Here is a 57,671-nt window from a genome sequence, read left to right as displayed (position 1 = left end):
TGCCCTCACCATTAATTTGGCAAACCAGGTTGTCGGACTCCGCCTTTCCACTTTACCCACTGCCCATCTCGAAAGTTTGGTCATCCGCTTAATACCCCAACAGAATATCCTTCCTCTCGAACAGTTATCCTTATTTCCAAACACCGTTCAAAAATTGATTGCACTCCTGAAGCATTCCCATGGCATGCTTATTTTTACCGGCCCGACCGGCAGTGGAAAAACCACGACATTATATTCCCTGCTTCACCATGCCCACGAAATGATCAATCGAAATATCATTACACTTGAAGATCCCATTGAAAATGTATCCGAAAAGGTACTGCAAGTCCAAATCAATGAAAAGGCGGGCATTACGTATTCTGTCGGTCTAAAAGCTGTCCTGAGGCATGACCCGGACGTGATCATGGTTGGGGAAGTCAGGGATGCAGAAACTGCCAAAATTGCAGTGCGTGCCGCATTAACCGGTCATTTGATACTTACAACCATGCATACAAGGGATGCCAAGGGCGCCATCTCCAGGTTACTGGAATTTGGTGTCAGCTTGCTTGAGGTTGAACAGAGTTTGATTGGCGTGACAGCACAGCGGCTGGTTGAATTGCGATGTCTTCCATGTAAAGGGGACTGTGCCTTTGCTTGCAAAATGACTGCCAGGAATAAAAGGGCCAGTGTATATGAATTGCTCTATGGAAAAAGCCTGGCTGAGGTTCTCAGGATAATGGGAGATGAAAAAGGAATGGCAACGGTCGGCTACCGCCAATTGAAGGATGAAATCGGAAAAGCGGTTGCGATGGGCTATGTGGATTCAGAGGAATATGAACGGCTGGTATACCATGAAACCAAAAAGTAAATGGAGGGTAAAAGAGCAGGCGGTTTTTATTTCGAAGCTAGGTGAATTATTGAAGCATGGTTATCCCTTGGCGGAGGCTTTACATTTTCTTGAATTTCAGGAATCAAAGAAGAAAGCGGAAGACTTCACTCAGGCTAAAGCCGATTTAAGGAACGGTTTCCCGCTGCACTTGGTGCTGACCCATCTGAACTTTCATCCGCAGCTTGTAAGTTATATATTTTATGGAGAACAATACGGCGACCTGGAACGGGCGTTGAAAGAAGGAGGGCGATATTGGAAGAAAAGAACCGAGGATATGGATAAAGTAAAAAAGTTAATGGTGTATCCTATATTCTTATTCTTTTTTGTAGGCATCGTTTTTTATATTCTTCAGAGTGTTCTCCTTCCTAAATTCCAGACAATCTATTTCACGATGGATGTCGGTCAGCATACACTCTTGAGATTAATGTCAGCTTCCACATTCATTCTTCCGGCACTCCCCTTCTTTTTACTCGGATTGCTCCTATTCTTTTATGTACTCAAACGATTTTGGTTTAACGGATTGTGCCCATTAAGGCAGCGGAGGATTTTGATGGGAATTCCGATATTCGGGACCTTCATCAAATTATACGAAACTTATTTTTTCGCAAGCCAATTAAGTGGCTTACTCTCCGGAGGGCTATCCATTAACGATAGCATTAAATTATTCTCGATAAATCAACAGCAGCCTTTTTACCAAAAACTATGCAATATCATTAAGGATGATCTGATCGAGGGCAGATCACTTGAATTGATTTTTCGGGAGCTTCCATATTTTGATGGTAATTTGCCGGTGGTCGCTGCAAATGGTCAAAAATACGGCAGACTTGATGCGGAGCTACTTCATTACAGTCGTTTTATACTGGAGAGAATTGAAGAGAGAATGAATGCAATCTTAAAAGTCATTCAGCCTCTCATGTTTTCACTGATAGGTCTGTTGATCGTGTCCATTTATTTGGCGGTTTTGCTGCCGATGTTCGCACTGCTCGAAAGTATATAGGATTTTATTATTGTATTCCGGAGGTGAAAATGCTCGAAGGCATCTGGTATTCAGGTGGTTTCAGGAGCATGATGGATATGTTGAAGAAAGTGATGAATGAACGTGGTTTTACACTAATTGAAATGCTTATTGTTTTACTGGTAATTTCCATCCTTTTGATTATAACAATCCCCAATATCACAAAGAACCAATCCATGATTCAGTCCAAAGGATGTGAAGCATTCGTGAAGATGGCCCAAGCACAGGTACAGGCTTATGAGATCGATAATGGTAAACTGCCCGGAAGTATCGGTGAATTGGAAAGTCAAGGATATCTTAAACAGACATCCTGTCCTAATGGGGATGATATTAGTTTGGATAGTAAAGGAAAGATAACGGTCGTTGAGTAGGAGAGAAGTGAATATAAGGCATTCCAATGGGGGGTATACACTATCTGAAACCCTTATTGTACTCGTTATTTTTGTACTCCTGATCTCCATCGGTCCTAATCTATATCCTAGCTTCACTAAAGGCATGGAAAATAGGCTATTTCTTTCTCAATTCCATGAAGATCTCTTCTATGCACAGCAGTATGCCATCAGTCATGAGAGCTTGATTTACCTCCATATTGATAATGCCAAAAAGGTTTATACCGTTTCGTCTTATAAGGAGGGGATCGTTCTAGAGAGGAGCATACCAAAGGATATTCAGTTTTTAAGTGGCACTTTGGGGTTTAGCTTCCATTTTAATCAATATGGAAATGCTTCAAAAGCCGGAACGATTATGATTGACACGTCAAAAGGAATGTACAAATTGGTCCTCAATATCGGTAAAGGGAGGTTCCGGATTGAGAAATTGTAAAGGTTACGTTTACCTTGAGCTGATGGCCGCATTTTCCATTTGTATTTTCCTTATCCTTGCCATTTTACCGATTCTTGAAGAGTTAATGACGCATCGGAAAGATATTGCCGTAAGGACAGAAGCCCACCATTTATTATATGAAAAATTGACGGCGTTCATGGATGGGGAGATACAAGCAATTGGTCAGGAAATCATTTACAAAAAAAGATCCTATGAATTGGTTTGGAAGGACCATTTGGATTTCCCGGGCATGATTGAAGGGTGTGTACGTTATGAAGATGAATCGGGTAATCTTGAATCCATTTGTGATACTGCGAAAAAATGATGGCTTTACGATGATCGAAATGCTTTTTTCTTTAATGATATTAATGACGACGTCCCTTTTTGTTCTACAGCTTTTTTCAATCATTCACACCCAGATGGGGTCCGTTGATAAATTGCATCCTAAAGAGTGGGAGGTCTTTACTATGCAAATGAAGCAGGAGGTCCGGAGTTCCAAAGCTCAGGATGTAATGGGAAATAAATTATATTTGCTGCTTTCAGATGAACAATTATCATCGTTTGAACAATATGAAGATAAGGTCCGAAGACGAGTGAATGGTATGGGGCATGAGGTCATCTTACAGAACATTTCGAAATTCCGGGTTGAGAAGGATGGCAGTGTCATTGTTATAAATATAACGGATAAAGCAGGGACTACTTTCAGTCGAAGATTTCATCCTTTCTTTAGGAATGGCACGAAAGTCGATGAATAATCAAAAAGGAGTCGTTTTCCCGATGGTCATGATTGTAGCGAGTGTTTTCATCATGTTCACGATACTGATGATCGATCAATTTATCATTGATAAAAAGTTTTATAAAGAAGTGGAAGAATCGCTTGTGGCCGACCATCTTGTCCATTTAGCGATCAAGGATGTGACGGCAGAGTGGGGCGAAGAAATCCCAAAAATCATCCAGGGGGAAATTTCATACCCTAATGGTGTGGTGCGGTATTCCTTAATGAAAGAAGAAGGTCCTTACGTCTATATCGAGTTTTCTTCCACGACTAAAAATGACCGCGAGGGAAGGGTCATCATTCAATACGATATAGAAGCGGGGAAAGTGAAAGAATGGTTGGAAAAGCAGGCTGTGTAATACGATAAATCAACCTTCTTTTAAAATGGAAAGCGACAGGTACACGTGTTCAGGGAACAAGCGAAGGAATAAAAGAAGCGTAAACGGGGCATACTTTGCATAGGGTGATGATTTTATATGTCTACAAACGCTTATATTAAATATCTGACTCAGCAGCTTGTCGAGTATTTTAATCTGACGAAAAAAGAACGAAAAGAAAAGCGCCGTCACAGAAAAGAGGATAAAAATCATGGTATGTCCCATTGGTTTGGCATTGTCCCTTTTGCTTTGTCGATGTTCGTAAGGAAAAATATCAAAAAATAAAACAGATGTCCTGAATTTAGGGCATCTGTTTTTTTATTGTTCTTTACTTATCCCAATGCCCTATCTGAAAGGTAAAATAAACCTCCGTTGATGATGGATATTCGGATGTTGGGTTCATATTGAGCTTTTAAGGCATCTTTTTCGGTAAAATAGCTCTCACTTTTTTCGTCCATATCCTTGTAAAAATGCTCCAATAAATTCAAGTCATTCTGCCAGCGAAGCATTGCTTCCTCTGCCCAGGTATGGTCATCATCCTCGAAACTGGTCCTGATGTATGTATCCAGTCTTGCCAATCCGCTCTTGGGCATGATGAGCGGTGAAAGCGTAAAGGAGTAATCCGGTATTTTTGGGGTGACCTTTATCGGTAAAACCCGATGGTGAAACCTTTCCATGATCTCACCTGAGATTAAATTCAGACCGATCGACATGAAGGTATCCTTTTTACGGTCGCATTGATAGGATATTTTCACATTCAGTGTCAGCCAAGGAAACAAAGGGTTATTTCCCCCTTTTGATGGAGGGGTATCCTCAAAAAGTCTAGTATACCCTGCCAGCTTTTTGGTAGATTGAATAATCTGGTGAAGTCGAGGGGAGCCAAAATGAATCATTTCTCCCTTTAAATCGGATGGAGCTTGTTCTGGATCGGTAATGAAAGTCATCTGGGCTGGGTTCGGAACGCCACCTGTTTTTTCTAGATAATGCCAATAAAAGGGTCTGTTCATTAATTCTTTATCCATATCAATCGTCAATTGGACTGAAAGGTGGGTTGGTGCATTATCCAGTATTTCACAATCATTGGCTTTAAAGTAAGTTATCAAAAAATCATGTATTTCCCGTTGCTGCATGAACCTCACCTTCCTTCATTGATTGAGCGAATTGGATTAACGATGAAAAATTATCCATCTTGATTTTCATTTCGCCCTCTGTTTTGGATTCGCCTACCACATCAATCAAATATTCTTCAATGTTGTTAATATCCAGTTTGGTTAGGATATCATCCAATTCACCGATTACTTTCTCGAATAAATTTATTTTTTCATATAGTAACTTCAGAATATGTTCTTCTACTGTATTTTTCGTGGCAAAGTTATAAATCATCACATCTTCTTCCTGACCAAGGCGGTGTATCCGTCCAATTCTCTGTTCGAGCCTCATCGGGTTCCATGGCAGGTCAAAATTAATCAAGTGATGGCAAAACTGAAGGTTTATCCCTTCCCCGCCAGCTTCTGTTGCAATTAATACCTGTATATTCTTTTGGAATAATTCTCGCATCCAGTCTTTCTTTCCGCGCTTAAAACCGCCTCGGAAAGGAACTGAAGAAATTCCATTTTGCTGTAGGTACCATTGTAGATATAGCTGAGTCGCCCGGTATTCGGTAAAGATAATGACTTTATCATCAATTTTCTTAATCAGTTCCAAAGCTTTTTCAGCCTTGGAGTTTTGAACCGTTTCATTCACTTTAGAAAATAAATCATCAAGCTTTGCCAAAAAGTCAGGGGAAGGCTGATCATATTTATTTTTCATATTCTTTAATGTATAAAAGACCGCCTCTCTGCTGCTGCATGCTTCCCTTTGGAGGGTGAGAGCCGAAAAGGCGCTTCCTTTAGAACCATCCGAAATAGGTTTGAATTTGGAAACAGCATCGTACAATGCTTGTTCCGTTGGAGAAAATTCAATGGTGATGGTCTCCACATGCCGTTTTGTCCATTCAATGCCAGTATCGGCCCGCCGGTTTCGAATCATGACAGTGTTAACAAGTTCCTTTAGGTGTTCATCTTCAATTATGTTGCGGCCTTTCCCTTTATACTTTTCCGAAAAAAGTGAGGCATTTCCCAAGTGGCCCGGTTTCAATAACGAAACGAGGTGGAAAATTTCCTCGACTTTATTTTGAATCGGAGTGGCTGTCAGGAGTAAACAAAATTTCTTTTTCAGATTTTGGACGAATTCATAGTTCTTCGTTTTATTATTTTTAAGTTTATGAGCTTCATCAATAATGATGAAGTCGTATTCCTGCTTGAAAATGATATCTCGATGTGGAGCGCGTTTCGCTGTATCAATGGATGAAATGACCACATCACAGGAGTCCCAAACATAGCTTTTTCTCTGAACGACTGCCGGTATATGAAACTTGGTATTCAATTCAAAAGCCCATTGTGTGACAAGGGAAGCAGGAACAAGGATCAAAACTTTTTTTACAAGGCCCCTAATCATATATTCTTTTAGGATCAATCCAGCTTCAATTGTTTTTCCGAGCCCTACCTCATCAGCTAAAATGGCCTTTCCATTCATCTTTTCCACCACTTGCTTCGCTGCTTCCAATTGATGCGGAAGCGGGGTTAACTGCGGGAGGTGCTTGGGCGCCTGTAAACCTTCAAAATCAGGGATGATAAGATTTTCCTCCATTTGAACCGCCAGCTTATAAAGCTCCCAATTTCCCCATGGACCGTCATTTTCCATCTTTTGCAGAAACTCGTCATTCCATTCAGAATTGAAGGATATATTGATTTTCATAGAAATAACTCCCTCTTAAATCATAATTTCCTTAATATAAGGTCAAAACCCGAACATTTCATATGTGAAGTAAGAAAAATATTTCTCTTCAAAAGATATTGCAGAGATAAGTTTCTTAGGGTAGGATATAAGTATATTTAGAAAATTCCAATTTTCAAACGCCACAAAGAATCTTTGTACATCGATTTTGCAGTTCGCGTTTTCTTAGTATGGGCTATAGGCTCCTAATTTATCCAAGAATACTGAAGGAGACCAATCAAACGGTTTCTGAAGTTTCAGGAGAATTGGCAGAGAATGCATTCCACAATGCTCAGGGGTTTTACCGATGCTTGGTGGCTTATTCGCTTCCTTTCATAGGTAGACCATTTATATGCGGGTGAAGATAAGGGGAGAGACTACGGATGTAGCGCCGAAGGAGCAAACTTAGCAGTGAATCTCTCAGGCAAAAGAACTCTTATTGGACGCAACTCTGGAGAGCGCCGCCCGTTTTGGACGGCCACCAAAGGGGAAAACCTATTACATAGGTAAACTTTCAGGTTTCAGGACAGAGAAAAAGCTCAAACGGGCTTTCTCTGTCCTTTTTTGTGCTTTTTTCACATCATGAATCAGGATATATCTGATGCGTAATGACAAGAAGCTTTTGATAATGAAGCCAATTAATTTAAAAAAATCTGAAGGGGGTCATTTTTTGACCAATTTAAAAAGAACACCACTATTTGAGGTTTATCGTGAATACGGAGGTAAAACGATTGATTTTGGCGGCTGGGAACTTCCTGTCCAATTTTCGGGTATAAAGGATGAACATGAAGCCGTACGTACAAAAGCGGGGTTATTCGATGTTTCCCATATGGGTGAAGTCGATGTTAAGGGTCCCGGGAGCCTTAACTTTTTACAGAAGATGCTGACTAATGATATATCAAAGCTGAAACAGGGCGGTGCCCAATATACCGCTATGTGTTATGAAAACGGAGGCACGGTTGATGATCTCATCGTGTATAAAAGGGCTGAGGATGACTATCTGCTCGTGGTCAATGCTGCGAACACAGAAAAAGATTTCAATTGGCTGCAAGCTCATTTACCGGAAGATGTCCAAATCAAGAATGTATCTAGTGACTATACACAGCTGGCGCTTCAAGGACCATCTGCAGAGAAGATTTTACAAAAACTATCGGGAAATACTGCTTTAAGTGAAATTGGATTTTTCAAGTTCAAGGAAAATGTCATGATTAACGGCATCTCTACGATGGTATCCCGTACTGGATACACTGGTGAGGATGGCTTTGAGATATATAGTGACAGTGAAAATGGTCCCGCCCTTTGGAAGGCGATTATGGATGCCGGAAACGAAGAGGGGGTTCAGCCGATTGGTTTAGGTGCTCGTGATACCTTGCGTTTTGAAGCAAAACTGCCGTTGTATGGGCAGGAGCTTTCAGCGGACATCACCCCGATAGAAGCCGGGATTGGTTTTGCAGTAAAAGTCGATAAGGAAGTTGATTTTTTCGGGAAAGCCGTTCTTGCTGAGCAAAAGGAGAAAGGAGCTCCCCGCAAGCTTGTGGGAATTGAAATGATTGACCGTGGCATTCCACGTCATGGGTATAAGGTCTACAGCGGTGATAAAGTCATTGGCGAGGTCACGACCGGTACCCAATCACCAACGTTGAAGAAAAACGTGGGTTTGGTACTTATCGATAAGGAATTTTCGGTGCTGGATGCGGAAGTCGAAGTGGAAATCCGATCCAAACGTTTGAAAGCCGTTATAATACAAACACCTTTTTATAAAAAACCACGTAAATAGAGGGGAATGGTCATTAGATGAAACATCGTTATTTACCCATGACAGAGCAAGATAAACAAGAAATGCTGAAAGCGATAGGGGTATCCACTGCTGAAGAACTTTTCAATGATATCCCTGAAAGCGTTCGTTTTCAAGGAGAATACGATATCAAGCCTGCTAAATCGGAACCTGCATTAATGAAAGAATTATCAAGGCTTGCTGCCAAGAATGCGGATCTTAAAAACTATGCTTCCTTCCTTGGTGCGGGTGTCTATGACCATTATGCACCGGTCATCGTCGATCATGTTCTATCCCGTTCTGAATTTTACACGGCTTATACACCCTATCAGCCTGAAATTTCACAGGGCGAGCTTCAGGCCATCTTTGAATATCAAACGATGATATGTGAATTGACGGGCATGGATGTGGCTAACTCCTCCATGTATGACGGCGGGACAGCGCTAGCTGAAGCAGCCATGCTTGCTTCAGGCCAGACACGACGCAAGAAGATTCTCATTTCAGGAACCGTTCATCCTGAATCAAGAGAAGTCGTTAAGACATATGCGAAAGGGCAACGCGTGGAAGTGGTCGAAATTCCTTATAAAGACGGTGTGACGGACTTAGCTGCTTTAAGGGAATTGGCGAATGATGACATTGCAGGAGTGATCGTGCAATATCCGAACTTTTTTGGCCGCATCGAGCCATTGAAAGAAATGGAGGAAATCATTCATGGAGTCAAGTCCATGTTTATCGTTTCCAGTAACCCGCTTGCATTGGGAGCTTTGACATCCCCTGGTGCACTCGGTGCAGATATCGTAACGGGTGATGCTCAGCCATTCGGCATTCCAGCGGCATTCGGCGGACCTCATTGTGGATATTTTGCCGTTACTAATAAACTTGTTCGGAAAGTTCCGGGCCGACTCGTCGGTCAAACAGTGGATGAAAATGGTAAAAGGGGATTCGTACTGACGCTACAAGCTCGTGAACAGCACATTCGCCGTGACAAAGCCACATCCAACATTTGTTCCAATCAAGCTTTGAATGCGTTGGCAGCTTCTGTTGCAATGACCGCGCTTGGGAAAAAGGGTGTCAAAGAAATGGCCGTGCAAAATATTCAAAAAGCTCATTATGCGAAAAAAGCAATTATGGCAAAAGGGGTGGAAGTGATATTCGACGGTCCTTCGTTCAATGAATTTGTCATTAAACTGCCTGCTTCGTTTTCAGAAATCAATAAAAACCTTTTTGAAAAAGGGATGATCGGCGGCTTTGATTTAGGGACGGTTTATCCTGAGCTGAAAGACCATATGCTGGTTGCGGTAACTGAACTTAGAACAAAAGAAGAAATTGATGCACTTGCGCAGGAATTGGGGGATCAACATGAATAATCAAGATCAATCACTCATTTTTGAAATCAGTACTTCCGGTCGAATCGGGTACAGTCTGCCAGAAATGGATGTTGCAACTATTCCGCTCGAAGAAATTCTTCCTGCCGACTACATCCGTGAAGAAGAGGCAGAGCTGCCTGAGGTGTCCGAACTGGATATCATGCGTCACTATACAGCACTCTCCAAACGGAATCATGGGGTGGATTCGGGTTTTTATCCGCTGGGTTCATGCACGATGAAATATAATCCGAAAATAAATGAAAATGTGGCACGCTTCAACGGCTTTGCCCATATCCATCCATATCAAGATCCGGCTACCGTTCAGGGAGCATTGGGACTCTTATTTGATTTGCAGGAACACTTAACGGAAATCACCGGGATGGACCAAGTGACATTACAGCCTGCAGCAGGTGCACATGGTGAGTGGACAGGGTTAATGATGATTCGCGCTTTTCACGAAGCGAATGGCGATACAGAACGCACGAAAGTAATTGTACCTGATTCTGCACACGGTACGAATCCTGCCTCTGCCACTGTTGCCGGACTTGAAACGATTACAGTGAAATCCGATGAAAATGGATTAGTCGACCTTGAAGATTTAAAGCGTGTTGTCGGACCTGATACGGCGGCCTTGATGCTGACGAACCCCAATACATTGGGATTGTTTGAAGAAAACATTTTGGAAATGGCACAACTTGTCCATGATGCAGGTGGGAAGCTTTATTATGACGGAGCCAATCTGAATGCAGTCCTATCAAAAGCACGCCCGGGTGACATGGGCTTTGATGTGGTTCACTTAAATCTCCATAAAACATTCACAGGTCCGCATGGCGGCGGCGGTCCGGGTTCCGGCCCGGTAGGAGTGAAGGCTGACTTGATTCCTTACTTGCCTAAACCGCTTGTGGTCAAACAAGGGGAGCAATTCGTTCTTGATTATGATCGTCCGCAATCGATTGGCAGGGTAAAACCTTATTATGGTAATTTCGGGATAAACGTGAGGGCATATACGTACATTCGTTCAATGGGTCCTGATGGCCTTAAAGCCGTCACCGAGAATGCTGTCATCAATGCCAATTATATGATGCGTAGGTTGGAACCTTATTTTGACTTGCCATATAATCGTCATTGTAAGCACGAATTCGTATTAAGCGGACGCCGGCAAAAGAAATTGGGGGTAAGGACTCTCGATATAGCCAAAAGATTGCTGGATTTCGGGTATCATCCTCCAACCATTTACTTCCCGTTGAACGTGGAAGAAGGAATGATGATAGAACCGACTGAAACCGAGTCAAAAGAAACGCTGGATGCGTTCATTGATGCGATGATCCAGATTGCGAAGGAAGCGGAAGAAACCCCTGAAATCGTCCAGGAAGCTCCGCATACAACCGTTATAAAGCGGCTTGATGAAACTCTTGCTGCAAGAAAACCTGTTCTGCGTTATCAAGCCTAGATTGATAGCTTATACGAAAAAAATCCCTGCCTGCCGGCGGGGATTTTTCATGTTTATGTAAGATTTCATTAAAGTCCAACAGTTAACTTTCTTTTCCTTGAGCTATTGAATTAAAAAGAGCCCATGCGGAGATGGGGTCTTATTTCTTTGCTTTGATTTTCCCGGTCCACATTTTGAAACCGCCCTTTAGGTGAAAAAGTTCCCTGTAGCCCTTTTTGTATAGCATGGCTGCAGCTCTGCCGCTGATGATTTCGCTTTGAGCGTACAAATATACAGGCTTGTCCGGCCTAATTTCGACCAAGCGTGTTTTCATTTGAGTCATAGGGATGTTTCTTGCGCCTAAGATATGACCATTCTCGAAATCATTCGGTTCCCGCACATCGATTAGCTGCACTTTTCTGTAGTTAGCGATAAATTCGTCCTGTGTTAGTGTTTTAACGATTTTACGCTGGCGGTACCAATTAAAAAGTGAATACGCAATAACCACTCCCAAGATGATGAGCAGTGTATATAATATTTCCAAACATAAAAACTCCCTTCTACCTTAACGAATACAGACAATCTTTATTATATAATTGCTTTACCCAATAATCAAAAAGAATTTTCATCAAATTCTTCATCGACTTGATAGCACTTTCTTTTTTAGAGTGTTAAAGTCTGTTAAACTACTACATGTGAGTTTTTTGTGGGGTATTGAAAAACAGTATATCGAAACGAGGGGTAAGGATGACTAAAGATAAATGGGGTTTTATAGATTCGGGGTATTGTTCACCGGCTTTTAATATGGCGCTGGACGAAGCGCTGTTAAACTGGCAAAGCAAAGGGGAAATTCCGCCAATCATACGCTTTTACGGCTGGGATCCAGCTACATTGTCAATCGGTTATTTTCAAAAGGCAGAAGCGGAAATTGATATGGAAGAGGTCAAAAGGCAGGGCCTTGGTTTTGTTCGCAGGCCAACAGGAGGACGAGCGGTACTGCACGAGCATGAATTGACTTATAGCGTAATCGTTCCAGAATCCTATCCGGGAATGCCGACTACCGTTACTGAAGCATATCGTGTCATTTCTGAAGGAATATTAATGGGGTTCAGGAATCTGGGATTGGATGCTTATTTTGCCGTGCCTCGAACCGATCAGGAAAAAGCGGCTTTAAAATCGCCTAGATCTTCGGTCTGCTTTGATGCTCCAAGCTGGTATGAACTGGTCGTTGAGGGCAGGAAGGTCGCTGGCAGCGCTCAAACCAGGCAAAAAGGCGTCATCCTTCAGCACGGGTCCATTTTGCTTGAACTGGATGATGATAAGCTCTTTAGCGTATTTAAATTCTCAAATGACAGGGTTAAAGAGAGAATGCAAAAAAACCTAAAAAACAAAGCTGTGGCCATAAATGACATTGCCGGGAGAAAGATTACCATCCCTGAAGCGAAAGAAGCTTTTGAAAAAGGTTTTGCCGAAGGACTTTCAATCGATTTAGAGCCATACGTCCTCACCGAAAAGCAATTGCTGGAAGTGAAGGCCATTGCAGAAAGCAAATATGAAAGCGATGAATGGAATTTCATGAGATAGAGGAAGCATAATCAGAGTGGATAATAAAAAGTTTTTTCAGATTTGTTTGACCAAATAACACATCCCTTGCAGGGATAAGCCCTAAAAGGGATGGGGAAAAAGCAAGGTCCAAATTAATTGAAATCTGATGAAAAATTATTGTAAATCGACATTTTCCTCCCTTTTGCTAACTATCTTAATTGATTTATCGTTTGACAAAATAAAAAGTTATTCAAAACAAACACAATATATAGTGGTTGAAATATTTAATGCGACACTATATGTTGATTTTTGAGTTTCGCTATGATAAATTTAGGGTACTTGTTAAGCGAAACGGACATGTAAGGCTACATAAGGATTTTTGCGGCAGCAAGAACGGATCTTGAAACATATAAAGGAGAGGGAATTATGTCGGTTGTAATAAAAGAAGCTTTAAAGGTTGATCTAGAAAGGTTGAATAAGGATATTTCTTTATTTCCCCAGGTTCACCCTGTAACGGCTGATATGAAAATGGCGCATAAGGGAGTGTCCCGTCTAGTCATGCTTGACCGCTATTCTTTTAAGGATACTGAAAAAATCACACTCTCGGCAGGCGATTTCGTCGTGTTGACGATTAAGGAAGATCCGAAATTCCCGGCAAGGGGTCTCGGTTACATCGTTGAAATAGATTGGGAAACAAAAAAAGCGAAGGTTTTGGTGGATGAAGAATTCCGTGGCGTTCTGGATAGTCCGGAAGAAATGGAGACGGGAATTGTAAATCGCCCTTTGGATATTATCGAAAAGCCGCTTGAAATATACTATGAACAAATTGCGAAACGTAATGCAACGGGATTGGCATCAGTGGAAACCACGGAAGAAAAGAGAACGGAATGGTTCAATAAATTCTATGAAGAATTAAAGAACCTTAATTTTGTCCCGGCAGGACGAGTATTATATGGTGCAGGTTCCAATACGGATGTTACTTATTTCAACTGCTATGTAATGCCATTCGTACCGGATTCACGTGAAGGTATTTCAGAACATAGGAAACAAGTGATGGAAATCATGAGCCGCGGCGGCGGAGTAGGAACGAACGGGTCGACACTGCGTCCAAGAAACACTTTGGCAAAAGGCGTAAACGGAAAATCCTCGGGTTCAGTGTCATGGCTTGACGATATTGCGAAACTGACGCATCTTGTTGAACAGGGCGGTAGCAGACGCGGCGCGCAAATGATCATGCTTGCTGATTGGCATCCTGATATTGCAGAGTTCATCATTTCTAAAATGCAAAACCCAAGGATTCTGCGTTACCTAGTGGAAAACACTGAAGATGAAGCCATCAAGAAATATGCGACGGATAAATTGAAATTCACGCCGCACACGGAACAGGAAACGGCTATGTATCAAGGGATCATCAATTATAAGGAGATTCCTGGCCAAGGCGGATTTAGCGAGAAAATCATTAGGGATGCAGAGGAAAAGCTCCGTACAGGGGGAACGTACAGTGTCCATAATTCTGATTTTCTGACTGGAGCCAACATCTCGATTTGCCTGACTAAGGAATTCATGGAAGCGGCTGAACAAGATGCGGAATACGAATTGCGTTTTCCTGATGTTGAAAGCTATAATGCCGAAGAAATGGCCATTTACAATGAAGAGTGGCATAATGTCGGTGATGTTCGTGAATGGGAGAAAATGGGTCACAAAGTCCGTGTTTACCGTAAAATCCGAGCTAAAGAGCTTTGGAATTTAATAAACATCTGTGCAACATATTCTGCTGAACCAGGTATTTTCTTTATCGATAATGCTAATGAAATGACGAATGCCAAAGCATACGGTCAACAGGTCGTAGCGACGAACCCTTGTGGAGAACAACCATTGGCACCATATTCAGTATGTAACCTTGCGGCAGTCAATTTGGCTGAAATGGCTGATAAAGAAAGCAAAACGGTTAATTTCGAGAAACTTAAGCAGACTGTCGAAGTCGGTGTGCGTATGCAGGACAATGTCATTGACGCAACTCCTTACTTCTTGGATGAAAACAAAAAACAGGCTCTGGGCGAGCGACGGGTTGGACTTGGTGTAATGGGTCTGCATGACCTTTTGATCTACTGTGAGACGGAATATGGCTCTGAAGAAGGAAATATCCTGGTTGACAAGGTGTTTGAAACGATTGCGACGACAGCTTACAGGGCTTCCGTGGAACTTGCTAAAGAAAAAGGCAGTTTCCCGTTCCTGATCGGGTCAACGGACAAAGAAACCGAGGAGCTTAGAACACGTTTCACACAAACCGGATTTATGGAAAAAATGCCTGAAGATATAAGGGAAAGTGTTGCTGCACATGGCATCCGTAACTCTCATTTATTGACAGTGGCTCCTACAGGAAGCACAGGAACGATGGTTGGGGTGTCAACAGGTCTTGAACCATATTTCTCCTTCACGTATTTCCGCAGCGGCCGTCTTGGTAAATTCATTGAAGTTAAGGCTGACATTGTACAGGAATACTTGGACCGTCATCCAGAAGCCGATACAGACGAGCTTCCAAAATGGTTCATTTCCGCTATGGAGTTAGCTCCAGAGGCACATGCTGATGTTCAATGCATCATTCAACGCTGGATTGACAGCTCGATCAGTAAAACGGTAAATGCTCCAAAAGGATATACTGTCGAACAAGTTGAAAAAGTATATGAACGTCTATACAAAGGCGGAGCAAAAGGCGGTACTGTATATGTGGATGGCAGCCGTGACAGTCAGGTTCTTACGCTCAAAGCGGAAGAAAACCAAATGGACGAGCAGCTTGAAATGGATGAATTGACAGATGTGGAAGTAAAGAAAAAAGTCGTATTGGTCGATACGATAAATGAACTGCGCTCGACTAACGTTACGATTGGGTCGGAAGTGGGCAACACTTGCCCGGTGTGCCGTAAAGGCGAAGTCCAGGAAATGGGCGGATGCAATACTTGCACGAATTGCGGAGCACAATTAAAATGCGGGCTATAAGCTGATGAAAGGGAAGTCGTTAAGTATGCTGCAAAGCTATCTTAACGGCTTTTTTTAGTGTCTTAAATGTTTGTTAGTGACAGTCTGTTATACAAATAGAGAAGACCGAATGAACGTAAATTCGGTCTTCTTTTTGCGTTCAATCAACCATTTTCATTTTGCTGCCTTATTTCCTTTTCGGCTAGATATTGATTGCCATCTTTCAATACCGAAAATTCATCGACAGAGTCTCCAGGTATATTCCTTGGATTTGGATATTTATTATCTGTTTGGACGGTGATCGCCTGTTTCCCAGTTCCATTTGTCAAGAAGTCTCGTTTATTAGCCATATTGCATCTCCTTCATTTTTGAATTTCCAAGTAAAAACAATGATGAGGATAACAGAATAAAGAAAAACTATCCTTATGAATTAGATTGTGTAGTTCGATTGAAAGTATGAACAAATCGATAAAAGATTGGAGAGCGAAATGAAACCATTTATGCCGCAGTTAGTGTATATAGAGCCCAGGGCACTGGAATACCCGCTTGGCCGGGAATTGAAAAAGAAATTCGAAGAATTGAACATTGAAATCCGTGAGACCACATCGCATAACCAAATTAGGGATCTTCCTGGAGAAAATGATTTGCAAAAATATCGTGTCGCAAAATCGACGCTTGTGGTAGGAATCAGAAAAACATTGAAATTCGATTCTTCAAAGCCATCTGCTGAATATGCCATCCCTCTTGCTACAGGGTGTATGGGGCATTGTCACTATTGCTATTTACAGACGACACTCGGATCGAAACCATATATTAGGACATATGTGAATCTTGACGAGATTTTCGAGGCAGCCGAAAAATATATAAATGAGAGAAAGCCTGAAATTACCCGTTTTGAGGCAGCCTGTACATCGGATATTGTCGGAATTGACCATTTGACACATTCTTTAAAAAGGGCCATAGAATATTTTGGTAAAAGTGAATATGGGGTTTTAAGGTTCGTAACTAAATTTCATCATGTTGACCATCTGTTGGATGCTGAACATAATGGAAAAACGAGATTTCGGTTCAGTATAAATTCGCGTTTTGTGATAAAGAATTTCGAGCCAGGCACTTCGAGCTTCGAGGAAAGGATGGAAGCGGCACGCAAAGTGGCAGGTGCCGGATATCCCCTGGGTTTTATCGTAGCTCCAATATATCGTCATGAAGCATGGAAGGAGGGCTATCACGAATTATTCGAAAGATTGAGTGAGGCGTTAAAAGGGATGGATATACCGGATTTGACTTTTGAATTAATCCAGCATCGGTTCACTGGTCCAGCAAAAAAAGTGATTCAAAAAAACTACCCGAAAACAAAATTGGAACTGGACGAAACGAAGCGTAAATATAAATGGGGCCGATATGGCATTGGTAAATATGTTTATCAAACCGAAGAAGCCGCAGAACTGGAAACGACCATTCGTGGGTATATCGCGGAATTTTTCCCGAAAGCGGAAATTCAGTATTTTACCTGATGAAGGCAATTTTCCATTTAAAACTGTCATAAATCCCTCTAATCCTGCTTAGAAATGTAAAGACCGGATTAGGGGAGGGCAGCTATGATTATTGACGGCGTTTTTTCCGGAGGCGGGATTAAAGGCTATGGTTTAGTGGGAGCCCTGCAGGAATTAGAAGAACGGGGATTTGTATTCCATCGGACAGCCGGTACAAGTGCAGGATCCATAATTGCAGCTTTCGTGGCAGCCGGGTACACCGGAAAAGAAATGGAAAAGCTATTTCTTGATATAGATTTAAGCGGCCTGCTGGATAAAAGGCGTGGTCTTTTGCCTATCCCGCTTGCCAAATGGCTCCTTGTATACTGGAAACTTGGCCTTTATAAAGGCGACGCATTGGAAGGTTGGATTGCCAGTAAACTTGCCGAAAGGAATGTAGTCACCTTTAAGGATGTTCGACCGAACTCCCTTCGTATCATAACCTCTGACATCACAAATGGGAAATTGGTGGTTCTGCCTGATGATCTACCGAACTATGGCATTGATCCGATCACTTTTCCAGTTGCAAAGGCAGTAAGAATGAGTTGTAGCATTCCTTATTTCTTTGAGCCAGTCAAACTCGATGTCGGTAAAAGCAAGTACCTTTTTGTTGATGGAGGTGTTTTGAGCAATTTTCCTATGTGGTTATTCAATTCAGATCATGTAAGGAAGGAACGGCCGGTCATAGGCTTGCGGCTGAGTGTCGATGAGATATGGAAACCGCATGAGGTGGACAATGCAGTTGAATTGTTCTCCGCACTATTCAAAACGATGAAAGATGCCCATGATGCACGATATATCTCCAAGAAACATGTCCATAATATTGTATTTATCCCTATGAAGGGAATTTCTGCAATGGATTTCAATCTGAATGATGAACAAAAGGGTGAATTGATGAAACGGGGAAGACAGTGCACGAAAGAATTCCTTAAAAATTGGACTTATTGATGATAAATAAAAAAATCGGGCTCTTAAAAAGAAGCCCGATTTTTCTTTTTATTCTTTTTCCCTTCGATGACGGTTAAGTGACTATCCGTTTTCTTTCTCCATTTTATTTTCTTTGATGATTTTGCTGCAGAGAAGCTAGCCACATTATCTTTTTTCGAAGTTCGGTTTTTTAGCCTTTTTTTCGATTGGCGGGCAGCCTTTCGGAATGCTTGCTGCTCTTTCTTAACTGGTTTTCCCTTTGTTAATCCGGTATAAATCATATAAATAATCCCTGCGACAATGGCTATTATGAGAATGTTTCTAAAAAAGCCAATCGGGTCATTAAATAGTCGGCTCAATAGTCCGAGGACTCCGAGGGCGATGATTCCGTATATCATGAAAGATATGAAACGTTTCAACAAAGACACCTCCTTAAGAGCATCATAAGCATTTTTAGCTTATTTTAAACATTCTTCATGTAAAATATTTGAAAAAAATGAAGGTCATTCCCTTAGTTTAGTATATGATTTTTCATAATCAAAATGTGTATAGATGTTTTACACAATTACATCCGGTTCTAAACCTTTTTTGGTCTCTTTTTCCATCCTTAAAAGTTCTTGGAAGGAGGCTAATGCGACTTCGACTTGATCATCTGTCGGGGCTTTGGTTGTCAATAACTGAAGCCAAAGGCCGGGATAGCCAAGGTAACGCAGAATGGGAATATCCTTTACTTTGTTGGTCAACTGCAATACCTCGAAGGCTATGCCAAGCACGACGGGGATAAGCAAAACGCGATCCACGACACGGAGCCATAATGGATCGGTCGGAACCAACATATAGACGAACATGCCTACAATGACTGTAAATAATATAAAGCTGCTGCCACAGCGATAATGAAGGCGTGAACTTGCCTGCACATTAGCTACGGTCAATTCTTTTCCGCTTTCAAAGCAATTGATCACTTTATGCTCTGCTCCGTGATACTGAAAGACCCGCTTGATCAATGGCGTCATGGATACTACGTAAATGTATACCAGCAATAATATCAACTTGAACAAGCTTTCCATTAAAACCTGGGCCATATGGCCGCTGAAAATGGGTCTTGTCAATTCAGCAAGAAAGACTGGAATCAAAGTGAAAAGCAGCTTCCCGAATAGGAAGGAAAGAACACCGATTACGGCAACTCCAAGCCATACACTCATTTTAGAAGATTCTTTCGTTTCATTTTTCTTTTCTTCCTGCTTTTCCCCGTCTTCTTCTTCATACTGTTCAGTTGAAAAGTTCAGATGTTTCGAGCCTGTGGCACTTGACTGAACCAGTGATACGATACCCCGTAGAAAAGGTACTCTTTTTAAGCTGTTGACAACAGGTTTCGATTCACGAGGCAGATGATAATATACAATCGTCGAATCTTTGCGGCGTACCGCAGTGACTGTGTGATGTTTGCCGCCAAACATGACGCCTTCCACAACAGCCTGCCCTCCGTAAACGGGTTTTTGAACCTCAGACATTTCTACACCAACCTAATAGTTATTCACGTAGCTCTCTCAAGGGTGCTAACATGTTTATTATCAAGCATCACAAGGGTAAAGGCGCTCCTCCAAAATTGAATGGAAGCTTTAACCCTGCAAGTACTTTATGAATGTTGAATCACAGGAAGGTAGTATCCCGTGTACATTATAAACTTCAACAGAGGATGGGTATTTTCCTCTGAAAAAAGCAGATTATTTATGATTTAATCATACAGAATAAATCACAAAACCTCTAGTGATTCTCCTTCCTAAGAATAAAAAAAAATAGTTCTATTTAACAAAGGGCATACTACGTAGCGGAGGTGATTGATATGTCTTCTAATGAAAAAGGACAAATTCAACAGGAATATCAAAGCATGTTAATCTACAATGTACTTGCTGTCGGTTTCGTTGGGGGGGCTTTAGCCAGTTTTATCGGAATCATAGCCCATTATATTAACTTTATGGATTTTAGCCCAAAATTCATACTTACTTCGTGGTCCAATATGACCTGGATCGATCATTGGCTCGGTACGGTAATGACCATAATTTTGTTCGGAATTCTATCCGTGGGGATCGCTTTTATATACTATAGTCTTTTTAAAAGGATGAAGAGTATTTTTCCGGGTATTATTTTGGGGGTGGTTTGCTGGGCTTTGCTGGTATTTGTCCTGAAACCGATGTTCATCGATTTGCCAACCTTTTCTAAAATGTCAGCAAATACGGTTATAACTAGTGTATGCATTTTTATTATATACGGTCTTTTTGTAGGGTTTTCTATATCATACGATCAACAGGAATATATCCGTCAAAAAAACAAAGCCGAGAAGCAATCGGAAAGCTGATTGCTTCTTGGTTGTAAAAAAGTAGTAAGACAATTTGTAATTATGATAGAATGTTCATGGAAAGCATTCTTTTAACATGAGCAGGTGTTGATGATGACAAAAATCTTACTAATCAATGGTCCGAATTTAAATCGCTTGGGGAAGCGGGAACCTGCGCATTATGGATCCTCGACGCTTGCGGATGTGGAAGCGCAATTAATGCAGCAAGCTCAAGGGTTAGATGTGGAATTGACTTCTTTTCAAACTAACCATGAAGGAGCGATTATCGACAAGCTCCATTGGTCAGAGGATCATGGGATCGACGGGATTATCATTAATCCTGGAGCTTTTACTCATTATAGCTATGCGATTCGTGATGCAATAGCCGGAATTGATGTTCCAGTGGTGGAAGTGCATATTTCGAACATACATGCCCGTGAAAGCTTTCGGCATGAATCAGTGACCGCAGCGGTAACGGCGGGACAGATTGTCGGCTTGGGGATACACGGATATGAATTGGCGTTGCAGGCGATCACAAAGATTGCAAAGGGGAGAAATTAAATGAATAAACTAATGCGCTTAAGAGCCTCAATGGAAAAGGCGGGCATTGATGGTTTTTTGATTACCAGTACATATAACCGTCGATTCATGACCAACTTTACGGGAAGTGCAGGCGTAGTGCTTATTTCCCAAAAAGAAGCTAAATTCATCACTGATTTCAGATACGTGGAACAAGCGGGCAAGCAGGCACCGGACTATGAGATCGTTCAACACAAGGGAACCATCATCGAAGAAGTCGGCAAGCAGGCTAAAGCGATGAATATTGGCAAGCTGGGCTTTGAGCAAGAACACCTGACTTATGCTACATATAAGGCATACGAAGCGGCCATTGATGGTCAACTTTTGCCGGTGTCGGGGGTAATTGAGAATTTACGCTTGATAAAGACTTCATCAGAGATTAAGATATTAAAGGAAGCGGCTGCTATTGCTGATGCTGCGTTTACACATATTCTGGATTTCCTGCGTCCAGGGATCTCGGAACTGGATGTATCCAATGAACTTGAGTTCTTTATGAGGAAACAAGGGGCAACTTCTTCTTCCTTCGATATTATTGTAGCATCCGGCTTAAGGTCCGCACTTCCTCATGGAGTGGCTACGGATAAAATCATTGAAAAAGGCGATTTCGTCACATTGGATTACGGGGCATACTATAATGGGTATGTGTCTGACATCACTCGGACATTAGCGGTTGGCAAGCCAAGTGAAGAACTTATTAATATTTATGACATTGTTTTAGAAGCTCAACTGCGAGGGATGGCTGGGATCAAACCTGGTATGACTGGCAGGGAAGCGGATGCACTAACTCGAAATCTAATTGAAGAAAAGGGATATGGGCAGTATTTTGGACATTCGACCGGACATGGAATCGGTCTTGAAGTTCATGAAGGTCCAGCATTATCCGTTAGGTCTGATATCATTTTAGAACCAGGTATGGCCGTAACCGTTGAACCGGGCATTTACTTACCGGGGGTAGGCGGAGTGCGGATTGAAGATGATACAATCGTTACACTTGATGGTAACGAAGCACTTACTCATTCAACCAAAGAGTTAATCATTCTGTAAACATGTACATGTAGGAGGACAAATTTTATGATTTCTGTAAACGATTTTCGCACGGGTGTTACGATTGAAGTAGATAATGGAATTTGGCAGGTTATCGAGTTCCAACACGTTAAACCTGGTAAAGGTGCAGCTTTTGTACGTTCTAAACTTCGTAACCTTCGTACGGGTTCAATCCAAGAGAAAACATTCCGTGCTGGTGAAAAAGTTGCTAAAGCACATATCGAAAACCGCAAGATGCAGTACCTTTATGCAAGTGGAGATAGCCATGTATTCATGGATAACGAAACATATGACCAAATCGAGCTGCCTGCATCAAGCATTGAACGTGAACTTAAATTCCTTAAGGAAAATATGGAAGTGCATATCATGACTTTCCAAGCGGAAACACTTGGGGTAGAGCTTCCAAACACAGTGGAACTTGAAGTGGCGGAAACGGAGCCGGGAATTAAAGGCGATACATCTTCAGGCGGCACGAAGTCAGCCGTACTTGAGACGGGCCTTTCGGTTCAAGTTCCATTCTTCATCAACCAAGGTGACAAACTATTGATCAATACAAATGAAGGATCATACGTATCACGTGCATAAATGAAAGAAGACCGAGGTGAAGATCTCGGTTTCAGTTGGTAGACAAAAAGGTTTCGGAATGGACTCATTCCGAAACCTTTTTGATTTTTTAGTGGATTTGACTTCATGATGACGCAGATGATTCCATATATTCTTGCCGAATATGGCGTGTCACCACTATCTGATGGTCTTTACTTTCTGTACACTGTAGGATTTGTACTCACGATAGCCCTTTTTATTTGTTGTTGTGTACTTTAAATCTCCATTTTACAAGCTGGCACCAGTTGGTCTAAAGTAATCATTTCAAGCTGATCTCGCTGAATAGAATCATGTTAAAAAAAGAATCCTCATCACCTCAAGTTTTAATAATTCTATTTTAAAACAATAAAGACTTTAGGCAAAAGGGTTCTATGTAAAAGTTAAAACAAAGTTGATTGGAGCGGGTTCCTACGTTCCAATCAACGTCCAAATTGTACAAGCCATAAAAAAACTGTAGGCAAACTCGATTTTCATCGAGTTTGTCTACAGAAAAGAAGACTTGGTTATCCTTCATGTTTTACCAGTGGAACCCTCACTGGATTTCTGAAATCAACTGCAACTTTTATTAAATAGGCTTTGTTAAGTAGTATTGTTGTTTTTCAGGTATAAAATATGGGAACGTCCGATTTGGACGTTCCGTTCTTATTCCATTAAAGCCCCCTATAATGGAATAACCCATAAAGTTAATGAAGCTTTTTTAAAAGCTGCGTTTCCCTGGCCAAGCTCCTTGCATTTTACTAAGGAATACGATTTGCCCAATATGATATGCGTCGTGCATTGCTAAACTCTTCAGTTCAAGCACTAATGAATTATCTTCTCCTGGGATCTGTCTATACAAATCTTCATGTTCTGATTTTGCTAGTATTTTTCCAAGTTCACGATGAACATAAAAGTATTCTTGTTTTGTTTCCTTCCAATTTTCTAACGTCTCAGTTGGTAATCGAAATGTAGATTCATTATTTTCTGCCTGTGGTTCATTCGCTGTTTCACCAAGAAATCGCATCAGATATCTCTTTTCATAGAAAAGTAAATGACAAACTAATTCCCAAATGGAATTCATTGCCCCATCAGCTGGTTTCCAAATTGCCTGTTCAAAAGTAATATCCTCTAGCACTTTTTCAAGTGGTGGAAACCAGTCTTCTTCATCTAAGCAGCTTGCCCATTGTTGTAACAAAAGTGTCTTTACATCCATTTTCTATTCCCTCCAATTTAATCCCTTTAATAGATGATCCCTTTGGTCAAAATTCATTTGCGTCGTGTTGTAGATAGCTCATTAATTAAGGTGTCATGCCAATTCCTTGTTCAATTAAACTGGCCCTTTAACGGAACAATTAACGTTCCGTTAATTGGAAAATTCTGATAACTTTAGTTTATCATAAGTTGTGTTAACTGAGAAAGAACAACTGTCTAAAACCGTTTTGGTTATCGTAAAGTTATCTTTTATATGTTTGATGGTGTCTAAGAATTGGAACCAGCTCAAATAATGGTCTAGATATTTAGTCGCTACACCATTAAAACGCTCCATCCAGCTCTTTAAACGGCTGTGATAAATCCTTTAACCCGCTCCCTGCCATTTGCTTTATAGCGATGATGCTCAATTCCTTTTTCTTTGGCATAAGTCATAAACGCCCGCCAAGCATCCGTACATAGAACATTTTGAATTCATAGCTTGGAATCTAACACTTCGTCCAATCTCTTTTTTATAATACGCCCTTTTCATATTGTTTTGGAAAACGTCCTCTTTTGGCGGTCTCTGGCTACAAGAACGCATACTTGGTCCTTACTTATTCCTCTAAACTCCGAACTACCACCGCGTAACCTTGGTTTTCGACCTTGGCTATTCTGTTTTTCCTTTCTCGGAATAAAGGAAATAGGTTTCATCCATTTCTACTATGCCTTCGAAAAGTTCAAAATCCATCTGTTTCAATGCAGTTAGAATTTTATGTCTCCAATAAAAAAGCGTCACATAATGAGCACCAATGAGTTTAGCTGATTTCCGAAGGGAATACCCTTCAATCATGCATTCGATGAACGGAAGTCATTTACTAGGCATATGAGTTCTGTGAAGAGGAGTGTTCGTCATATCTGTGAATGTTTTACCGCGCTCTTTGCAGCGGTATGTTTGACGTTCAATGGTATTGATTGAAGTTTTTACCTGATATTTACCGAAGCAATGACATTAGTGGATTGACAATGGGTGCAGGTCTTTGTGTTTCTGTTCTGATACATCAGTGAATACAGACTCTGTTTCTCCCGCACTCCCTAATGGGTTTGTGAAGAACTCCTTCAATCGCTGCTGGTCTCTTTGGCTAAGATTTCTGATTTGGTTAATTATGTCAGATAATACCATTAAAACTCACTCGCTCTCGGAAATTTTAATTCGTTTTAGAACAACTGTTCGGGTAAATCAAATAACAACATTATTCTTTAACAAAACCATTAAATAAAAAGACTGTAGACCGAGATTAATTTCTCGGACTTTTTTTGTCTTTTTAAGATCCGAAGTCATAAAAAAATCAATATATGGTCTGTTTCTTTAATAGCCTGTCATCTTTGCAGGCTGGTCGGCATATATTTTATTGAAAGTGGTGTATACAGGAGGATTGTCAAAATGGAAACGATTCTTTCTTTTTTACCGAAAAAATTATACGAGCAACTCCGGGGTATGACACCGATGATGATCGATAAGATGGAAGAGCTGCGAATTCGGGTTGGAAGGCCGCTTGAGGTCATTGTAGGAGGGGAACCATACTTCTTTTCCTATGAAGTGACCCATTCGGATGCGGATCAATTATTGAATCAAATAGGTCAATTTTCGTTATATACACTTGAGGAAGAATTAAAGCGAGGATATATAACCATAGCAGGCGGACATCGGGTGGGGCTTGCTGGCAAGGTGATTTTGGAAAATGGGTCGGTCAAAGCGATCAGGGATATTTCCTCCTTCAATATTCGGGTTGCACGTGAAAAAATAGGTGCAGCTGAACCGCTCACTTCTTACTTATATGACGGGGAATGGCAGCATACAATGTTGATTGGTGCTCCGCAAACGGGAAAAACGACCATATTACGTGATATTGCAAGAATGATATCCAGTGGTAATGAAAAACACGGCATTGCCCCTCAAAAGGTGGGGATAGTGGACGAGCGCTCGGAAATTGCCGGATGTGTTCATGGAGTGCCGCAGCTCCGATTTGGAACAAGGGTTGATGTGCTCGATGGATGTCCTAAAGCGGAAGGGATGATGATGATGATCCGTTCGATGTCCCCGGATGTATTGATCGTGGATGAAATAGGCCGCGCAGAGGATACGCAGGCTGTGCTGGAGGCCGTGAACGCAGGTATTAAACTCATGATAACTACACATGGTCATACACTGGATGAAATTAAAAAGCGACCTTTTATCGCAGAAATATTAAAGCAAAACATCTTTGAACGGTTTATAGAATTACAGAGAAGTAAATCCGGTAAGAGGAGCTACAATGTCCTTGATGCTGCGGGAGTTCCCATTTTCTTGGGGGAAAGTGTGAACACGCATGTTTAAGTTAATAGGTGCAGCGATAATTATTATTGCAACGACATGGGCAGGTTTCGAAGCTGCGAAAAAATTAAGTATGAGGCCTCGTCAACTGAGACAGCTGAAAGTCGCCATGCAATCGCTTGAAGCCGAAATAATGTTTGGTCATACACCTTTGAAAGAAGCGTCAAGGAAACTTTCTAAACAGATGGCCAAACCTTTATCCATCTTTTTCGATGCATTTGCAAACCGACTCGAGTCCGGAGAGACCACCGTCAAGGAAGCATGGGATGATAGTTTGAAGAAAATATGGCATTCACTTGCTTTAAAACAGGGAGAATTCGAGATTCTTTCACAGTTTGGGGAGACGCTTGGAAAAAGCGATAAATATCATCAGCAAAAGCAAATCATGCTAACGATGGCACACTTGGAACGGGAAGAGAGCGATGCACTCGACCGACAGGGAAAATATGAAAAAATGATGAAAAGTCTTGGTTTTTTATCAGGGTTATTATTGATCATCTTGCTGATGTAGGAATATGTGGGGGGAATGAAAATGGGCATTGATGTGGACATCATATTTAAAATAGCGGGTGTGGGGCTAGTAGTGGCATTTCTTCACACGATACTCGATCAGGTTGGGAAGAAGGAATATGCACAGTGGGTGACACTTTTCGGATTCATCTATATTTTATTCATGGTAGCTTCTGTAGTAGAGGATTTATTTCAAAAAATTAAATCTGTATTTCTATTTCAGTAAGGGAGGGATTCGCGATTGAAATCATAAAAATCGTGGCCATTGCCCTAGTTGCCACCTTTTTGGCACTGATCGTCAAAGAGCAAAAACCAAATTTCGCCTTCCTGCTTGTCGTTTTTGTAGGATGCTCCATTTTTCTTTTTTTGGCTGACAAAATATACGAAATTATTTTAATGTTAGAAAAAATCGCGGTTAATGCGAATGTAAATACCGTGTATCTAGAGACCATCTTAAAAATAATCGGAATTGCCTATATTGCAGAATTCGCTTCTCAAATTACAAAAGATGCAGGGCAAGGTTCCCTCGCTTCCAAAATAGAATTAAGCGGAAAAATCTTGATTCTTGCCATGGCGATTCCGATTTTAACGGTCATTATCGAAACGATTTTACAGATGCTCCCAAGTTAACGGATTACTTCTACTAGTCAATGAGGTGAATGTATGAAGCAGCGGATGCCTTACTTATCCATTCTATTCGTTTTACTCTTTTTTTTGCATGCATCTATTGGACAAGCTGCCGAAAATCCTGAAAATGGTGAAATCGAACAAGAGCCGATCATGCAGTCCGAGCTGGTACAAGCCCAAATAGAAAGGCTGGGTGTCGATGAGCTCAAACAATATTGGGATGACATCGTTACGGAATATGGAGGATTTCTACCGGAAAGCCAGAAAGGGAGCTTTATGGACTTCGTAAGCGGCGATAAGAAATTTTCCTTTGACGAATGGATAAAGGGAATGACAAAATTCATTTTTCATGAACTGCTCGTGAATGGAAAGCTGCTGGGATCACTCATTTTATTAACCGTTTTCAGCATGTTCCTCCAGTCTTTGCAGAATGCGTTCGAGCAAAGCTCCGTGAGTAAGGTCGCTTATGCAATCGTTTATATGGTGCTGATCATTTTGGCACTTAACAGTTTTCATGTAGCGATTGAATATACAAAAGATACGATAGATTTGATGATTTCCTTTTTAATGGCGCTCATCCCTTTACTCTTGGCATTGATAGCTGCTTCAGGGGGACTTGTATCAGCAGCTTTCTTTCACCCGGTATTAATGTTTTTGATGAATACCAGCGGTATCTTGATCCAGTTTGTCGTCCTTCCGTTATTATTCTTTGCAGCGATTTTAAGCATCGTCAGCACGCTGACCGAACATTATAAAGTGACACAGCTGGCACAGCTTCTCCGTAATTTTGCCATCGGTATCCTTGGGGCATTCATGACCATATTTCTTGGTGTAATATCCGTTCAGGGGGCATCATCTGCTGTAGCTGACGGAGTGACGATCAGGACGGCCAAATTCGTGACAGGTAACTTTATACCGGTAATAGGGCGCATGTTTACCGATGCAACGGATACGGTCATAAGTGCCTCCGTTCTTTTGAAGAATACAGTCGGCTTGTCTGGCGTCATCATACTCTTGCTCATTACCACGTTTCCCGCCATAAAAATCCTGATGATTTCTTTTGTCTATAAATTGGCAGCGAGTCTTTTGCAGCCGCTTGGCGGAGGACCTGTAATAAAATGCCTTGACATTATTAGTAAAAGCATGATTTATATTTTCGCTGCATTGGCCATTGTCTCACTCATGTTTTTTTTAAGTATCACGGTAATTATCGCCTCTGGAAACATTACCTTGATGGTTCGTTAGAAAGGAGGAGGGCTTGGTGAGTTTTTTAGCTGGCTGGGTATCCAACATCATCATATTTGTATTGCTGGCTACTGTGATCGATATGCTTCTTCCGAATTCAGCTTTACAGAAGTATGCCAAAATGGTTATCGGACTTTTACTGATTGCGATCATCATCACTCCTATATTGGGATTATTCAATAAGGATTTCGATGATATTCTCACTGCGGCTACTAGTGAATTTGAGGATCAGAAAAAAAAAGATTTAGGAAATTTGACAGAAATGAAGAAAAAAGAAATACAAGCTACCCAGGGTGCATATATTTTAAAACAAATGGCTGTTGACTTACAGGCAGAAGTGGAAGAGGAGCTGATGGTGGATTATAACATGAAGATTAGTTCAATTGATGTAGGGGTCAAGAATGAGGAAGAACCTGGTGTTGATGATCTGCAGAACATAACCATCTCATTGGAAAAGGCAGAAGGGAAAGAAAACTCGGAGATAGAGGCAGTAGCGAAGGTTGATATCAATGCAGATAGCCCATCCACTTCAAATGATGCCAATCTGGATGCTGTCAAAAGGTTTCTGGCAACAAGTTGGTCTGTTGATGAAGAGATCATTGAAATCGCCGGGGAAAGGAAGTGACTGAGTATTGAACAAAGACAAAGGTCCATTATCCTGGCTGCAAAAACTATTAAATAAAGACCCTGACCAAAAAGAGCCTAAGGAAAAAAAACCTTCCCTGTATGTCTATGCTCTAATAGTTGTCCTTTTGGGATCGGGAATCATGATGGCCGGGAATTTGTTAACCACCAACCAGACGGGACAAACATCTGAAGTGACGACTGTATTCAATAATGATAAACAGCAGGATGATGAAGAGGATGTTGAAACATTCGGTCAGAAGAAATCAGAATTCAAGACTACAAAAGACTATGAAATATATCTACAGAATGAAATGAAGGAAGCGCTTGAATCCATCGCAGGCGTCCAGGATGTAAAAGTCGTAATCTACGTCGATGCATCCGAGAAGAAAGTATATGAACGAAACAAAGTCACCCAAAAACAAGTCACTGAAGAAACCGACCAGGAAGGCGGCAAAAGGACGGTCGAAGACACATCGGTTGATGAACAGCTCGTTTTGGTCAAGAGCGGTGAGAAAGAAGGACCGATCATTTCAGAAACGAAAAAACCTAGTGTACGAGGAGTCCTGGTAGTCGCAAAAGGGGCCGAAAACATTCAAATAAAGAAGTGGATCATCGAGGCTGTCACACGGTCACTTGATGTACCGAGTCACAGAGTTTCTGTCATGCCTAAAAAATAAGGGGGAAAATCTACATGTTATTAAAAAAACAAACCGTTTGGTTATTGACTATGCTAAGTTTGGTCGTTGTGCTTTCAGTCTATTATTTAACCGCTCCTGAAGAAAATGCCGCCGATATGACGTCAACAGAGCAAATGGAACAGGAAGAAAATAAAACTGAAAGTAAAACAGAGAACAAAGCGGATACAAAAGGGGAAACTAAAAGTGAAAAAGAAACGTCCAAAAATACAGAAGGTTCCTCTGTAACCATTGCATCTGGAGATGAGTTCGAATCCTTAAGGATGCAGATTGAAGATGAACGGGCGAAGCTGAATGAAGAGTTGACTGCAAAGATGGGCAACACAGAATTATCAGCTGAAGAACGAGACGAGGCTTATGCAAAAATCGAACAATTAAGTGAAACGAAAGTAAAAGAAAATATCATCGAAAACTTAATTGTTGCCATGGATTACAATGCCGCACTGGTCCGAGTGGACGGAACGGATGTAAAGGTGAGTGTCAAGGCCGATAAACAAACGAAAACAGAGGCTAATAACATTATCCGCCTCGTAAGGAAAGAAGTGAGCGATGCGCAAAATGTAGTGGTAGACTTCCAACCGGAAAAGTAATCACACATACAGAACGCTGATACAGAACAGTTCAACATCCTAAAAATTTGAAAGCCCTCCTTAATAAAAAAAGGGAGGCTTTTTATTATGATTTTTTTAACCTATCTCAAACCGGGAAACTTTAGAGGAAAAGTTTTTTTATGTCAATTGATATCAGGAACTCAAATAGAATCGGTGATATTCATTCTCCGTAATATTCTAGAAAAGTAATTATAGTGGATATTATTGCTGATTTTCTACGAGTGAAATGCAAAATTCAAGAGAAAGCGTTAAGGTGCCCCAGTTGAAAAATATTCACAATATTATAATAAAGGTGTAATATAAAAGAATGGATAACAAGTTACAACTAATCTATTATTGAATTTGTATAAGCTAATATTGTATGATGTTAGAAGCTGGTCATAAACTTTTCAATTCTCTAAGGGAAACAATATTTTGAGAAAGTGAAATATCTGTTATAATACAGATGAGGTTTGTATTCAGTTTATTCGCATTCGCATAAAGAAAGCGGCTACTTTGTGCAGTATTGGACAAAGTAGGATAAGCTAAGGGTAAGGTTACATAAAATATTATTGCCTCACAAACTCATATTAAATTAGACAAGGGGTGCCACAAAATGAAAGTGCAAGAAATTCGTGAAATTATTAAGCTAGTCGATCAATCAAATATCAGTGAATTCGTTTTTGAAAATGAAGGAACGAAAATTAAATTGAAAAAAACTGAAACGGGTACAGTATTACAACCAGCAGCAGCTCCAGCAGTTGTTCAAACCAATGCAGCTGTAGAGGTCAAGCCCGCAGCGGCCCCTGCCCCTGAAGTGCCGAAAGCTGTTGAACCTGCAAAACCGGCTGCAGCAGACACTGAAAATTTACATAAAATCACTTCTCCGATGGTCGGGACATTCTACCAATCTCCTGCACCGGATTCACCTGCATACGTAAAAACAGGCGATAAAGTAACGGGGGATTCCATCGTCTGCATCGTGGAAGCCATGAAGCTTTTCAATGAAATCGAAGCCGAAGTAAGCGGTGAAATCGTTGAAGTCCTTGTAAAAGAAGGCCAGCTTGTAGAATATGGTCAACCATTATTTTTAGTAAAGCCGGAATGAGGAGCTGTTTCTAAATGATTAAAAAGGTATTAATTGCCAATCGCGGGGAAATTGCTGTCCGAATCATCCGGGCATGCAAGGAATTAGGAATCGAGACTGTTGCGGTCTATTCAGAAGCAGATAAAGAAGCTTTACATGTTCAACTTGCGGATGAAGCATATTGCATCGGTCCTAAATTATCAAAAGACAGTTATTTAAATACAACGAACATTATCAGCACAGCCAAGAAAACGGGATCCGATGCGATTCACCCAGGATATGGATTCCTTGCTGAAAATGCTGACTTTGCTGAGCTATGCCGTGAATGCAATATCATTTTCATCGGTCCTAGCCCCGAAGCAATCAATAAAATGGGAACAAAGGACGTAGCAAGGGAAACCATGCGCAAAGCTGGTGTACCGATCGTTCCAGGTTCTAAAGGCATAATTAAGGATACGGATGAGGGTGTGGCTTTAGCTAATGAAATGGGCTATCCAGTCATCATCAAAGCTACTGCCGGCGGGGGCGGTAAAGGTATCCGCGTCGCAAGGACGGAAGAAGATCTCATTAAAGGCATTAACATCACACAACAGGAAGCCGCGACGGCATTTGGGAATCCAGGCGTGTATATTGAAAAGTTCATCGAGGACTTCCGGCACGTTGAAATACAGGTCATGGCAGATAATCATGGCAATGCCATCCATTTAGGTGAGCGTGATTGTACGGTCCAGCGACGTTTGCAAAAACTTGTTGAAGAAACCCCTTCACCGGCATTGGATGGTGAAACACGTGCGGAAATGGGGCAGGCTGCAGTTACGGCAGCACTTGCCGTTAATTATTCAGGTGCCGGAACAGTAGAATTTATTTATGACTATGTGAATAGAAAATACTACTTTATGGAAATGAATACACGTATCCAGGTTGAACACCCAGTTACAGAAATGGTAACGGGCGTGGATTTGATTAAAGAACAGATCAAAGTTGCTTCAGGCAGCAAACTATCGCTTTCGCAAGAGGATGTCACTTATAACGGATGGTCTATCGAATGCCGGATCAATGCGGAAAATCCAGAAAAGAATTTCATGCCTTCCGCAGGTAAGATTCAAATGTATTTACCTCCAGGCGGCTACGGAGTTCGTGTTGATTCCGCGGCATACCCTGGGTACTCGATACCGCCGTATTACGATTCCATGATCGCTAAATTGATTGTCCATGCACCTACTAGGGAAGAGGCAATCGAGAAGATGAAACGCGCCTTAGGTGAGTTTGTCATTGAAGGGATCAGTACCACAATTCCTTTCCATATTAAGTTACTTCAGCATGAACAATTTGTTTCCGGAGAATTTAATACCAAATTCCTTGAAATATATGATGTAATGAACTCATAATGTAAAGGAAGACAGGAGGTGCTTTTGAATGAGTGAAATGGAAGGCCAATTACTCGAAATGAATGATTATAATAGTGGGCTGGGCAAAGTGGAGATCGCACCTGAGGTAATAGAGGTGATTGCGGGTATCGCTGCATCGGAAGTTGAAGGTGTTGCACATATGCGCGGGAATTTCGCCACAGGTGTTGTTGAAAAGCTTGGGAAAAAGAACCACGGTAAAGGTGTTAAAGTGGACTTAACGGGAGAATCCATCAAAGTCGAACTTTATTGTGTCATGAAGTTTGGTGTTTCAATTCCGAAAGTTGCTCAGGAAGTGCAAGATAACATTCGTGAAGCTTTGTTGAATATGACCGCTATCGACGCGGGCGAAGTGAACATTCATGTAGTGGGCATTGCGTTTGAAAACGCTAAACAAGAAGCGGATTACGAACAAGAAGTGTAAGTGGCTTCATTCGATTCGCACCTGCAAAAACCCGGCAAAAAGCCGGGTTTTTGTTTTTTTGAATGTTAACTCCAGATACCCCGTTTTTGAGGCCTGCTTATAATATTAAATTTAAATGAACATAATAAGGCGGTGTCTGGAAGTTTCCCTTTAATTCAAGGGTGATTTCTGTTAGAGTGTAAAAGGTGAAATATGAGCATGAAAGCTAGGCATGAGCTTTTTGACACTTTCAAAAAGTATGGGACTGTGTTGGCCGTTTAATTCCGAATGTAATCTTGAATTGTTATCCTGAATCAAGATATTTGAGTCTTTTGGCCTTAATTTTAGTGGGATTCAGCTTGTTTTTTAAATAATATAGCGAAAATCTTAATATTTTTGAAAAAATGTTATTTAATGTTCGTTTGTTCTAGCATTTTCATATATAATAGTAGATGTTAAAGGAGTAAGATTATGAAAAGAAGAGAAGCCCGTGAAAAATCCCTTCAAGCACTATATCAAATAGATATTGCCAACTCGAATGCAGAAGAAGCAATGGAAAGCGTACTGGATGGTGCTCCTACTGATGAATACTTCAAGAAATTAGTAATGGGGATAACGGAAAATCGTGAACAAATTGATGGAATGATCAGGGACAATTTAGAGAATTGGACGTTGGAAAGACTGGCGAACATTGATCGGAATTTACTGCGGATCGCGGTTTATGAAATGATTCACAGTGAAGATGTTCCTGTAAGTGTCGCAATGAATGAAGCTATTGAAATTGCTAAGAAATTCGGTGATGATCAATCGAGCAGCTTTGTAAATGCCGTTTTATCCAAAGTGAAGGTGAAAAGCGGCAGCTAAAGCTGCAGCCTTGAACAAGGATTCTCTCAGCAATTTCTTTAGCAAAATTAACTTGGGGGGAATAAACACATGTCAGCTCAAATCATTAATGGTAATGAAATTGCAGAGTCAGTTAGGCAGGAAATCAGTAAGGAAGTTCAACAGTTACGTGAAAAAAATATGGTTCCGGGTTTGGCTGTGATCCTGGTGGGTGACAATCAAGCATCACAAACCTATGTGCGCCATAAGCAAAAGGCCTGTGAGGACTTGGGCATGCATTCCGTATTAATTAAAAAGCCTGCGGAACTCTCTCAGGAGGAATTAATTCAGAGCATTGCTGAATTAAACCAGGATGACAGCATTCATGGTATATTGGTGCAGCTGCCATTGCCTGGACATATTCAGGAAAAAGCGATCATTGAAGCGATTTCCCCTGAAAAGGATGTAGATGGATTCCACCCGATTAATATTGGGCGGATGATGACGGGACAGGATGCATTTTTACCTTGTACTCCATACGGCGTCATGGTGATGCTTGAGTATATCGATTACGACCTTGAAGGTAAGCATGTTGTCATCGTTGGGAGAAGTAATATCGTCGGAAAACCAGCCGGACAATTGTTTTTGAATGCAAATGCAACCGTTACATACTGTCATTCACGGACAAAGGATCTTGCATATTATACTAAGCAAGCCGATGTCGTTGTGGCAGCTGTCGGAAAGAGGGACACGATCACGAGTGACCATATTAAAGAAGGCGCAGTCGTAATTGACGTCGGAATGAACAGGAATGATGAAGGGAAGCTTTGCGGTGATGTGGCATTTGATGAAGTGAAAAATAAGGCTTCATACATTACACCTGTTCCTAAAGGCGTTGGTCCCATGACGATTACGATGCTTATGAAGAATACGGTCAAATCTGCTCAAAAAGCACTTGAACTGAACAAACAAGCATTAAAAAGTTAAAAAAACGTTAAATTATTTTAAAGAAGCGGACCTCTTGTTTTATAATAACGGGAGACCGCTTTTTTTCCATTCATGGATACATAGGTGAGTTTTCTTTATATCCGATTTCCATCGGAAGGAGACATTATATGAGCAACCAACAATATTTGAGTGTGTCGGCTTTAACTAAGTACATCAAAAGGAAATTCGATGCCGACCCCCATTTGCAAAATGTATACATAAAAGGTGAAATTTCGAATTTTAAACAACATACAAGCGGACATATGTATTTTACTTTAAAGGATGAGAAGGCCCGACTTCTTTCCGTTATGTTTGCCGCCAATAATAAAGGGATGAAATTCCTGCCCGAAAATGGTATGAAGGTACTTGTTAAGGGCGATATATCATTATATGAAGCTGGGGGACAGTATCAGCTTTATGTGAAAAGCATGGCCCCTGATGGTGTGGGGGATTTGTATCTTGCTTATGAACAGCTGAAGAAAAAGCTGGAGGCGGCAGGTTTGTTTTTGGCCGAACATAAGAAGCCGATCCCGCAGTACCCTAAGTCTGTAGGAGTCATAACCTCCCCGACCGGAGCTGCATTAAGAGATATCCTGATAACCATCAAGCGGAGATATCCAATCGCCAGGATCATCGTTTATCCAGCACTTGTACAAGGGAATAATGCCGCTAAATCGATTGCCAAGGCAATTTCAATGGCTAACGCAAGGGCGGAAAGCGATGTTCTCATTGTCGGAAGGGGAGGCGGGTCGATCGAGGAGCTATGGGCCTTTAATGAGGAGATAGTGGCTGAATCGATTTATGATTCCGATATACCGGTAATTTCTGCTGTCGGTCACGAAACTGATTTTACCATTGCTGATTTTGTCGCCGATATGCGTGCTCCTACACCGACTGGTGCAGCGGAGTTAGCGGTTCCTCACTTGAATGAAATACTCGAACGCCTGATGAACCGCAAAAATCGGTTGACCCGCTCCATTCAAGAAGCGGTTAATTTTGAACGAACCCGTTTGACCAGGATGGAGAGGTCTTATGCTTTCCGTTATCCGCATAAAATGTATGAACAGAAGCTGGAACAGCTAGACAAGACGATGGACAGGCTAGGGAGGAACAGCACGCGATATTTCATGAAAAAGAGAGATGAGCTGAATCAGCTGAACGAAATTCTGAAAAAGCAGCATCCTGAACAAGCGGTGAAAAATGCGAAAGATGAATTGCGGCAGCATGCAAAGGTTTTACGTAGGGCCATGGAAGCCATCTATCGGCAAAAATCACAGCAATTCGTTCATATTACAGCCACTTTGTCTGCCCTCAGTCCACTAAAAATCATGGAACGGGGCTATGGATTGGTTTTTGCTGAGGATGAGACATTAGTGAAAAGTACACAGCAAGTATCCAAAGGGGATAAGATAGCGGTTTCGATAAAAGATGGAACCCTTGAATGTGAAATTAAAGAAATAAAGGAGCGGATTGAACCATGACAAAAAAACAAGAAGCTACATTTGAAGAAGCGATGGAGAATCTCGAAAAAATTGTAGAACAGTTGGAAGAAGGCGATGTGCCCTTGGAAGAAGCCATCTCCATATATAAACAAGGAATGGATTTATCAAGGCTTTGCCATTCGAAGCTTAAGGCTGTTGAAGATCAGTTGACTCAAATTTTACGCGAAGATGGGGAACTTGAAAACTTCGCTGTACAGGAGGAAGAATGACATGGGTACGGCGTCCTTTGAAATGTTTTCTAAAGAATATAAAACGGTTATAGAACGGGAAATCGTGGAATATGTCAATAAACTTAAAGCACCGGCAGTGGTCAAAGAAGCCATGATCTATTCGCTGGAGGCAGGGGGTAAACGGATTCGCCCGTTATTGGTCTTTGCGGTTCTGGAAGCCTTTGGGAAAAGCTTGAGGATCGGGATTCCTGCAGCGGCTGCCATTGAAATGATCCATACATATTCTTTGATTCATGATGATCTTCCAGCGATGGATGATGATGATCTCCGCCGCGGAAAACCGACGAACCATAAAGTGTTCGGTGAAGCGGTGGCAATACTGGCAGGTGATGCGCTTCTTACATATAGCTTTCAATTGGTGACGGATATGATCGATCCCGAGGTGACGGCTGAAATGAAGCTGAACCTTGTAAGTGAAATTGCGAAGTCTGCCGGAGCAGAAGGAATGGTGGGAGGTCAAGTTGCCGATATGGAAGGTGAAAATAAACAGCTGACCCTTCAGGAATTGGAGTATATCCATGAACATAAAACAGGGAAGTTATTGACTGCAAGCATCCTTTCCGGTGCTATATTATCCGGAGCGAATGAAGAACAGCAACTCCATTTACGTGACTTTGCATACCACCTGGGGCTTGCTTTTCAAATTCGGGATGATATTCTGGATATTGAAGGGTCCGTCGAGTTGATCGGCAAGCCGGTTGGCAGTGATGTGGGTAATCATAAAAGCACATATCCTTCTTTACTTACGCTTCAAGGGGCAAAGGAAAAGTTGGAACATCATATAGAACTTGCCCATGCCGCTTTAGGAAAAACAACCTTACAAACGGGTTTGTTGAATGAACTAACCGATTTAATAGCGAACCGTAACCATTGATTGAGCTAAATTTGTTATCAATTGAGGTTTTATGGTATACTCATTGTGCAAAAATATGTGAAAATCAAAATGAATTTTTTAATTGAGATACGTGATAAAATAGGTATATTAAGCCGCCGAAATCACCTGGGTGTTGGCGGCTATTTTTTAACTTAAAACCAATTTTTCGGTCAAGTCCCCCATAGCCCTCTTTTATGAGGCTTTGTTTATGCTTATAACCGAAAATGACAGAAAGTGAGTGGTCCTGTTTGGATCTTCTATCTATAAAAGACCCTTCTTTTTTGAAGAAGATGAATAATGAAGAACTTGTCGAGTTAAGTGTGGAAGTACGTAAATTCCTCGTGGAAAAATTATCGGTGACAGGTGGGCATATTGGTCCCAATTTAGGTGTCGTCGAGTTGACTATAGCCTTGCATAAAGAATTCGACAGTCCGAATGATAAAATTTTATGGGATGTCGGACATCAATCCTATGTTCATAAGATCCTGACTGGCAGAGCAGGAGAGTTCGACACCTTAAAGAAATACAAAGGTCTTTGCGGTTTTCCTAAAATGATCGAAAGCCCCCATGATGTTTGGGAAACCGGTCACAGTTCGACTTCACTTTCAGCTGCAATGGGAATGGCGGCTGCCCGTGATATCAAAGGTGAAAACAGTTTTATTTTGCCAGTGATCGGGGACGGTGCCCTAACAGGCGGAATGGCGCTTGAAGCGTTGAATCATATCGGTGATGAAAAAAAGGACATGATCGTTATCCTAAATGATAATGAAATGTCCATAGCCCCTAACGTAGGTGCCCTGCACACGATATTGGGAAGATTGCGTACAGCGGGTAAATATAACTGGGCAAAAGATGAATTGGAGCTGCTTTTGAAAAAAATCCCTGCAGTTGGTGGTAAACTTGCAGCTACAGCTGAACGCCTTAAGGATAGCATGAAGTACTTATTGGTTTCAGGAATCTTTTTCGAGGAGCTCGGTTTCACATACCTTGGACCAGTGGATGGTCATAATTATGAAGAATTGCTGGAGAATTTAAGATATGCCAAGAAAACGAAGGGACCTGTACTGTTGCATGTCATCACGAAAAAAGGCAAAGGCTATTCACCTGCCGAGCTGGATACAACAGGAAACTGGCATGGGACAGGCCCATACAAAATCGAGACTGGCGATTTCGTGAAATCCCCTAGTAAAGGTCCTGCTTGGAGCGCTCTTGTAAGCGATACTGTCAGCAGGCTAGCCCGTGACGATGAGCGGATTGTCGCGATTACACCTGCAATGCCCGTAGGTTCGAAATTGGTGGGCTTTTCTCAAGAGTTTCCAGAGCGTTTCTATGATGTAGGGATTGCCGAGCAGCATGCTGCAACTTTTGCAGCCGGATTGGCAACGCAAAAAATGAAACCTTTCCTGGCTATATATTCAACATTCCTGCAAAGGGCTTATGACCAGGTGGTGCATGATATCTGCCGTCAGAATTTGAACGTATTCATTGGGATCGACCGTGCCGGATTAGTTGGTTCCGATGGTGAAACGCACCAAGGCGTTTTCGACATTGCTTTCTTACGCCATGTACCGAATATGGTGTTGATGATGCCGAAAGATGAAAACGAAGGTCAGCATATGGTCAATACGGCCTTAAACTATAATGATGGTCCTATTGCTATGCGTTTCCCTCGTGGGAATGGTTGGGGAGTTGTGATGGATACTGAATTACAGCAGATTCCAATCGGTTCGTGGGAAGTTCTTAAAGAAGGAACGGATGCTGCCATCTTAACGTTCGGTACAACGATTCCCATGGCTCTTGAAGCGGCAGAACTGCTCGAGAAAGAGGATTATTCAGTTAAGGTGATCAATGCCCGGTTCATTAAGCCTTTGGATGAGAACATGCTAAGCAGTCTCCTTGGTGAAAAAATGCCTATTTTGACAATAGAAGAAGCGGTTCTTCAAGGTGGTTTTGGTAGTTCAGTACTTGAATATGCCCATGATCAAGGATTTTATGGGGCAATTATAGATCGAATGGGGATACCTGATTATTTCATTGAACATGGAAGTGTCGATGAACTGCTTGAAGAAATCGGTTTAACGACTGAGACAGCGATCAAAAAGATTAAAATGATAACACCCAAAAAAGAAAAAAGGGCCTGACAATATGAAAGTGATGAAAGAAAGAGTAGATGTATTACTTGTAGAACAAGGCTTGGCCGATACACGTGAAAAAGCGAAGCGTATGGTTATGGCTGGTCTTGTCTACGCGAATGAAGAGAGGTACGAAAAACCGGGGGAAAAAGTGCCGGTCGATCTCGAATTTACGATCAAAGGAAAAGTCATGCCGTACGTTTCAAGAGGCGGTCTTAAACTTGAGAAGGCATTAAGGGAATTCGATTTACAAGTGAATGGAAAAATATTGCTTGATATCGGTTCATCAACTGGTGGGTTCACGGATTGTGCATTGCAAAATGGCGCTCTAATGTCTTATGCGCTTGATGTGGGCTATAATCAACTTGCTTGGAAGCTTAGGCAGGATGAGCGGGTTAAAGTAATGGAACGAACCAATTTTCGTTATGTGACACCCGCCGATCTCGATGGGGAGATGCCAAACTTTGCAAGCATTGATGTTTCTTTCATCTCGCTTACGTTAATTTTACCGGTGCTAAAGACCTTGCTCGTCCCGAATAGTGATGTCGTTGCCTTGGTTAAACCGCAATTCGAAGCTGGGAAGGATCAAGTGGGTAAAAAGGGGATTGTTCGCGATCCCAAAATCCATAAACAAGTATTGGATAAGATCATTTCTTTTTCTATAAAGGAAGGCTATGATATTAATGATGCCTCCTTCTCACCGATTACCGGCGGTGATGGAAATATTGAATTCTTACTTCATTTACACTGGCAAGGGTCGAAGGATGAAGGAGCGATATTGCTTTCGAAAACGGTTGACGACATCGTTGGAGAGGCCCATGCCCAATTTAAAAAAGAATAGTTAGAACTTTGTATGGGCTCCTTTGGCTGAATGGTTGGCTAAAGGAGCTTTTTAACTATAGATTGTGGTCATGCACTGAACCATTTAATGGGGGATACATAAAATAGGTACGTACAAAAAAATAGACTTGTATTCATTTTTAGAGAAAAAGTTGTACAATTGCATAAAAATCCGATAACATTAATATTAGCCACTTTCTAAAGCGGCCTATTTGCACGTACTGAAGATAACGAAGCAATCCCATTATTGGGGCAGCTTGCTTAAGTAAGAAATGAAAGTGATACCATTACCATTAAATGAGCAACAGTTGAGAAGAGGTGCTTCTACTTATGAATAAGGGACAACGACATATAAAAATAAGGGACATCATAACGAATAATGATATCGAAACCCAGGATGAGTTAGTTGAAGAATTGAAATTAGCTGGATACAATGTAACTCAAGCCACTGTTTCAAGGGATATTAAAGAGCTTCACCTTGTAAAGGTTCCTTTGACGGATGGAAGATATAAATACAGTCTGCCGGCCGACCAGCGCTTCAATCCACTTCAAAAATTAAAGAGAATCCTTGTCGATGCATTTGTACGCATTGACTCAGCCAATAATTTACTGGTTATGAAAATGCTCCCAGGTAATGCCCAGGCAATCTGCGCATTGATTGATAATTTAAATTGGCAAGAAATACTCGGGACGATCGGCGGCGACGATACTTGTTTGATTATCTGTCGTTCTGAGGAAGATGCAAAGATCATTTCCGGCAAATTCTTGGACATGCTCTAATAATGTTGTGAGGTGACCTAGTTTGTTAACAGAACTATCGATTAGGAATTTTGCGATCATAGACAGCCTGTCCGTTTCATTTGAGAAAGGCTTGACGGTCTTGACAGGGGAAACAGGGGCAGGGAAGTCAATCATAATAGATGCCGTTCATCTTTTGGTTGGGGGACGTGGTTCTGCAGAGTTCATTCGGCATGGTGAGTCTAAGGCCGAAATAGAAGGATTATTCCAAATTGAAGATGAAAAACACCCGGTCTTTGCCAAAGCGGAAGAGTTTGGCCTGGATATGAATGATGGGATGGCGATACTTCGAAGGGACATCTCACAAAGCGGCAAAAGCGTTTGTAGGGTAAATGGAAAGCTTGTAACGATTTCCACTTTACGCGAGATAGGTCGGACATTGATAGATATCCATGGTCAGCATGAACATCAGGAATTAATGGATGAGCGACTCCATCTTCCACTGCTCGATCAATTCGGCGGTGAAAAAATCGCATCTGCACTCACTGAATACCAAAAGCTATATAAACGTTATGAAACCGCTTCTAAACAATTGAATGGCTTGAGCCAAAATGAACAGCAAATGGTCCACCGCCTTGATTTGATCCAATTTCAATTCGATGAAATCCAAAAAGCTGATTTGAAGTTACGCGAAGATGAAGAATTGATGGAAGAGCGGAAGAAAATTAATAATTTCGAAAAAATTCATGAAGCGCTGCAAACCAGTTATAATGCTTTAAATGGTGAGCAGCATGCAATTGATTGGCTTTCCGTAGCCATGAATAATTTGGAGGAAGCGGCAGGGCTTGATGAGGGTTTAAAGAATAGCTCTGAAACCGTTTCAAATAGCTACTTCCTGCTTGAAGAGGCCGTGTCAAACATCCGATACCAATTAGACTCTTTGGATTATGATACAGAACGTGTGGAATTCATTGAAAGCCGCCTTAATGAAATAAATCAATTAAAGCGGAAATACGGGCGGACCATCGAGGAAATCCTGGAATATGGAGCCGCTATAGAAGAAGAAGTCGAAAAACTGCAAAATAGGGAAACCCATATAGCGAAGCTCGAAAAGGAAATGAAATCCATCAAGGCAGATTTAATTGTCGAAGCAAAGAATCTTTCTGAACTTCGCCAGAAATTCGCTCAGCAGTTAACCAAAAAGATCCATCAGGAATTAAAAGATTTATACATGGAAAAGACAATTTTCGAACCACATTTCCTTCAAACTGCTTATACTTTCGATGAATTGTCAGATAGGGGCATTAATCAGTCAGGCCTGGATTCAATGGAATTTTATATTTCCACCAATCCAGGTGAACCGTTAAAACCTCTTTCCAAAATCGCATCTGGCGGAGAACTGTCGAGGATCATGCTGGCTTTGAAAAGCATTTTCTCCAAACATCAAGGCATAACATCCATCATATTTGATGAAGTGGACACAGGTGTGAGCGGAAGGGTTGCACAATCCATTGCCGAAAAGATCTATAAAGTGGCAACCGGATCACAAGTATTGTGCATATCCCATTTGCCACAGGTGGCCGCTATGGCGGATACCCACCTTTTCATAGCAAAAAATGTAAGGGCCGGACGCACGAATACCTCTGTCAAGCCGCTAATTGAAACGGAAAAAGTAAAAGAAATCGGCAGGATGATTTCAGGAGTCGAGATAACGGATTTGACGAAGCAGCATGCCAATGAATTAATCCAGCTGGCCAAAAGGCTGAAGATTACATCATGAAGGGCCGGTAAGAAGATTATTTAAACATATCATAAGCATTCATTGTAAAGCTATCCAAAAACGGATAGCTTTTATTTTTTGCACCTGTTATAAATGACTGTCATGAGGGCTAAATTAAAGGTGTAGCCATAAAGTTTCAGAGAGCGAGGAGAGTGAATGGATTGAAATTTACATGGATAAACAGGATCATCGGTGGAATTCTCCTTGTTTCGCTATTAACATTAGGGTTATACCAGCCATCTCGTGAATATTTTTTAATTCCAAATCATCTTGTACTATTTGAAGGAAGTCAATATAGCATTTCCAAATCATTGCCTGTTTCTGCAAAAACTTCGGGATCCAGTGATGGAATTTCGCTTCATGATGAACAAGCCTCGATTACGCTTGGTGCTGAAAAACCAGGTACGAATGAAGTGTTACTCGATGTAGCAGGCTTACCTGCCAAAAAGGTCGACATCAGGGTGTTAAAAGACTTTAAAGTCATGCCTGGAGGCCAATCCATTGGAGTAAAGCTTAATACTCTTGGGGTTCTCGTAGTAGGTCATCATCTTATTGATACTGCGCAGGGGAAAAAATCACCGGGAGAAAAAGCAAAAATTGAAATCGGTGATATTATTACAGAAATCAATGGTCAGACGATAAAGAAGATGGGGGATGTAACCCCTTTTGTTCAGCAGGCAGGTGAAAAGGGTGAGGCGTTGAATCTTGTCATTAACCGTGATAATGAAGTGCTTCATAGTACCCTATTACCTCTAAAAGATAAGAATGAAGGAACTTACAAATTGGGTTTGTATATCCGTGATTCGGCAGCTGGCATCGGAACGATGACATTTTATCACCCGGATTCAAAAAAATACGGGGCGTTGGGACATGTCATATCCGATATGGATACAAAAAAGCCGATTGTTGTCAAGGACGGACAGATTGTTCAATCGACGGTCACATCCATCGAAAAGGGAAGCAATGGTGATCCAGGAGAAAAATTGGCACGCTTTTCTTCCAATAAAGAAAAAATAGGAAATATCAATCGCAATAGTCCCTTTGGAATTTTTGGGAAATTAAATCAAGATTTTAAAAATGGAATTAACGATAAGCCACTCCCCATCACCCTTTCCCATGAGGTAAAGGAAGGACCAGCAAAAATCCTTACAGTGGTGGATGGTTCTGAAGTGGAGGAATTCGATGTTGAAATCGTCAGTTCCATACCACAGAAATTCCCTGCAATTAAGGGAATGGTCTTAAAAGTGACGGATAAGGAATTGCTTCAAAAAACGGGTGGGATCGTTCAAGGTATGAGCGGCAGTCCTATCATACAAAATGGTAAATTAATCGGTGCAGTCACCCATGTATTCGTTAATGATCCTACAAGTGGGTATGGAGTCCATATCGAATGGATGTTAAACGAAGCCGGTATAAATATATACGACAAAGATAATTATGAAAAGGCAAGCTAAGAATCCGGGTATCCTTATGGATGCCCCTTTTTAATGGAAAGTTATGATTAGCATAGACTTTGGGTAGGAATTAAATTGATTTCTTCAAAAAGTAGAGGTTTTTTTGAAACGATGTGATAAAATGATAACGATATGAAGATTTTTCGACAATCGCTTTATTCGAATAGCAAACGAAGTCGAAAACAAGAGATATCCGGAGAATAATATTGAATTCCTTATATTTTTTCAAAAATAAAAGGAATTTAGTTTCCATTGTCGAAAAGTTCAATTACAATAGAATTTAGTCATATAGAAAAAAAGACCAATTGTAGTTGAGGAGGAAATCAAGCGTGAAAAAAATTAAGGTGTGCGTTGTAGATGATAATAGAGAACTTGTTGGCCTTCTGGAAGAATACATTTCTGCACAGGATGACATGGAAGTAATTGGGGTGGCACATAACGGTCAAGATTGCCTGGGTATGCTTGAGAGCGTTGACCCGGATATATTGATCCTCGATATTATCATGCCTCATTTAGATGGATTAGGTGTGCTTGAAAAACTTCGTGAAGTAAAACGGGGTGCCATGCCTAATGTGATTATGCTTACTGCCTTTGGTCAAGAAGATGTAACGAAAAAAGCTGTTGATTTGGGTGCCTCTTACTTTATCCTGAAGCCATTTGATATGGAAAATCTGGCCAATCACATACGTCAGGTAAGCAGTAAAGGGCAGGCAGTTTTAAAAAATCATAGTCAGTTTAGCTATCGTCCCCAAAATGAATCCAAGCCGAAGAACCTCGATGCCAGCATCACAAGCATCATTCACGAGATTGGAGTCCCTGCACATATAAAGGGCTATTTGTATTTAAGGGAAGCCATATCCATGGTATATAATGATATTGAACTATTGGGTTCCATCACCAAAGTTTTATATCCGGATATCGCAAAAAAATACAATACTACGGCGAGCCGTGTTGAACGTGCCATCAGGCATGCGATTGAAGTGGCCTGGAGCCGTGGCAATATAGAATCCATTTCATCACTTTTCGGATATACCGTAAGCATGACTAAGGCAAAACCTACAAATTCCGAATTCATTGCCATGGTTGCCGATAAGCTGCGCCTCGAACATAAAGCTTCTTGACAACAAGGGTAGGGGGAACACCGGTTGTTAAGAGCCAGGGGTAACAATTGACCATATAAAGGCTAGAGCCGCTAAATATAAATAAGAACTCTCCGTCGGGCTGTAAAGGACAGGAAGAAGTTGCTTCGTGATTTTTTCTAATCGGCAACTTTAAATTTTTTACGCTGCCGGTTAAAAAAATTAAACGCCTTTTATTTATTGGATTTTTCAGGAAATCCCATAAATAAAAGGCGTTTTTGTTTGGTTGAAAAGCGGCACGAATTATTTTAGACGGTGTTCGGGCTATATAGCTCCTTTTATTATAATTATAGATATATTTAATCATGATAAAAGGAGGGAAGTAAATGATTTGTGTGAAAAATGAGCATTTTGTATTGGAAGCGGATAGGATTCTATGCAGAAAATAATCAACTGCATTTTATTAGATTATTGAGCTAGATGAAAATAATTTGCTGTTTCTGTTCATAACATTGGTATATAACCATTATTGAGAGAGGCGGCGTTTCTTCATGACCTTAATCTTTGCACATCGAGGCTCAGCAGGAACACATCCGGAAAATACGATGTCGGCGTTCAAAGAAGCTGCCCGTGTCGGGGCGGACGGTATTGAAACGGATGTCCAGCTCTCGAAAGATGGGGAAGTGGTCATCATTCACGATGAAAAGCTCGATCGGACCACGAATGCCTCGGGATATGTAAAAGACAGGACATTGATGGAGTTGAAAACCCTTAATGCGTCTTCAAACTATAAGGGTAAGTTGGGTAAAGAAAAGATTCCGACACTTGAAGAACTATTTATTTGGCTTGACGATAATCAGCTTTTTTGCAACATTGAATTGAAAAATACGCTTTTTCTGTATCCTGGCTTAGAAGAGAAAGTCATCCGGCTCATCCGTACTTACGAAATGGAGGAAAGGATTATCCTTTCTTCTTTCAATCATTACAGCTTGGTCAATTGCCATCAATTGGCACCTGAATTGGAAACCGCACCGCTTTATAGGGATGGTCTATACATGCCGTGGATATATGCCAAGGCAATAGGCGGAAGTGCAATCCACCCAAATATCCGGGCTGCCCCTGATGAGCTCATTCAAGCATCTGTGAGTATGGGTGTTCCTGTACGGCCATATACCATTAATAAAGAAGCCGAGATGAAGAGGCTATTCAAATTGGGGTGCAGCGGCATCATAACCGATTTTCCCGAGGCAGCCGTACGGGTCAGGGAAGGCTTGAAATCAAGATAAAGAAAGAAGGTGCCATACGATACATGGCACCTTCTTTCTGCGTTTAAAATTTATTGAACCTGCTTTGGACCTTATTTTGTTTTCGATCTCGATGAAGGACGAAGCCGGCGATGAAGGCTATTCCGCCAATCGTAATGAGCAGTCCTATTAAAAATTGCAGCCAAAGGACTGGATAGGGGGGCTGCAGAATACCGAACACCATGTCCCTCATTATTTTTATGCCATAGGCAGCAAAGGCACCGGGTATAAAAAGAATCAAAAAAGCGATTAAACGTTTCATGCGGTCAAATCCCTTCCGAAAATTCCGTCTTTAAAAAATGATAAAGGATATAAATTATTTGTCAAGTTTCGGGAATCTAGATAATGACTGGGAGTTGGTGGCTGTTTTTAAAGGGAGCCGATATGGTAAAATGGTGTGGAGTATGAAAAAAATTGCATAGATTGATCTAATAAAAGGGGTAATTATATCTTAAGGGGGATGGCTCATGCAAAAGGTCATGATAGTAGGGGGAGGAATGGGAGGGACAACCGTGTTGAAACTCCTATCGGAAAGTGAAGTATTCTCCATTGTTTGTATGGCTGATACGAATGAATCCGCTGAAGGGATGCTTGCTGCAAAGGAACGAGGGATCCCTACAGTGACTAATTGGAGCCTGGGATTGGAGCGGGATTTGGACATCATTTTTGATACGACAGGAGACCCGACTGTCTATAAAAAGATAAAAAGGGACATGGGCGAACAAACGATTCTCATTCCTGGAAGTGTCGCCCTCATTATGACTAAGTTGTTTGAAGAGAAAAATCGTTTAATAAGTAAATTGGAGAATACCTCGGCAAAAATGGACTTGATCCTTAATACGACGAGTGAAGGGATGGTGGTGATTGATCATGAAGGATTCATCATCATGTTCAATGATAGTGCCGAACGTGCCACTGACACAAAGCGCGAGGATGTGATAGGCAGACATATCAAAGATTTCATCCCTTCAACTGGATTGCTTCGAGTGATGCAAACGAACCAAAAAGAAGTGAATCAGGAAATGACACTTAGCAATGGAATGGAACTCATAACGACAAGGATACCTCTTGTGAATGCCGATAAGGAAATCATAGGGGCTTTTTCCGTGTTTAGGAATAAAACGGAAGCTGTACAATTGGCGGAGCAGATCACTGATTTAAAAGAGATACAGACGATGCTCCAGGCGATCATTCAATCCAGTGATGAAGCCATATCTGTTGTGGATGATCAAGGCAGGGGGCTTTTGATCAATCCGGCATATACAAGAATCACTGGTTTAACAAAGACCCAAGTGATCGGTAAGCCGGCTTCCATCGATATTTACGAAGGTGAAAGTATGCATATGAAAGTGCTTCAGACAAAAAAGCCTGTTCGGGGTGTCAATATGCGTGTCGGCCCAAAACATAAGGAAGTGATCGTGAATGTTGCTCCAATCATTGTGGACGGGTGCCTTAAAGGGAGCGTTGGCGTCATTCATGATGTATCGGAAATTCAAGCCCTTACCCACGAACTGAATCGGGCAAGACAGATTATCAGGACATTGCAGGCTAAATATTCCTTTGATGATATAATCGGCGCTTCCGAAGAGATGAAGCTTCCCATTGAACAGGCGAAATTATCGGCAAGAACACCTGCTACTGTCTTATTAAGAGGGGAATCAGGGACTGGCAAAGAGTTATTTGCACATGCCATCCATAATGCGAGCGATAGGAAATTCAATAAATTCGTTCGTGTAAATTGTGCGGCCATTTCGGAATCATTACTTGAAAGTGAACTGTTCGGTTATGATGAAGGAGCCTTTACAGGGGCAAATAGGGGCGGAAAGGTCGGTTTTTTTGAAGAGGCAAATCAAGGGAGTATCTTTTTGGACGAAATTGGTGAATTACCAGCCAACATCCAAGCTAAATTACTTCGGGTTTTACAAGAAAAGGAAATCGTCAGAGTGGGGGGGACGAAGCCGATTCCCATCAATGTCCGGGTCATAGCCGCTACGAATATCAATCTCGAAGAGGCCATCTCAAATGGATCATTCAGGGAAGACTTATATTTCAGGCTGAACCGCATGCCTATTTTCATTGCTCCATTAAGAAAGAGAAAAGAGGATTTGAGAGAATTGGCGGAGCATTTGATTAATAAAATCAATCAGGAGTATGGACGAAGCATAGAGGGAATTTCAGCAGCAGCTATACATAAGATGCAAATCTACAACTGGCCAGGTAATGTTAGGGAACTGGAAAATATCTTAGGACGGGCCATCATTTTCATGAAATTGAACGAGACGATCATTGATATACAGCATATCCCGGATTTTATCGAAGAGATTCCATTAAAACAAGAGAAATTATTAATGAAGCCTTCTGGCTACGTATCGGGGAAACCGCTCTCGGAGATAATAGACCAGTATGAAGCCGAAATCATTCAGCAAGCGTTCCATACCCACAAGGGAAATAAAACACTTACGGCAAAAGCTCTTGGGATTTCTGTCAGAAATCTATATTACAAAATGGAAAAACTAAAACTGTGAAAGTTTTTGCACGCAAGTAATTGCGCACTATGAAAAAAACTGCACGGAATTTTCTGATTTATTTTAATTTAAGCGAGACTCCACTTCTAACATGAAATTTTTTTCAATTTGTTATAGGCTATAGTTGCCCAACATATTAACCAGCATCTCCTTTTTTTGGATAAAAACGCTCTCATTATGTATTTTATTGGCATGTTATTTGCATATTTACAGGTGTATGGATTTTTCAAGGGAACCATTCCCCATAGGGAAAATATCATGTGAGTAGCGGATTTTATTTAAAATGAACGTAGGAACAAGTAAGAATGAGGAGAAATTCAGTGTCCTCATATCTGACATGTATTAAAACATCTAGGGAGGATTCCTTTATGGAAATTTTTAAATATCTTGAGAAGTATGATTACGAGCAACTGCTATTCTGTCAGGACAAACAATCGGGTTTGAAAGCGATTATTGCCATTCATGATACAACATTAGGGCCTGCGCTTGGAGGCACAAGGATGTGGACGTATGCATCTGAAGAAGATGCCATTGAAGATGCCTTAAGGCTTTCGCGAGGAATGACATATAAGAACGCCGCTGCCGGCTTGAATTTAGGCGGGGGGAAGACCGTCATCATCGGCGATCCGCGTAAGGATAAAAATGAAGAGATGTTCCGTGCATTCGGAAGGTATATCCAAGGGCTGAATGGGCGTTATATAACAGCTGAAGATGTAGGTACAACGGTTGAGGATATGGATCTCATTCATGAGGAGACGAATTTTGTCACTGGGATTTCCCCTGCATTCGGTTCTTCGGGTAATCCTTCCCCTGTAACTGCATATGGGGTATACCGCGGTATGAAGGCTGCTGCAAAAGAGGCATTCGGAACTGATTCCTTAGAAGGCAAGGTGGTTGCGGTCCAAGGCGTCGGGAATGTTTCTTATAACTTATGCCGTCACCTTCATGAGGAGGGCGCAAAGCTGATCGTTACGGATATCAATAAAGAAAGCGTGGCCCGTGCGGTTGAATCCTTTGGGGCGACTGCAGTGAATCCTGATGAAATTTATGGAGTCGACTGTGATATCTATGCACCTTGTGCATTAGGGGCTGTCATAAATGATCATACAATCAATCAAATCAAGGCGAAGGTCATTGCAGGTGCGGCCAATAATCAATTAAAGGAACCTGTTCATGGCGATCAAATTCATGAAAAAGGTATTATATATGCTCCTGATTATGTAATTAATGCAGGTGGAGTCATAAACGTGGCCGATGAGCTTTTAGGGTATAATCGGGAAAGAGCCCTTAAGAAAGTGGAAACGGTTTATGATACAATTGAAAGAGTCATCGAGATTGCAAAACGTGATCAAATCCCAACTTATAAAGCGGCGGATAGGATGGCAGAGGAGCGAATTGCTCGCATGAGGAATTCAAGGAGCCAATTCTTGCAAAATGAAAAGCATATCTTGAATGGAAGAAAATGAATGTAGTTTTACAAGATTAGATTCCTGTGTTTTTTTAAATAAACACAGGAATTTTCAACATGAATAACGTAATAAACATAGGGCAAGTAAAAATGGTGCCAATAGTATGTATTTGTGAGGAGGAGTGGTTTTGGCTGAAGAATTTGACCTCGTTATCCTCGGAGGAGGAACAGGCGGGTATGTAGCGGCAATAAGGGCTGCTCAATTAGGATTGAAAACGGCTGTCGTGGAGAAAGGCAAGCTCGGCGGAACGTGTCTACATAAAGGCTGTATCCCTTCGAAAGCACTTTTAAGGAGTGCGGAAGTTTATCAGACTGCAGTGAAAAGTGAGGAATTCGGTATTGTTACCGGGGATGTAAAGGTAGATTTCCTTAAGGTGCAGGAAAGAAAGAATAAAGTCGTCGATCAACTCTATAAAGGTGTTCAGCACTTGATGAAACAAGGAAAGATAACGGTTTATGAAGGGTTAGGGCGTATACTTGGTCCTTCTATATTTTCACCGATGCCTGGGACAATTTCCGTGGAAATGAATGATGGCAGTGAAAATGAAATGCTCATTCCCCAGAATGTCATCATTGCAACGGGTTCGCGTCCAAAGACACTGCCCGGTTTAGCGATTGATGGGGAATTGGTGCTTACATCGGATGAAGCTCTAAAGCTTGAGAGCCTGCCAAAATCAATGATTATTGTAGGCGGTGGAGTTATCGGCATTGAATGGGCTTCGATGCTTAATGATTTTGGTGTGGAAGTGACAGTAGTGGAATATGCAGATAGAATCATCCCGACTGAAGACCATGATATTTCCAGTGAAATGCTTCGTCTCTTAACGAAAAAAGGCGTCAAGTTCGTTACAGGTGCCAAGGTATTGCCTGAAACCCTGAAAACGGATGCTTCAGTATCCATTTCTGCTGAAGTCAAAGGTTCGGTAGAGGAATTCTCAGCTGAAAAAATGCTGGTTTCCGTAGGCAGATCAGCAAATGTTGAAGGGATCGGCCTTGAAAATACGGAAATTGTGAAAGAAAAAGGTTTTATTGAAACCAATGACTTCTTCCAAACGAAGGAATCACATATATATGCGATCGGTGATTGTATCGGCGGTCTGCAATTGGCTCACGTTGCCTCCCATGAAGGTATTACGGCCGTTGAACATATCGCAGGCCAAAAACCGGAACGGCTGGATTATTCGCTCATTTCAAAATGTGTGTATTCAAGCCCTGAAGCTGCAAGTGTCGGTTTGACGGAAGAACAGGCAAACAAGGAAGGCTATGATCTTAAAATTGGGAAATTCCCATTCCGTGCAGTTGGTAAGGCCCTTGTTTTCGGGGAAGCGGATGGCTTTGTAAAAATCATCGCCGATAAGAAATCGGATGATATACTGGGCGTTCATATGATCGGGCCACATGTTACGGATATGATTTCTGAAGCGGGACTTGCAAAAGTGCTTGATGCGACACCTTGGGAAATAGGCAAGACAATTCATCCGCACCCAAGTCTTTCTGAAGCAATCGGAGAAGCGGCCCTTGCTGTCGATGGACGTGCCATTCATTCTTAAAGAATAAGGTCAGGAGGTTTTATGATGGTAGAAAAACGTCATGAACAATTAGGCTTAAATGAGGAAACGGTTTTAGATATGTACCGGACAATGCTTTTGTCCCGCAGAATTGATGAGCGCATGTGGCTTTTAAACCGATCCGGGAAAATTCCCTTCGTGATTTCCTGCCAGGGGCAAGAAGCTGCACAGGTTGGGGCAGCGTTTGCGCTTGATCGGCAAAAGGATTATGTACTGCCTTATTATCGGGATGTAGGTGTGGTACTTACCTTCGGAATGACCGCAAAAGACTTGATGCTTTCGGGTTTCGCCAAAGAGGAAGATCCCAATTCCGGCGGGCGCCAAATGCCTGGTCATTTCGGTCAAAAGAAAAATAGGATCGTCACTGGATCATCGCCTGTAACGACACAGGTCCCGCATGCTGTTGGAATTGCCCTTGCAGGGAAGATGGAAGGTAAGGATTTGGTAACATTCGTAACGTTTGGGGAAGGTTCATCCAATCAAGGCGATTTTCATGAAGGGGCCAACTTTGCAGGTGTGCACAAGCTACCGGTCATTTTCATGTGTGAAAATAATAAATATGCAATTTCAGTTCCTATTGAGAAACAGCTATCGTGTGAAAATGTTTCTGACAGGGCGATTGGCTATGGGATGCCTGGAATAACGGTGGATGGCAATGATCCATTGGAAGTGTATGCAGCGGTGAAAGAAGCGGCTGACCGTGCCCGAAGGGGAGAAGGCCCTACACTGGTGGAGACCGTTTCATACAGGCTCACACCTCATTCAAGTGATGATGATGACCGAAGCTACCGGACTGCGGACGAAGTGGCTGAAGCCAAAACGAAGGATTCCATAATGACATTTGGAGCGTATTTAAAAGAAGTGGGAATCATGGATGATGACCTTGAGAAACAAATGAATGATGAAGTCATGAAGATAGTCAACGAAGCAACCGATTATGCTGAAAATGCTCCATATCCGAAGGCTGAAAGTGCTATGAATCATGTGTATGCACAAAAGTAAGGGGGTAATAGAATGCCAGTGATTTCATATATAGATGCCGTGACAATGGCAATGAGGGAAGAGATGGAACGTGATTCCCGTGTATTCGTATTGGGTGAGGATGTAGGAAAAAAAGGTGGGGTCTTTAAAGCCACTAATGGTTTATACGACCAATTCGGTGAAGCCAGGGTCATCGATACCCCGCTCGCTGAATCTGCAATTGCAGGAGTGGGCATTGGAGCCGCCATGTATGGGCTTCGGCCGATAGCTGAGATGCAATTCGCTGATTTCATCATGCCTGCCATTAACCAAATCGTTTCAGAGGCAGCCAAAATTAGATATCGTTCTAATAATGACTGGAGCTGCCCAATGGTAATCCGTGCTCCATATGGCGGAGGGATTCATGGAGCTCTTTATCATTCACAATCGGTTGAAGCAATCTTTGCCAATCAGCCGGGTTTGAAAATAGTGATGCCTTCCACTCCTTATGATGTAAAGGGTTTGCTTAAAGCTGCCATTCGTGACGAAGACCCAGTGCTTTTCTTTGAACATAAACGGGCGTACCGCTTGATCAAGGGTGAGGTACCTACTGAAGATTATGTACTTCCCATCGGTAAGGCGGATGTGAAAAGGGAAGGGGAAGACATTACTGTCATCTCCTATGGCCTTTGTGTGCATTTTGCCCTTCAGGCAGCAGAAAAATTAGCTGCAGATGGAATTTCTGCACATGTTCTTGACTTGCGTACCGTCTATCCTTTGGATAAGGATGCCATCATAGAAGCGGCTTCTAAAACGGGGAAAGTATTACTGGTTACGGAAGATAATAAAGAAGGAAGCATCATGAGTGAGGTCGCAGCCATCATTGCCGAGCATTGCCTTTTTGATTTGGATGCCCCTGTAAAACGATTGGCCGGACCTGATGTACCAGCCATGCCATATGCGCCTACGATGGAAAAACAATTTATGGTGAATCCTGATAAAGTGGAAAAAGCAATGAGGGAATTGGCCGAGTATTAATGACTGTTAAGAAGGAGGAACGAATTATGGCTATGGAATTAATGAAGATGCCTCAACTAGGCGAAAGTGTCACAGAGGGAACCATCAGTAAATGGCTAGTGAAGCCTGGGGATCATGTCACGAAATACGACCCGCTAGCTGAAGTGATGACGGATAAAGTAAATGCTGAGGTTCCTTCTTCCTTTACGGGCATCATCAAGGAATTGAAAGCTGATGAGAATCAAACATTGGCAGTCGGGGAAGTCATTTGCTCGATTGAAGTTGAAACGGCAAAGACGGATAACGATAATGCTGGGCAAGCTGTTTCTCAGAGTGAGGAAAATGTTGATGCACCTGTTACAAGGGAAGTGCAGCAAGCGGCCGAACCATCAAGGAAAGCTCGCTATTCGCCTGCCGTATTAAAACTTTCCCAGGAGCATGGAATAGATCTTTCAAAAGTTAAAGGAACGGGGAATGAGGGACGGATCACCCGTAAAGATTTACTGAAACTTGTTGAATCAGGGAATCTTCCTAAGGCGGATGAGCCTTCCGTGATATCCGATTCGGCTCCAAAAGAGATTGTCCCTCAAGTTAGTCGTCAAACCAGTCCAGTAACAAACGTGCCGACTGCTGCTGGTGACAAGGAAATACCTGTTACCGGAATCCGTAAGGCAATTGCGTCCAATATGTTGAAAAGTAAGCACGAAATCCCGCATGCTTGGACGATGGTGGAAGTTGACGCTAGCAATATGGTGAAGTTGCGTGATAATCTAAAATCCGACTTTAAACAAAAAGAAGGCTATAATTTAACGTACTTTGCCTTTTTCGTAAAAGCGGTTGCTCAAGCCCTTACGGAATTTCCAGAGCTCAATTCGATGTGGGCAGGCGAAAAAATCATACAAAAGAAAGAAATCAATATATCAATAGCCGTTGCAACTGAAGATGCCTTATTTGTACCGGTCATTAAAAATGCGGATGAAAAATCAATCAAAGGTATAGCGAGGGAGATACAGGAACTTGCATCCAAAGTGAAGTCGGGTAAGTTAAAAGCAGAGGATATGCAAGGTGGTACGTTCACTGTTAATAACACTGGCTCATTCGGTTCTGTCCAGTCCATGGGAATCATCAATTATCCACAGGCGGCCATTTTACAAGTTGAAACGATTGTAAAACGCCCAGTGGTCATAAATGACATGATTGCAGTACGAGATATGGTGAATCTCTGTTTATCACTTGATCATCGTGTTTTGGACGGACTGGTTTGCGGACGATTCCTCGCGAGGGTTAAAGAAATCATCGAAAAGATTTCCAAAGATAACACTTCCATATACTAAAATGAAGAAAAGGAAGGCCCGAAGGTTATTCCTTTAGACTGTAGGCAAACTCGATGAATCGAGTTTGCCTACAGTTTTTTTATGATTGGTACAATTTGAACGTTGTTTGGAACTCCAGGCATAGGGTCTCCCTGGACGCGCTATTCTAAGCAGGAGTCCCGCAAACCCGTTCCAATCATCATTGTTTTAAAATTTTGATGGAAACCATATCTAAGGTGATGAGGGTGGTTCCTGAACATCATTTAGTCTAGCAGTTATCGATTTCCCTTTCACTTTTGATTTAGTCAAAGATGAAGTATGCCGAAGTCGTTCAGCAAAGTTTAACCCTGTTTTCTCTTTTCCGTAGAAAAACATCGACAAAAATTTTATTTTTGATATTATTTTATTAAGAGCTGTTCTAATACAGATCAGGGGCTGTACTTGATTTATAAAGAGGCGAAATAGGATAGTGTTTTCCCTTATAACAGATTTGCTAATTTCTATTGTCTTAAATTTCAAGAAAAATATGGTAGAATGTTAGTATAATCCAGATTAAATTGACGGGAGGGTGGTTTTCTTATCCAAAACTGACTGAGCGTTCGTTCTCCCAATGAAGGGAAAGGGCGTATGAGGCGGCAAAAGATAAGAAAGCGATTACAGATGGAACTGAAAGATGTAAAAAACATAACCTTTCCTAAGCCTTCTTTTGAAGAGTGGAAAGAAGCTGCGGAAGCAAGTTTAAAAGGGAAAAGTATAGAAAAGCTAAAAACGAATACATATGAGGGCATCACTTTATATCCGCTCTATACAGAAAAGGCGGAATCAACGGAAAAAGTAGCTGAATTGCCAGGATTCTTCCCTTTCACCCGAGGAACGTCCCCAACGGGATATCATGAAAAACCTTGGCTTGTCGTTCAACCTGTAAGCGGTATCACGGCGGAAGAAGCAAATGAAAAGATGAAGGCTTCATTCAAGCGCGGTCAAAATGTCGTGGCATACCCTGCACGATTGCTTGCCGAGGGAGCAAGGGCTGAAAAATTGTTTAAGGATATCCCATTAAAAGAAATCCCGGTTTTCATTGACCTTAAGGGGAAACAAAAAGGATTATTCCCTCAATTCAAAGCGATTGCCGAAGCACAAAATACCCAATTGACAGGCGTTATTGCTGAGGATCCCATTGCAGAATGGCTCATTTGCGGTCAGCTGCCAGAAGATACGGATAACTATTTTGCAGACTGGCTGAAGACGATCCAAGATTATCAGAAGGTAGGCAGGGATTTAAAAACAGTTTTGATTAATACGGCAGTCTACCATAATGGAGGAGCCAATGCCGTACAAGAAATAGCTTACGGATTATCGGCAGCCGTCCAATATCTATTGGAAGGGCAAAAGCAAGGGCTTTCTATTGCTTCGGTTTCCGAAAAAATAGTATTCTCTTTTGCTGTGGATTCAAATTACTTCATGTCCATCGCTAAGCTACGGGCTGCAAGAAGGCTTTGGGCAGGTCTTGCAGAAGCTTTCGATACAGCATCTGACCATTTTAAAATGGCGATACATGCCGTTAC

The 57,671-nt window shown here is 41.6% G+C and carries 57 protein-coding genes, 1 pseudogene and 2 riboswitches (2 of these 60 cut by a window edge); of the genes and pseudogenes, 49 read left to right on the top strand and 9 right to left on the bottom strand.

Annotated elements, in window-relative coordinates; all coding sequences use genetic code 11:
• The 8 genes from comGA to ACIQZD_RS01980 all read left to right on the top strand — a co-directional run.
• Window positions 1-847, top strand: the 3' portion of a protein-coding gene (gene comGA / locus ACIQZD_RS02015) for a competence type IV pilus ATPase ComGA (protein WP_402897639.1). 239 nt of this gene lie to the left of the window's left edge; only the last 847 of its 1,086 coding nucleotides appear in the window; its start codon lies off the left edge, out of view; the stop codon is at window positions 845-847.
• Window positions 831-1,865: a competence type IV pilus assembly protein ComGB gene (comGB, locus tag ACIQZD_RS02010; RefSeq protein WP_402897637.1), complete on the top strand. Its 1,035-nt coding sequence runs from the start codon at window positions 831-833 to the stop codon at window positions 1,863-1,865. Before comGA ends, comGB begins: the two co-directional genes overlap by 17 nt.
• Window positions 1,866-1,894: 29 nt before the next feature.
• A complete protein-coding gene (comGC, locus tag ACIQZD_RS02005; RefSeq protein ID WP_402897635.1) occupies window positions 1,895-2,254 on the top strand; it encodes a competence type IV pilus major pilin ComGC in 360 nt (119 codons plus the stop codon).
• Window positions 2,255-2,261: 7 nt separating this feature from the next.
• Window positions 2,262-2,705, top strand: a complete 444-nt coding sequence (gene comGD / locus ACIQZD_RS02000; RefSeq protein WP_402897633.1) for a competence type IV pilus minor pilin ComGD — start codon at window positions 2,262-2,264, stop codon at window positions 2,703-2,705.
• Complete coding sequence (locus ACIQZD_RS01995; RefSeq protein ID WP_402897631.1) at window positions 2,692-3,030, top strand: hypothetical protein; 339 nt, start codon at window positions 2,692-2,694, stop codon at window positions 3,028-3,030. The genes comGD and ACIQZD_RS01995 overlap by 14 nt, the downstream gene beginning before the upstream one ends.
• Window positions 2,978-3,460: a competence type IV pilus minor pilin ComGF gene (gene comGF / locus ACIQZD_RS01990; RefSeq protein WP_402897629.1), complete on the top strand. Its 483-nt coding sequence runs from the start codon at window positions 2,978-2,980 to the stop codon at window positions 3,458-3,460. Before ACIQZD_RS01995 ends, comGF begins: the two co-directional genes overlap by 53 nt.
• Complete coding sequence (gene comGG / locus ACIQZD_RS01985; protein ID WP_402897627.1) at window positions 3,453-3,839, top strand: competence type IV pilus minor pilin ComGG; 387 nt, start codon at window positions 3,453-3,455, stop codon at window positions 3,837-3,839. The genes comGF and comGG overlap by 8 nt, the downstream gene beginning before the upstream one ends.
• Before the next feature lie 117 nt (window positions 3,840-3,956).
• Window positions 3,957-4,142: a YqzE family protein gene (locus ACIQZD_RS01980; protein ID WP_063233067.1), complete on the top strand. Its 186-nt coding sequence runs from the start codon at window positions 3,957-3,959 to the stop codon at window positions 4,140-4,142.
• A 47-nt stretch (window positions 4,143-4,189) separates the two neighbouring features.
• Here ACIQZD_RS01980 and ACIQZD_RS01975 read toward each other — a convergent pair whose 3' ends face one another.
• Together ACIQZD_RS01975 and ACIQZD_RS01970 are read right to left on the bottom strand one after the other, a co-directional pair.
• Window positions 4,190-4,987, bottom strand: a complete 798-nt coding sequence (locus ACIQZD_RS01975) for a YqhG family protein (protein WP_402897625.1) — start codon at window positions 4,985-4,987, stop codon at window positions 4,190-4,192.
• Window positions 4,965-6,653, bottom strand: a complete 1,689-nt coding sequence (locus ACIQZD_RS01970; protein WP_402897623.1) for a DEAD/DEAH box helicase — start codon at window positions 6,651-6,653, stop codon at window positions 4,965-4,967. Before ACIQZD_RS01970 ends, ACIQZD_RS01975 begins: the two co-directional genes overlap by 23 nt.
• 376 nt (window positions 6,654-7,029) lie before the next feature.
• Window positions 7,030-7,117: riboswitch (glycine riboswitch) on the top strand.
• A 3-nt stretch (window positions 7,118-7,120) separates the two neighbouring features.
• Window positions 7,121-7,203, top strand: a riboswitch (glycine riboswitch).
• Between the two features lie 138 nt (window positions 7,204-7,341).
• Between ACIQZD_RS01970 and gcvT the strand changes: the two genes are divergently transcribed.
• Genes gcvT through gcvPB form a run of 3 tightly spaced genes read left to right on the top strand, consistent with a single transcriptional unit; the run spans window position 7,342 to window position 11,262 of the window.
• Window positions 7,342-8,448 carry a glycine cleavage system aminomethyltransferase GcvT gene (gene gcvT / locus ACIQZD_RS01965; RefSeq protein ID WP_402897621.1) on the top strand — a complete coding sequence of 369 codons (1,107 nt, stop codon included), beginning with the start codon at window positions 7,342-7,344 and terminating at the stop codon, window positions 8,446-8,448.
• A gap of 17 nt (window positions 8,449-8,465) precedes the next feature.
• The gene (gene gcvPA, locus ACIQZD_RS01960; RefSeq protein WP_402897619.1) at window positions 8,466-9,812 is read left to right on the top strand and encodes an aminomethyl-transferring glycine dehydrogenase subunit GcvPA; all 1,347 of its coding nucleotides are present in this window, start codon (window positions 8,466-8,468) and stop codon (window positions 9,810-9,812) included.
• Entirely contained in the window at window positions 9,805-11,262 is a 1,458-nt protein-coding gene (gene gcvPB, locus ACIQZD_RS01955) for an aminomethyl-transferring glycine dehydrogenase subunit GcvPB (RefSeq protein WP_402897616.1), read from the top strand. Before gcvPA ends, gcvPB begins: the two co-directional genes overlap by 8 nt.
• A gap of 139 nt (window positions 11,263-11,401) precedes the next feature.
• Here gcvPB and ACIQZD_RS01950 read toward each other — a convergent pair whose 3' ends face one another.
• Window positions 11,402-11,785 (bottom strand): rhodanese-like domain-containing protein, encoded by a 384-nt coding sequence (locus ACIQZD_RS01950; protein ID WP_034308355.1) that lies wholly within the window; start codon window positions 11,783-11,785, stop codon window positions 11,402-11,404.
• 203 nt (window positions 11,786-11,988) lie between these two features.
• Here ACIQZD_RS01950 and ACIQZD_RS01945 point away from each other — a divergent pair, with 203 nt between their 5' ends.
• Together ACIQZD_RS01945 and ACIQZD_RS01940 are read left to right on the top strand one after the other, a co-directional pair.
• A complete protein-coding gene (locus ACIQZD_RS01945; protein ID WP_402897614.1) occupies window positions 11,989-12,825 on the top strand; it encodes a lipoate--protein ligase family protein in 837 nt (278 codons plus the stop codon).
• A gap of 387 nt (window positions 12,826-13,212) precedes the next feature.
• Window positions 13,213-15,783: a vitamin B12-dependent ribonucleotide reductase gene (locus tag ACIQZD_RS01940; RefSeq protein ID WP_402897612.1), complete on the top strand. Its 2,571-nt coding sequence runs from the start codon at window positions 13,213-13,215 to the stop codon at window positions 15,781-15,783.
• A gap of 143 nt (window positions 15,784-15,926) precedes the next feature.
• On the opposite strand, the gene ACIQZD_RS01935 is transcribed toward ACIQZD_RS01940, so the two are convergent.
• Window positions 15,927-16,112 (bottom strand): hypothetical protein, encoded by a 186-nt coding sequence (locus tag ACIQZD_RS01935; RefSeq protein ID WP_402897610.1) that lies wholly within the window; start codon window positions 16,110-16,112, stop codon window positions 15,927-15,929.
• Window positions 16,113-16,250: 138 nt separating this feature from the next.
• On the opposite strand from ACIQZD_RS01935, the gene splB reads away from it, so the two are divergent.
• Window positions 16,251-17,276 (top strand): spore photoproduct lyase, encoded by a 1,026-nt coding sequence (splB, locus tag ACIQZD_RS01930; protein ID WP_402897608.1) that lies wholly within the window; start codon window positions 16,251-16,253, stop codon window positions 17,274-17,276.
• Window positions 17,277-17,360: 84 nt separating this feature from the next.
• Entirely contained in the window at window positions 17,361-18,242 is an 882-nt protein-coding gene (locus ACIQZD_RS01925; protein WP_402897606.1) for a patatin-like phospholipase family protein, read from the top strand.
• A gap of 23 nt (window positions 18,243-18,265) precedes the next feature.
• Here ACIQZD_RS01925 and ACIQZD_RS01920 read toward each other — a convergent pair whose 3' ends face one another.
• Together ACIQZD_RS01920 and ACIQZD_RS01915 are read right to left on the bottom strand one after the other, a co-directional pair.
• A complete protein-coding gene (locus ACIQZD_RS01920) occupies window positions 18,266-18,640 on the bottom strand; it encodes an SA1362 family protein (protein ID WP_048677789.1) in 375 nt (124 codons plus the stop codon).
• Window positions 18,641-18,778: 138 nt separating this feature from the next.
• Entirely contained in the window at window positions 18,779-19,732 is a 954-nt protein-coding gene (locus ACIQZD_RS01915; protein WP_402897604.1) for a DUF1385 domain-containing protein, read from the bottom strand.
• Between the two features lie 332 nt (window positions 19,733-20,064).
• Between ACIQZD_RS01915 and ACIQZD_RS01910 the strand changes: the two genes are divergently transcribed.
• The 4 genes from ACIQZD_RS01910 to efp all read left to right on the top strand — a co-directional run bounded on the left by ACIQZD_RS01910 (window position 20,065) and on the right by efp (window position 22,764).
• On the top strand, window positions 20,065-20,577 hold the full coding sequence (locus tag ACIQZD_RS01910) for a YqhR family membrane protein (RefSeq protein ID WP_402897602.1): 513 nt from the start codon (window positions 20,065-20,067) through the stop codon (window positions 20,575-20,577).
• Window positions 20,578-20,670: 93 nt separating this feature from the next.
• On the top strand, window positions 20,671-21,117 hold the full coding sequence (gene aroQ / locus ACIQZD_RS01905) for a type II 3-dehydroquinate dehydratase (protein ID WP_402899844.1): 447 nt from the start codon (window positions 20,671-20,673) through the stop codon (window positions 21,115-21,117).
• Entirely contained in the window at window positions 21,118-22,179 is a 1,062-nt protein-coding gene (locus ACIQZD_RS01900) for a M24 family metallopeptidase (protein WP_402897600.1), read from the top strand.
• A 27-nt stretch (window positions 22,180-22,206) separates the two neighbouring features.
• On the top strand, window positions 22,207-22,764 hold the full coding sequence (efp, locus tag ACIQZD_RS01895) for an elongation factor P (RefSeq protein ID WP_034308328.1): 558 nt from the start codon (window positions 22,207-22,209) through the stop codon (window positions 22,762-22,764).
• A 715-nt stretch (window positions 22,765-23,479) separates the two neighbouring features.
• Here the strand turns inward: efp and ACIQZD_RS01890 are convergent.
• Window positions 23,480-23,974, bottom strand: a complete 495-nt coding sequence (locus ACIQZD_RS01890) for a DinB family protein (RefSeq protein WP_402897598.1) — start codon at window positions 23,972-23,974, stop codon at window positions 23,480-23,482.
• 150 nt (window positions 23,975-24,124) lie between these two features.
• Window positions 24,125-25,132, bottom strand: a pseudogene (locus ACIQZD_RS01885) (IS1595 family transposase).
• A gap of 261 nt (window positions 25,133-25,393) precedes the next feature.
• Between ACIQZD_RS01885 and spoIIIAA the strand changes: the two are divergent.
• The 23 genes from spoIIIAA to ACIQZD_RS01770 all read left to right on the top strand — a co-directional run bounded on the left by spoIIIAA (window position 25,394) and on the right by ACIQZD_RS01770 (window position 47,237).
• Window positions 25,394-26,326: a stage III sporulation protein AA gene (gene spoIIIAA, locus ACIQZD_RS01880; protein ID WP_402897596.1), complete on the top strand. Its 933-nt coding sequence runs from the start codon at window positions 25,394-25,396 to the stop codon at window positions 26,324-26,326.
• Window positions 26,319-26,834: a stage III sporulation protein SpoIIIAB gene (gene spoIIIAB, locus ACIQZD_RS01875; protein ID WP_402897594.1), complete on the top strand. Its 516-nt coding sequence runs from the start codon at window positions 26,319-26,321 to the stop codon at window positions 26,832-26,834. The genes spoIIIAA and spoIIIAB overlap by 8 nt, the downstream gene beginning before the upstream one ends.
• Window positions 26,835-26,855: 21 nt before the next feature.
• Complete coding sequence (gene spoIIIAC / locus ACIQZD_RS01870; protein ID WP_034308319.1) at window positions 26,856-27,059, top strand: stage III sporulation protein AC; 204 nt, start codon at window positions 26,856-26,858, stop codon at window positions 27,057-27,059.
• Between the two features lie 14 nt (window positions 27,060-27,073).
• A complete protein-coding gene (gene spoIIIAD / locus ACIQZD_RS01865) occupies window positions 27,074-27,463 on the top strand; it encodes a stage III sporulation protein AD (protein WP_094246647.1) in 390 nt (129 codons plus the stop codon).
• A 33-nt stretch (window positions 27,464-27,496) separates the two neighbouring features.
• Window positions 27,497-28,705: a stage III sporulation protein AE gene (gene spoIIIAE / locus ACIQZD_RS01860; RefSeq protein WP_402897592.1), complete on the top strand. Its 1,209-nt coding sequence runs from the start codon at window positions 27,497-27,499 to the stop codon at window positions 28,703-28,705.
• A gap of 16 nt (window positions 28,706-28,721) precedes the next feature.
• Window positions 28,722-29,330, top strand: a complete 609-nt coding sequence (gene spoIIIAF / locus ACIQZD_RS01855; protein ID WP_402897590.1) for a stage III sporulation protein AF — start codon at window positions 28,722-28,724, stop codon at window positions 29,328-29,330.
• A gap of 7 nt (window positions 29,331-29,337) precedes the next feature.
• Complete coding sequence (gene spoIIIAG / locus ACIQZD_RS01850; protein ID WP_260359032.1) at window positions 29,338-30,009, top strand: stage III sporulation protein AG; 672 nt, start codon at window positions 29,338-29,340, stop codon at window positions 30,007-30,009.
• 14 nt (window positions 30,010-30,023) lie between these two features.
• Window positions 30,024-30,617, top strand: coding sequence for a SpoIIIAH-like family protein (locus ACIQZD_RS01845; RefSeq protein WP_137016195.1), 594 nt, complete (start codon window positions 30,024-30,026; stop codon window positions 30,615-30,617).
• Between the two features lie 616 nt (window positions 30,618-31,233).
• Entirely contained in the window at window positions 31,234-31,725 is a 492-nt protein-coding gene (accB, locus tag ACIQZD_RS01840) for an acetyl-CoA carboxylase biotin carboxyl carrier protein (protein ID WP_402897588.1), read from the top strand.
• Window positions 31,726-31,739: 14 nt separating this feature from the next.
• On the top strand, window positions 31,740-33,092 hold the full coding sequence (gene accC, locus ACIQZD_RS01835) for an acetyl-CoA carboxylase biotin carboxylase subunit (protein ID WP_402897586.1): 1,353 nt from the start codon (window positions 31,740-31,742) through the stop codon (window positions 33,090-33,092).
• A 37-nt stretch (window positions 33,093-33,129) separates the two neighbouring features.
• A complete protein-coding gene (locus ACIQZD_RS01830) occupies window positions 33,130-33,534 on the top strand; it encodes an Asp23/Gls24 family envelope stress response protein (protein ID WP_222620245.1) in 405 nt (134 codons plus the stop codon).
• A 450-nt stretch (window positions 33,535-33,984) separates the two neighbouring features.
• A complete protein-coding gene (gene nusB, locus ACIQZD_RS01825) occupies window positions 33,985-34,377 on the top strand; it encodes a transcription antitermination factor NusB (RefSeq protein WP_101222528.1) in 393 nt (130 codons plus the stop codon).
• Window positions 34,378-34,446: 69 nt separating this feature from the next.
• On the top strand, window positions 34,447-35,322 hold the full coding sequence (folD, locus tag ACIQZD_RS01820) for a bifunctional methylenetetrahydrofolate dehydrogenase/methenyltetrahydrofolate cyclohydrolase FolD (protein ID WP_402897583.1): 876 nt from the start codon (window positions 34,447-34,449) through the stop codon (window positions 35,320-35,322).
• Between the two features lie 128 nt (window positions 35,323-35,450).
• Window positions 35,451-36,803 carry an exodeoxyribonuclease VII large subunit gene (xseA, locus tag ACIQZD_RS01815; RefSeq protein WP_402897580.1) on the top strand — a complete coding sequence of 451 codons (1,353 nt, stop codon included), beginning with the start codon at window positions 35,451-35,453 and terminating at the stop codon, window positions 36,801-36,803.
• The gene (locus tag ACIQZD_RS01810; RefSeq protein ID WP_034308286.1) at window positions 36,800-37,033 is read left to right on the top strand and encodes an exodeoxyribonuclease VII small subunit; all 234 of its coding nucleotides are present in this window, start codon (window positions 36,800-36,802) and stop codon (window positions 37,031-37,033) included. Before xseA ends, ACIQZD_RS01810 begins: the two co-directional genes overlap by 4 nt.
• 1 nt (window position 37,034) lies before the next feature.
• On the top strand, window positions 37,035-37,928 hold the full coding sequence (locus ACIQZD_RS01805) for a polyprenyl synthetase family protein (protein WP_101222525.1): 894 nt from the start codon (window positions 37,035-37,037) through the stop codon (window positions 37,926-37,928).
• Window positions 37,929-38,176: 248 nt separating this feature from the next.
• Complete coding sequence (dxs, locus tag ACIQZD_RS01800; RefSeq protein WP_101223461.1) at window positions 38,177-40,069, top strand: 1-deoxy-D-xylulose-5-phosphate synthase; 1,893 nt, start codon at window positions 38,177-38,179, stop codon at window positions 40,067-40,069.
• 4 nt (window positions 40,070-40,073) lie between these two features.
• Window positions 40,074-40,901 carry a TlyA family RNA methyltransferase gene (locus tag ACIQZD_RS01795; RefSeq protein WP_402897577.1) on the top strand — a complete coding sequence of 276 codons (828 nt, stop codon included), beginning with the start codon at window positions 40,074-40,076 and terminating at the stop codon, window positions 40,899-40,901.
• Between the two features lie 329 nt (window positions 40,902-41,230).
• Entirely contained in the window at window positions 41,231-41,680 is a 450-nt protein-coding gene (gene ahrC, locus ACIQZD_RS01790; protein ID WP_034308279.1) for a transcriptional regulator AhrC/ArgR, read from the top strand.
• A 22-nt stretch (window positions 41,681-41,702) separates the two neighbouring features.
• On the top strand, window positions 41,703-43,418 hold the full coding sequence (recN, locus tag ACIQZD_RS01785; RefSeq protein ID WP_402897575.1) for a DNA repair protein RecN: 1,716 nt from the start codon (window positions 41,703-41,705) through the stop codon (window positions 43,416-43,418).
• 161 nt (window positions 43,419-43,579) lie between these two features.
• A complete protein-coding gene (gene spoIVB / locus ACIQZD_RS01780) occupies window positions 43,580-44,872 on the top strand; it encodes a SpoIVB peptidase (RefSeq protein WP_402897573.1) in 1,293 nt (430 codons plus the stop codon).
• A 329-nt stretch (window positions 44,873-45,201) separates the two neighbouring features.
• Entirely contained in the window at window positions 45,202-45,993 is a 792-nt protein-coding gene (gene spo0A, locus ACIQZD_RS01775; protein WP_137016177.1) for a sporulation transcription factor Spo0A, read from the top strand.
• A gap of 509 nt (window positions 45,994-46,502) precedes the next feature.
• Entirely contained in the window at window positions 46,503-47,237 is a 735-nt protein-coding gene (locus tag ACIQZD_RS01770) for a glycerophosphodiester phosphodiesterase (protein ID WP_402897570.1), read from the top strand.
• Window positions 47,238-47,280: 43 nt separating this feature from the next.
• On the opposite strand, the gene ACIQZD_RS01765 is transcribed toward ACIQZD_RS01770, so the two are convergent.
• A complete protein-coding gene (locus ACIQZD_RS01765; RefSeq protein WP_101222519.1) occupies window positions 47,281-47,517 on the bottom strand; it encodes a DUF2627 domain-containing protein in 237 nt (78 codons plus the stop codon).
• A gap of 205 nt (window positions 47,518-47,722) precedes the next feature.
• Here ACIQZD_RS01765 and ACIQZD_RS01760 point away from each other — a divergent pair, with 205 nt between their 5' ends.
• From ACIQZD_RS01760 to ACIQZD_RS01730, 7 genes are all read left to right on the top strand, one after another.
• Window positions 47,723-49,780, top strand: a complete 2,058-nt coding sequence (locus tag ACIQZD_RS01760) for a sigma 54-interacting transcriptional regulator (RefSeq protein ID WP_402897568.1) — start codon at window positions 47,723-47,725, stop codon at window positions 49,778-49,780.
• Window positions 49,781-50,148: 368 nt separating this feature from the next.
• Entirely contained in the window at window positions 50,149-51,246 is a 1,098-nt protein-coding gene (gene bcd, locus ACIQZD_RS01755; RefSeq protein ID WP_402897566.1) for a branched-chain amino acid dehydrogenase, read from the top strand.
• Window positions 51,247-51,376: 130 nt separating this feature from the next.
• Entirely contained in the window at window positions 51,377-52,798 is a 1,422-nt protein-coding gene (gene lpdA, locus ACIQZD_RS01750) for a dihydrolipoyl dehydrogenase (RefSeq protein WP_402897564.1), read from the top strand.
• A 24-nt stretch (window positions 52,799-52,822) separates the two neighbouring features.
• Complete coding sequence (locus tag ACIQZD_RS01745; protein WP_048679300.1) at window positions 52,823-53,818, top strand: thiamine pyrophosphate-dependent dehydrogenase E1 component subunit alpha; 996 nt, start codon at window positions 52,823-52,825, stop codon at window positions 53,816-53,818.
• 12 nt (window positions 53,819-53,830) lie between these two features.
• On the top strand, window positions 53,831-54,814 hold the full coding sequence (locus tag ACIQZD_RS01740; RefSeq protein ID WP_101222514.1) for an alpha-ketoacid dehydrogenase subunit beta: 984 nt from the start codon (window positions 53,831-53,833) through the stop codon (window positions 54,812-54,814).
• A gap of 26 nt (window positions 54,815-54,840) precedes the next feature.
• Window positions 54,841-56,127, top strand: coding sequence for a dihydrolipoamide acetyltransferase family protein (locus tag ACIQZD_RS01735; protein WP_402897561.1), 1,287 nt, complete (start codon window positions 54,841-54,843; stop codon window positions 56,125-56,127).
• A gap of 606 nt (window positions 56,128-56,733) precedes the next feature.
• On the top strand, window positions 56,734-57,671 hold the 5' end (the start) of the coding sequence (locus tag ACIQZD_RS01730; RefSeq protein WP_402897559.1) for a methylmalonyl-CoA mutase family protein. 973 nt of this gene lie beyond the right edge of the window; only the first 938 of its 1,911 coding nucleotides appear in the window; it begins with the start codon at window positions 56,734-56,736; its stop codon lies off the right edge, out of view.

The organism is Peribacillus sp. NPDC096447 (genome assembly GCF_044762725.1).
GTDB lineage: Bacteria > Bacillota > Bacilli > Bacillales > DSM-1321 > Peribacillus.
This window is presented reverse-complemented; position numbering and strand designations above follow the sequence as displayed.

Coding starts and splice junctions, on each gene's coding strand:
- gcvPB (WP_402897616.1), top strand. CDS start 9,805: ATGAATAATCAAGATCAATCACTCATTTTTGAAATCAGTACTTCCGGT.
- ACIQZD_RS01795 (WP_402897577.1), top strand. CDS start 40,074: ATGAAAGTGATGAAAGAAAGAGTAGATGTATTACTTGTAGAACAAGGC.
- ACIQZD_RS01770 (WP_402897570.1), top strand. CDS start 46,503: ATGACCTTAATCTTTGCACATCGAGGCTCAGCAGGAACACATCCGGAA.
- comGB (WP_402897637.1), top strand. CDS start 831: ATGAAACCAAAAAGTAAATGGAGGGTAAAAGAGCAGGCGGTTTTTATT.
- efp (WP_034308328.1), top strand. CDS start 22,207: ATGATTTCTGTAAACGATTTTCGCACGGGTGTTACGATTGAAGTAGAT.
- aroQ (WP_402899844.1), top strand. CDS start 20,671: ATGACAAAAATCTTACTAATCAATGGTCCGAATTTAAATCGCTTGGGG.
- accB (WP_402897588.1), top strand. CDS start 31,234: ATGAAAGTGCAAGAAATTCGTGAAATTATTAAGCTAGTCGATCAATCA.
- ACIQZD_RS01940 (WP_402897612.1), top strand. CDS start 13,213: ATGTCGGTTGTAATAAAAGAAGCTTTAAAGGTTGATCTAGAAAGGTTG.
- comGC (WP_402897635.1), top strand. CDS start 1,895: ATGCTCGAAGGCATCTGGTATTCAGGTGGTTTCAGGAGCATGATGGAT.
- comGF (WP_402897629.1), top strand. CDS start 2,978: ATGAAGATGAATCGGGTAATCTTGAATCCATTTGTGATACTGCGAAAA.
- ACIQZD_RS01915 (WP_402897604.1), bottom strand. CDS start 19,732: ATGTCTGAGGTTCAAAAACCCGTTTACGGAGGGCAGGCTGTTGTGGAA.
- bcd (WP_402897566.1), top strand. CDS start 50,149: ATGGAAATTTTTAAATATCTTGAGAAGTATGATTACGAGCAACTGCTA.
- ACIQZD_RS01945 (WP_402897614.1), top strand. CDS start 11,989: ATGACTAAAGATAAATGGGGTTTTATAGATTCGGGGTATTGTTCACCG.
- gcvPA (WP_402897619.1), top strand. CDS start 8,466: ATGAAACATCGTTATTTACCCATGACAGAGCAAGATAAACAAGAAATG.
- spoIIIAA (WP_402897596.1), top strand. CDS start 25,394: ATGGAAACGATTCTTTCTTTTTTACCGAAAAAATTATACGAGCAACTC.
- accC (WP_402897586.1), top strand. CDS start 31,740: ATGATTAAAAAGGTATTAATTGCCAATCGCGGGGAAATTGCTGTCCGA.
- ACIQZD_RS01900 (WP_402897600.1), top strand. CDS start 21,118: ATGAATAAACTAATGCGCTTAAGAGCCTCAATGGAAAAGGCGGGCATT.
- ACIQZD_RS01765 (WP_101222519.1), bottom strand. CDS start 47,517: ATGAAACGTTTAATCGCTTTTTTGATTCTTTTTATACCCGGTGCCTTT.
- ACIQZD_RS01760 (WP_402897568.1), top strand. CDS start 47,723: ATGCAAAAGGTCATGATAGTAGGGGGAGGAATGGGAGGGACAACCGTG.
- ACIQZD_RS01890 (WP_402897598.1), bottom strand. CDS start 23,974: ATGGATGTAAAGACACTTTTGTTACAACAATGGGCAAGCTGCTTAGAT.
- ACIQZD_RS01830 (WP_222620245.1), top strand. CDS start 33,130: ATGGAAGGCCAATTACTCGAAATGAATGATTATAATAGTGGGCTGGGC.
- comGG (WP_402897627.1), top strand. CDS start 3,453: ATGAATAATCAAAAAGGAGTCGTTTTCCCGATGGTCATGATTGTAGCG.
- ACIQZD_RS01980 (WP_063233067.1), top strand. CDS start 3,957: ATGTCTACAAACGCTTATATTAAATATCTGACTCAGCAGCTTGTCGAG.
- spoIIIAC (WP_034308319.1), top strand. CDS start 26,856: ATGGGCATTGATGTGGACATCATATTTAAAATAGCGGGTGTGGGGCTA.
- folD (WP_402897583.1), top strand. CDS start 34,447: ATGTCAGCTCAAATCATTAATGGTAATGAAATTGCAGAGTCAGTTAGG.
- ACIQZD_RS01745 (WP_048679300.1), top strand. CDS start 52,823: ATGGTAGAAAAACGTCATGAACAATTAGGCTTAAATGAGGAAACGGTT.
- nusB (WP_101222528.1), top strand. CDS start 33,985: ATGAAAAGAAGAGAAGCCCGTGAAAAATCCCTTCAAGCACTATATCAA.
- ACIQZD_RS01810 (WP_034308286.1), top strand. CDS start 36,800: ATGACAAAAAAACAAGAAGCTACATTTGAAGAAGCGATGGAGAATCTC.
- spoIIIAB (WP_402897594.1), top strand. CDS start 26,319: ATGTTTAAGTTAATAGGTGCAGCGATAATTATTATTGCAACGACATGG.
- xseA (WP_402897580.1), top strand. CDS start 35,451: ATGAGCAACCAACAATATTTGAGTGTGTCGGCTTTAACTAAGTACATC.
- ACIQZD_RS01970 (WP_402897623.1), bottom strand. CDS start 6,653: ATGAAAATCAATATATCCTTCAATTCTGAATGGAATGACGAGTTTCTG.
- ACIQZD_RS01925 (WP_402897606.1), top strand. CDS start 17,361: ATGATTATTGACGGCGTTTTTTCCGGAGGCGGGATTAAAGGCTATGGT.
- ACIQZD_RS01805 (WP_101222525.1), top strand. CDS start 37,035: ATGGGTACGGCGTCCTTTGAAATGTTTTCTAAAGAATATAAAACGGTT.
- splB (WP_402897608.1), top strand. CDS start 16,251: ATGAAACCATTTATGCCGCAGTTAGTGTATATAGAGCCCAGGGCACTG.
- ACIQZD_RS01740 (WP_101222514.1), top strand. CDS start 53,831: ATGCCAGTGATTTCATATATAGATGCCGTGACAATGGCAATGAGGGAA.
- spoIIIAE (WP_402897592.1), top strand. CDS start 27,497: ATGAAGCAGCGGATGCCTTACTTATCCATTCTATTCGTTTTACTCTTT.
- ACIQZD_RS01845 (WP_137016195.1), top strand. CDS start 30,024: ATGTTATTAAAAAAACAAACCGTTTGGTTATTGACTATGCTAAGTTTG.
- ACIQZD_RS01735 (WP_402897561.1), top strand. CDS start 54,841: ATGGCTATGGAATTAATGAAGATGCCTCAACTAGGCGAAAGTGTCACA.
- ACIQZD_RS01975 (WP_402897625.1), bottom strand. CDS start 4,987: ATGCAGCAACGGGAAATACATGATTTTTTGATAACTTACTTTAAAGCC.
- ahrC (WP_034308279.1), top strand. CDS start 41,231: ATGAATAAGGGACAACGACATATAAAAATAAGGGACATCATAACGAAT.
- ACIQZD_RS01935 (WP_402897610.1), bottom strand. CDS start 16,112: ATGGCTAATAAACGAGACTTCTTGACAAATGGAACTGGGAAACAGGCG.
- ACIQZD_RS01910 (WP_402897602.1), top strand. CDS start 20,065: ATGTCTTCTAATGAAAAAGGACAAATTCAACAGGAATATCAAAGCATG.